The organism is Stenotrophomonas maltophilia group sp. Smal13 (assembly GCF_030236855.1).
GTDB lineage: Bacteria > Pseudomonadota > Gammaproteobacteria > Xanthomonadales > Xanthomonadaceae > Stenotrophomonas > Stenotrophomonas maltophilia_A.
In genome coordinates, this window is the sequence record NZ_JASJSQ010000011.1 from 1 (window position 1) to 52,653 (window position 52,653).

General features: G+C 64.6%; 61 protein-coding genes (1 of these 61 only partly in view). 26 read left to right on the forward strand and 35 right to left on the reverse strand.

Translation table 11 applies throughout. The features are described 5' to 3' along the window. The first annotated feature begins 375 nt into the window (after positions 1–375). From rsmD to QRO95_RS05745, 6 genes are all read left to right on the forward strand, one after another. Positions 376–954: a 16S rRNA (guanine(966)-N(2))-methyltransferase RsmD gene (rsmD, locus tag QRO95_RS05720; protein ID WP_049423552.1), complete on the forward strand. Its 579-nt coding sequence runs from the start codon at positions 376–378 to the stop codon at positions 952–954. Between the two features lie 26 nt (positions 955–980). Next, a complete protein-coding gene (gene coaD / locus QRO95_RS05725) occupies positions 981–1,490 on the forward strand; it encodes a pantetheine-phosphate adenylyltransferase (RefSeq protein ID WP_032130277.1) in 510 nt (169 codons plus the stop codon). A gap of 60 nt (positions 1,491–1,550) precedes the next feature. Further along, positions 1,551–2,042, forward strand: a complete 492-nt coding sequence (locus tag QRO95_RS05730) for a hypothetical protein (RefSeq protein ID WP_004153167.1) — start codon at positions 1,551–1,553, stop codon at positions 2,040–2,042. A gap of 132 nt (positions 2,043–2,174) precedes the next feature. Then, on the forward strand, positions 2,175–2,456 hold the full coding sequence (locus QRO95_RS05735) for a YfhL family 4Fe-4S dicluster ferredoxin (protein ID WP_004153175.1): 282 nt from the start codon (positions 2,175–2,177) through the stop codon (positions 2,454–2,456). After that, entirely contained in the window at positions 2,453–4,183 is a 1,731-nt protein-coding gene (gene ggt, locus QRO95_RS05740; RefSeq protein WP_032130276.1) for a gamma-glutamyltransferase, read from the forward strand. The genes QRO95_RS05735 and ggt overlap by 4 nt, the downstream gene beginning before the upstream one ends. 120 nt (positions 4,184–4,303) lie before the next feature. Beyond that, positions 4,304–5,191, forward strand: a complete 888-nt coding sequence (locus tag QRO95_RS05745; RefSeq protein ID WP_019338337.1) for an MBL fold metallo-hydrolase — start codon at positions 4,304–4,306, stop codon at positions 5,189–5,191. 85 nt (positions 5,192–5,276) lie between these two features. On the opposite strand, the gene QRO95_RS05750 is transcribed toward QRO95_RS05745, so the two are convergent. Continuing rightward, positions 5,277–5,570 carry a PsiF family protein gene (locus QRO95_RS05750; protein WP_107432886.1) on the reverse strand — a complete coding sequence of 98 codons (294 nt, stop codon included), beginning with the start codon at positions 5,568–5,570 and terminating at the stop codon, positions 5,277–5,279. A 146-nt stretch (positions 5,571–5,716) separates the two neighbouring features. After that, the gene (upp, locus tag QRO95_RS05755; protein WP_004153184.1) at positions 5,717–6,349 is read right to left on the reverse strand and encodes a uracil phosphoribosyltransferase; all 633 of its coding nucleotides are present in this window, start codon (positions 6,347–6,349) and stop codon (positions 5,717–5,719) included. 214 nt (positions 6,350–6,563) lie between these two features. On the opposite strand from upp, the gene QRO95_RS05760 reads away from it, so the two are divergent. The 4 genes from QRO95_RS05760 to QRO95_RS05775 are packed head-to-tail and all read left to right on the forward strand — an operon-like array spanning position 6,564 to position 12,181. Then, positions 6,564–9,077 (forward strand): TonB-dependent receptor, encoded by a 2,514-nt coding sequence (locus QRO95_RS05760; RefSeq protein WP_404830334.1) that lies wholly within the window; start codon positions 6,564–6,566, stop codon positions 9,075–9,077. Further along, the gene (locus QRO95_RS05765; RefSeq protein WP_285301893.1) at positions 9,077–10,192 is read left to right on the forward strand and encodes a phytase; all 1,116 of its coding nucleotides are present in this window, start codon (positions 9,077–9,079) and stop codon (positions 10,190–10,192) included. Before QRO95_RS05760 ends, QRO95_RS05765 begins: the two co-directional genes overlap by 1 nt. Positions 10,193–10,206: 14 nt before the next feature. After that, on the forward strand, positions 10,207–11,556 hold the full coding sequence (locus tag QRO95_RS05770) for a metallophosphoesterase family protein (RefSeq protein WP_285301983.1): 1,350 nt from the start codon (positions 10,207–10,209) through the stop codon (positions 11,554–11,556). Between the two features lie 10 nt (positions 11,557–11,566). Then, complete coding sequence (locus QRO95_RS05775) at positions 11,567–12,181, forward strand: inorganic diphosphatase (protein WP_134951207.1); 615 nt, start codon at positions 11,567–11,569, stop codon at positions 12,179–12,181. 19 nt (positions 12,182–12,200) lie between these two features. On the opposite strand, the gene QRO95_RS05780 is transcribed toward QRO95_RS05775, so the two are convergent. Continuing rightward, on the reverse strand, positions 12,201–12,785 hold the full coding sequence (locus tag QRO95_RS05780) for a hypothetical protein (RefSeq protein ID WP_285301895.1): 585 nt from the start codon (positions 12,783–12,785) through the stop codon (positions 12,201–12,203). Positions 12,786–12,894: 109 nt separating this feature from the next. On the opposite strand from QRO95_RS05780, the gene QRO95_RS05785 reads away from it, so the two are divergent. Next, positions 12,895–14,310 (forward strand): deoxyribodipyrimidine photo-lyase, encoded by a 1,416-nt coding sequence (locus QRO95_RS05785; RefSeq protein WP_285301896.1) that lies wholly within the window; start codon positions 12,895–12,897, stop codon positions 14,308–14,310. 139 nt (positions 14,311–14,449) lie between these two features. Further along, a complete protein-coding gene (locus tag QRO95_RS05790; RefSeq protein WP_008267948.1) occupies positions 14,450–15,145 on the forward strand; it encodes an OmpA family lipoprotein in 696 nt (231 codons plus the stop codon). Positions 15,146–15,615: 470 nt separating this feature from the next. Here QRO95_RS05790 and QRO95_RS05795 read toward each other — a convergent pair whose 3' ends face one another. Then, positions 15,616–16,647, reverse strand: coding sequence for a LysR family transcriptional regulator (locus QRO95_RS05795; protein ID WP_005409107.1), 1,032 nt, complete (start codon positions 16,645–16,647; stop codon positions 15,616–15,618). 147 nt (positions 16,648–16,794) lie between these two features. On the opposite strand from QRO95_RS05795, the gene QRO95_RS05800 reads away from it, so the two are divergent. The 6 genes from QRO95_RS05800 to QRO95_RS05825 all read left to right on the forward strand — a co-directional run bounded on the left by QRO95_RS05800 (position 16,795) and on the right by QRO95_RS05825 (position 24,622). Then, on the forward strand, positions 16,795–17,022 hold the full coding sequence (locus QRO95_RS05800) for a hypothetical protein (RefSeq protein WP_032128321.1): 228 nt from the start codon (positions 16,795–16,797) through the stop codon (positions 17,020–17,022). After that, on the forward strand, positions 17,019–17,789 hold the full coding sequence (locus QRO95_RS05805) for an SDR family NAD(P)-dependent oxidoreductase (protein WP_049400332.1): 771 nt from the start codon (positions 17,019–17,021) through the stop codon (positions 17,787–17,789). Before QRO95_RS05800 ends, QRO95_RS05805 begins: the two co-directional genes overlap by 4 nt. Before the next feature lie 91 nt (positions 17,790–17,880). After that, positions 17,881–19,107: an efflux RND transporter periplasmic adaptor subunit gene (locus QRO95_RS05810; protein WP_032128263.1), complete on the forward strand. Its 1,227-nt coding sequence runs from the start codon at positions 17,881–17,883 to the stop codon at positions 19,105–19,107. Between the two features lie 127 nt (positions 19,108–19,234). Beyond that, positions 19,235–22,405 carry an efflux RND transporter permease subunit gene (locus QRO95_RS05815; protein WP_032128264.1) on the forward strand — a complete coding sequence of 1,057 codons (3,171 nt, stop codon included), beginning with the start codon at positions 19,235–19,237 and terminating at the stop codon, positions 22,403–22,405. Positions 22,406–22,469: 64 nt separating this feature from the next. Continuing rightward, positions 22,470–23,207 (forward strand): SDR family oxidoreductase, encoded by a 738-nt coding sequence (locus QRO95_RS05820; RefSeq protein ID WP_012510730.1) that lies wholly within the window; start codon positions 22,470–22,472, stop codon positions 23,205–23,207. Continuing rightward, positions 23,201–24,622, forward strand: coding sequence for an efflux transporter outer membrane subunit (locus QRO95_RS05825; RefSeq protein ID WP_121503706.1), 1,422 nt, complete (start codon positions 23,201–23,203; stop codon positions 24,620–24,622). The genes QRO95_RS05820 and QRO95_RS05825 overlap by 7 nt, the downstream gene beginning before the upstream one ends. Before the next feature lie 41 nt (positions 24,623–24,663). On the opposite strand, the gene QRO95_RS05830 is transcribed toward QRO95_RS05825, so the two are convergent. Continuing rightward, positions 24,664–25,041, reverse strand: a complete 378-nt coding sequence (locus QRO95_RS05830; protein WP_154263208.1) for a VOC family protein — start codon at positions 25,039–25,041, stop codon at positions 24,664–24,666. A gap of 140 nt (positions 25,042–25,181) precedes the next feature. Between QRO95_RS05830 and QRO95_RS05835 the strand changes: the two genes are divergently transcribed. Then, positions 25,182–25,442 (forward strand): hypothetical protein, encoded by a 261-nt coding sequence (locus tag QRO95_RS05835; protein ID WP_180844920.1) that lies wholly within the window; start codon positions 25,182–25,184, stop codon positions 25,440–25,442. Positions 25,443–25,461: 19 nt separating this feature from the next. Here the strand turns inward: QRO95_RS05835 and QRO95_RS05840 are convergent, their stop codons facing one another. The 6 genes from QRO95_RS05840 to QRO95_RS05865 all read right to left on the reverse strand — a co-directional run bounded on the left by QRO95_RS05840 (position 25,462) and on the right by QRO95_RS05865 (position 30,860). Next, positions 25,462–26,316 carry an endonuclease/exonuclease/phosphatase family protein gene (locus QRO95_RS05840; RefSeq protein WP_285301900.1) on the reverse strand — a complete coding sequence of 285 codons (855 nt, stop codon included), beginning with the start codon at positions 26,314–26,316 and terminating at the stop codon, positions 25,462–25,464. Between the two features lie 156 nt (positions 26,317–26,472). Then, entirely contained in the window at positions 26,473–26,715 is a 243-nt protein-coding gene (locus QRO95_RS05845) for a hypothetical protein (protein WP_049462602.1), read from the reverse strand. A gap of 135 nt (positions 26,716–26,850) precedes the next feature. Beyond that, positions 26,851–27,084 carry a hypothetical protein gene (locus QRO95_RS05850; protein WP_032128272.1) on the reverse strand — a complete coding sequence of 78 codons (234 nt, stop codon included), beginning with the start codon at positions 27,082–27,084 and terminating at the stop codon, positions 26,851–26,853. Positions 27,085–27,171: 87 nt separating this feature from the next. Beyond that, entirely contained in the window at positions 27,172–27,876 is a 705-nt protein-coding gene (locus QRO95_RS05855; protein ID WP_049423583.1) for a PA1136 family autoinducer-binding transcriptional regulator, read from the reverse strand. 5 nt (positions 27,877–27,881) lie between these two features. Further along, positions 27,882–28,754 carry a glyoxalase III HchA gene (gene hchA, locus QRO95_RS05860; RefSeq protein WP_285301901.1) on the reverse strand — a complete coding sequence of 291 codons (873 nt, stop codon included), beginning with the start codon at positions 28,752–28,754 and terminating at the stop codon, positions 27,882–27,884. An 84-nt stretch (positions 28,755–28,838) separates the two neighbouring features. Then, positions 28,839–30,860 carry a triacylglycerol lipase gene (locus QRO95_RS05865; RefSeq protein WP_049423588.1) on the reverse strand — a complete coding sequence of 674 codons (2,022 nt, stop codon included), beginning with the start codon at positions 30,858–30,860 and terminating at the stop codon, positions 28,839–28,841. Positions 30,861–31,013: 153 nt separating this feature from the next. Between QRO95_RS05865 and QRO95_RS05870 the strand changes: the two genes are divergently transcribed. Then, positions 31,014–31,475 carry an isoprenylcysteine carboxylmethyltransferase family protein gene (locus QRO95_RS05870; RefSeq protein WP_285301902.1) on the forward strand — a complete coding sequence of 154 codons (462 nt, stop codon included), beginning with the start codon at positions 31,014–31,016 and terminating at the stop codon, positions 31,473–31,475. A gap of 14 nt (positions 31,476–31,489) precedes the next feature. Here the strand turns inward: QRO95_RS05870 and QRO95_RS05875 are convergent, their stop codons facing one another. Next, positions 31,490–31,975 (reverse strand): hypothetical protein, encoded by a 486-nt coding sequence (locus QRO95_RS05875; protein WP_285301903.1) that lies wholly within the window; start codon positions 31,973–31,975, stop codon positions 31,490–31,492. 91 nt (positions 31,976–32,066) lie between these two features. Next, positions 32,067–32,537 carry a redox-sensitive transcriptional activator SoxR gene (soxR, locus tag QRO95_RS05880; RefSeq protein ID WP_032128280.1) on the reverse strand — a complete coding sequence of 157 codons (471 nt, stop codon included), beginning with the start codon at positions 32,535–32,537 and terminating at the stop codon, positions 32,067–32,069. 108 nt (positions 32,538–32,645) lie between these two features. On the opposite strand from soxR, the gene QRO95_RS05885 reads away from it, so the two are divergent. Next, the gene (locus QRO95_RS05885) at positions 32,646–34,079 is read left to right on the forward strand and encodes an MFS transporter (RefSeq protein ID WP_285301905.1); all 1,434 of its coding nucleotides are present in this window, start codon (positions 32,646–32,648) and stop codon (positions 34,077–34,079) included. A gap of 48 nt (positions 34,080–34,127) precedes the next feature. On the opposite strand, the gene QRO95_RS05890 is transcribed toward QRO95_RS05885, so the two are convergent. Next, the gene (locus tag QRO95_RS05890; RefSeq protein WP_285301906.1) at positions 34,128–35,633 is read right to left on the reverse strand and encodes a S8 family serine peptidase; all 1,506 of its coding nucleotides are present in this window, start codon (positions 35,631–35,633) and stop codon (positions 34,128–34,130) included. Positions 35,634–36,227: 594 nt separating this feature from the next. Between QRO95_RS05890 and QRO95_RS05895 the strand changes: the two genes are divergently transcribed. Then, positions 36,228–36,965: a hypothetical protein gene (locus QRO95_RS05895; RefSeq protein ID WP_285301907.1), complete on the forward strand. Its 738-nt coding sequence runs from the start codon at positions 36,228–36,230 to the stop codon at positions 36,963–36,965. A 157-nt stretch (positions 36,966–37,122) separates the two neighbouring features. Next, positions 37,123–37,680 carry a hypothetical protein gene (locus tag QRO95_RS05900; RefSeq protein ID WP_285301908.1) on the forward strand — a complete coding sequence of 186 codons (558 nt, stop codon included), beginning with the start codon at positions 37,123–37,125 and terminating at the stop codon, positions 37,678–37,680. Positions 37,681–37,703: 23 nt separating this feature from the next. Here the strand turns inward: QRO95_RS05900 and QRO95_RS05905 are convergent, their stop codons facing one another. From QRO95_RS05905 to QRO95_RS05915, 3 genes are all read right to left on the reverse strand, one after another. After that, positions 37,704–37,835 carry a hypothetical protein gene (locus QRO95_RS05905; RefSeq protein WP_285301909.1) on the reverse strand — a complete coding sequence of 44 codons (132 nt, stop codon included), beginning with the start codon at positions 37,833–37,835 and terminating at the stop codon, positions 37,704–37,706. A gap of 74 nt (positions 37,836–37,909) precedes the next feature. Further along, on the reverse strand, positions 37,910–38,431 hold the full coding sequence (locus QRO95_RS05910; RefSeq protein ID WP_285301911.1) for a hypothetical protein: 522 nt from the start codon (positions 38,429–38,431) through the stop codon (positions 37,910–37,912). A 31-nt stretch (positions 38,432–38,462) separates the two neighbouring features. Continuing rightward, entirely contained in the window at positions 38,463–39,356 is an 894-nt protein-coding gene (locus QRO95_RS05915; protein WP_285301912.1) for a hypothetical protein, read from the reverse strand. A 614-nt stretch (positions 39,357–39,970) separates the two neighbouring features. Here QRO95_RS05915 and QRO95_RS05920 point away from each other — a divergent pair. The 3 genes from QRO95_RS05920 (at position 39,971) to QRO95_RS05930 (ending at position 42,246) form a co-directional block, all read left to right on the forward strand. After that, positions 39,971–40,537, forward strand: a complete 567-nt coding sequence (locus QRO95_RS05920) for a hypothetical protein (protein ID WP_285301913.1) — start codon at positions 39,971–39,973, stop codon at positions 40,535–40,537. A 137-nt stretch (positions 40,538–40,674) separates the two neighbouring features. Next, on the forward strand, positions 40,675–41,562 hold the full coding sequence (locus QRO95_RS05925) for a hypothetical protein (protein ID WP_285301915.1): 888 nt from the start codon (positions 40,675–40,677) through the stop codon (positions 41,560–41,562). Positions 41,563–41,739: 177 nt separating this feature from the next. Then, the gene (locus QRO95_RS05930) at positions 41,740–42,246 is read left to right on the forward strand and encodes a hypothetical protein (protein WP_285301916.1); all 507 of its coding nucleotides are present in this window, start codon (positions 41,740–41,742) and stop codon (positions 42,244–42,246) included. Positions 42,247–42,365: 119 nt separating this feature from the next. Here the strand turns inward: QRO95_RS05930 and QRO95_RS05935 are convergent, their stop codons facing one another. From QRO95_RS05935 to QRO95_RS06020, 18 genes are all read right to left on the reverse strand, one after another. Continuing rightward, positions 42,366–42,962, reverse strand: a complete 597-nt coding sequence (locus QRO95_RS05935; RefSeq protein ID WP_285301917.1) for a hypothetical protein — start codon at positions 42,960–42,962, stop codon at positions 42,366–42,368. A 235-nt stretch (positions 42,963–43,197) separates the two neighbouring features. Next, positions 43,198–44,451: a phage integrase central domain-containing protein gene (locus QRO95_RS05940; protein ID WP_285301984.1), complete on the reverse strand. Its 1,254-nt coding sequence runs from the start codon at positions 44,449–44,451 to the stop codon at positions 43,198–43,200. A 202-nt stretch (positions 44,452–44,653) separates the two neighbouring features. Next, positions 44,654–44,905, reverse strand: coding sequence for an AlpA family transcriptional regulator (locus QRO95_RS05945; RefSeq protein WP_197659275.1), 252 nt, complete (start codon positions 44,903–44,905; stop codon positions 44,654–44,656). Next, positions 44,902–45,156 (reverse strand): hypothetical protein, encoded by a 255-nt coding sequence (locus QRO95_RS05950; protein WP_285301919.1) that lies wholly within the window; start codon positions 45,154–45,156, stop codon positions 44,902–44,904. Before QRO95_RS05950 ends, QRO95_RS05945 begins: the two co-directional genes overlap by 4 nt. Then, positions 45,149–45,751, reverse strand: a complete 603-nt coding sequence (locus tag QRO95_RS05955; RefSeq protein WP_285301920.1) for a DUF1643 domain-containing protein — start codon at positions 45,749–45,751, stop codon at positions 45,149–45,151. The genes QRO95_RS05950 and QRO95_RS05955 overlap by 8 nt, the downstream gene beginning before the upstream one ends. After that, positions 45,744–45,944 (reverse strand): hypothetical protein, encoded by a 201-nt coding sequence (locus QRO95_RS05960; RefSeq protein WP_285301921.1) that lies wholly within the window; start codon positions 45,942–45,944, stop codon positions 45,744–45,746. Before QRO95_RS05960 ends, QRO95_RS05955 begins: the two co-directional genes overlap by 8 nt. Beyond that, a complete protein-coding gene (locus QRO95_RS05965; protein WP_285301922.1) occupies positions 45,941–46,195 on the reverse strand; it encodes a hypothetical protein in 255 nt (84 codons plus the stop codon). Before QRO95_RS05965 ends, QRO95_RS05960 begins: the two co-directional genes overlap by 4 nt. Beyond that, a complete protein-coding gene (locus tag QRO95_RS05970) occupies positions 46,188–47,360 on the reverse strand; it encodes a hypothetical protein (protein WP_285301924.1) in 1,173 nt (390 codons plus the stop codon). The genes QRO95_RS05965 and QRO95_RS05970 overlap by 8 nt, the downstream gene beginning before the upstream one ends. Next, positions 47,357–47,704, reverse strand: a complete 348-nt coding sequence (locus QRO95_RS05975) for a hypothetical protein (protein ID WP_285301925.1) — start codon at positions 47,702–47,704, stop codon at positions 47,357–47,359. The genes QRO95_RS05970 and QRO95_RS05975 overlap by 4 nt, the downstream gene beginning before the upstream one ends. Then, complete coding sequence (locus QRO95_RS05980; RefSeq protein WP_285301926.1) at positions 47,697–47,963, reverse strand: hypothetical protein; 267 nt, start codon at positions 47,961–47,963, stop codon at positions 47,697–47,699. The genes QRO95_RS05975 and QRO95_RS05980 overlap by 8 nt, the downstream gene beginning before the upstream one ends. Positions 47,964–48,013: 50 nt before the next feature. Further along, positions 48,014–48,154, reverse strand: coding sequence for a hypothetical protein (locus QRO95_RS05985; protein ID WP_154583161.1), 141 nt, complete (start codon positions 48,152–48,154; stop codon positions 48,014–48,016). Then, complete coding sequence (locus tag QRO95_RS05990; RefSeq protein ID WP_285301927.1) at positions 48,151–49,332, reverse strand: site-specific DNA-methyltransferase; 1,182 nt, start codon at positions 49,330–49,332, stop codon at positions 48,151–48,153. Before QRO95_RS05990 ends, QRO95_RS05985 begins: the two co-directional genes overlap by 4 nt. After that, complete coding sequence (locus QRO95_RS05995) at positions 49,329–49,586, reverse strand: hypothetical protein (RefSeq protein WP_285301928.1); 258 nt, start codon at positions 49,584–49,586, stop codon at positions 49,329–49,331. The genes QRO95_RS05990 and QRO95_RS05995 overlap by 4 nt, the downstream gene beginning before the upstream one ends. After that, positions 49,583–49,816, reverse strand: coding sequence for a hypothetical protein (locus QRO95_RS06000; RefSeq protein ID WP_285301929.1), 234 nt, complete (start codon positions 49,814–49,816; stop codon positions 49,583–49,585). The genes QRO95_RS05995 and QRO95_RS06000 overlap by 4 nt, the downstream gene beginning before the upstream one ends. Then, entirely contained in the window at positions 49,813–50,265 is a 453-nt protein-coding gene (locus QRO95_RS06005) for a hypothetical protein (RefSeq protein ID WP_285301930.1), read from the reverse strand. Before QRO95_RS06005 ends, QRO95_RS06000 begins: the two co-directional genes overlap by 4 nt. Continuing rightward, positions 50,262–50,639, reverse strand: a complete 378-nt coding sequence (locus QRO95_RS06010) for a zinc-finger-containing protein (RefSeq protein WP_285301931.1) — start codon at positions 50,637–50,639, stop codon at positions 50,262–50,264. Before QRO95_RS06010 ends, QRO95_RS06005 begins: the two co-directional genes overlap by 4 nt. Then, a complete protein-coding gene (locus tag QRO95_RS06015) occupies positions 50,636–50,926 on the reverse strand; it encodes a hypothetical protein (RefSeq protein WP_285301932.1) in 291 nt (96 codons plus the stop codon). The genes QRO95_RS06010 and QRO95_RS06015 overlap by 4 nt, the downstream gene beginning before the upstream one ends. Next, positions 50,926–52,653: the 3' portion of a YqaJ viral recombinase family protein gene (locus QRO95_RS06020; protein WP_285301933.1), read on the reverse strand. It continues 45 nt past the right edge of the window; the window shows 1,728 of its 1,773 coding nt (coding positions 46–1,773); the start codon falls outside the window, past its right edge — the gene reads right to left on this strand; it ends in the stop codon at positions 50,926–50,928. Before QRO95_RS06020 ends, QRO95_RS06015 begins: the two co-directional genes overlap by 1 nt.

Genomic DNA, 52,653 nt, shown 5'->3' on the forward strand with positions numbered 1-52,653 from the left:
TTCACGCGGCTGTTGGTAGGTGTCGACCTTGGTCGACACATCTGTCAGATATCGATACATCAAATGGAGTCAGATCCGTTTTCCGCAGGAAAACGGATCTGACCCCAAGAGACGTTCCGACAGATCGCAGGAAACTGTCGAAGGCGGGGTGGGGCCGGTTGAGGGGGCGTGAGCCGCATGGATGCGGCGACCGAGCTTACATGGATGTACTTGCAGCGCCCCCCTCAACCGGACCCACCCCGCCATCCCAAGGAATGCCCGCTGTTGCTGTTGCTTCGGCCGTTGCTGTGGCTTCTGCGGGTGCCGGGCAAAGCCCGGCCGAACTACAATCCCGCTCATGCTGAAATTCTCGAATACCTCCCGCCGGGGGCGCCGATGAGCGGCCGTGGCGGCAATGACGGCCAGGTCCGCATCATCGGCGGGCGCTGGCGCAATACCCGCCTGCCGGTGCCGACCCTGCCGGGGCTGCGGCCCAGCAGCGACCGCGTGCGCGAGACCCTGTTCAACTGGCTGATGCCCAGGCTCGGTGGGGCCCGCGTGCTGGACCTGTTCGCCGGCAGTGGCGCACTGGGCCTGGAGGCGGTCTCGCGCGGTGCCGCACACGCCACCCTGGTCGAACGCGACGCGCAGCTGGGACGCAATCTGACCGCTGCCGTGACCAAGCTGCAGGCCAGCGACCAGATCAGCGTCGTGCAGGCCGATGCCCTGCGCTGGCTGCAGGGCGCGCCGGCGCAGCAGGCCGATCTGGTCTTCATCGACCCGCCGTTCGCCGACGGCCTGTGGCAGGACGTGCTGGCCCAGCTCCCGCGGCATCTGGCCGCCGATGCCTGGCTGTACCTGGAATCGCCGGCCGGCCACGTGCCGGTGCTGCCGCCGGACTGGCTGCTGCACCGCGAGGGTGGCACCCGCGAGGTGCGCTTTGCCCTGTACCGCCGCGCCACTGCTACACTTTGATCTCATCTGAACATCTGCAACCGCCCATGACCGTGGCCAATCGCCGCATCGCCGTTTACCCCGGCACGTTCGACCCCATCACCAACGGTCATATCGACCTGGTGAGCCGGGCCGCGCCGCTGTTCGAAAAGGTCGTGGTCGGCGTGGCGCAGAGCCCGTCCAAGGGCCCGGCGCTGCCGCTGGAGCAGCGCGTGCAGCTGGCGCGTGGCGCGCTGGCCCACCACAGCAACGTCGAGGTCATCGGCTTCGATACCCTGCTGGCGCATTTCGTACGTTCGGTCCAGGGCGGGGTGCTGCTGCGCGGCCTGCGCGCGGTGTCCGACTTCGAGTACGAGTTCCAGATGGCCAGCATGAACCGGCACCTGATCCCCGAGGTCGAGACCCTGTTCCTGACCCCGGCCGAGCAGCACAGCTTCATTTCGTCCTCGCTGGTCCGCGAGATCGCGCGCCTGGGCGGCGACGTGTCCGGCTTCGTGCCGGCCGCGGTGCTCGAAGCCCTGCGCAAGGTCCGCGAAGCGAAGTCGGCACAGTCGTAAGCCCCGCTGTACCCGCACCCCATTACGTACAACACCACGCACCATTCCGGGAGGAAACCCATGAACACCACCATGCGCGCGATGCTGATCGCTTCGTTGGCCCTGGCCTTCACCGCCTGCAAGAAGGAAGAGGCCGCTCCGGTCGACGAGGCCAAGCAGGCCCTGGTCGCTCCGTCCAAGGACGACGATGCAGGCTGGAAGAAGTACCTGCAGGAAGTGGCGATCCAGAACATGGGCAACATCACCAACAGCCCGTTCCTGTACTACCTCTCGCCGGAATCGGACCCGGACTTCCAGGCCAAGTACGAGCGCCAGACCGAGAGCGCGACCCAGGCCGTGGCCCGTGGCGTGCAGCCGGGCAACATGCTGGCCTTCGGTTCGTCGGCCTCGGGCAAGATGGCTGACATGATCCAGGCCGTGTTCAAGGACGTGTCGCCGGATTCGATGAAGGGCGTGCGCGTCGTCTTCATCGGCCAGTCGGCCGACAACGCCCGCGTACAGGCTGCGATCCAGCCGACCGGTGCCGAGTACATTTTCGTCGAAGCCAAGTAATACCGAGCCATGGCGGCCATGCTCCGGCATGGCCCGGGCGGCGTCCTGCAAGGGCGCCGCTGATGACCTGACCGGCCCGCGCGCCCGCGCTGGCCGGTCCTTTGTCCCAGGGCGCGGGCGAGGAGTATCGCCGTGTCGCTGAAAATCAACGAGCTCTGCGTCAACTGCGACGTATGCGAGCCGGCCTGCCCGAACCAGGCCATTGCGATGGGTGAAACCATCTACGTGATCGACCCTGCGCGCTGCACCGAATGCGTGGGTCATTTCGACGAGCCACAGTGCGTGGTCGTCTGCCCGGTCGAGTGCATCGACCCGGACCCGGAGATCGTGGAAACGGAAGACCAGCTGCTGGCCAAGCTGCGCCAGCTGCAGCACGATCACCCCGAACTCTACGCGGAGCCCCCATCCGAATGAAGACGCTGATCGTCCGCCCCCTGTTGCTGCTCGGCCTGCTGCTGAGCCCGATTGCCTGGGCCGACAGCCCGGCCCGTGCCGAGCGCCCCGATGGCGCGGCCATTGCCAGCGGCCATGCGCTGGCCACCCAGGCGGGCATCGACATCCTGGCGCAGGGCGGCAACGCCTTCGATGCCGCGGTGGCGGTATCGTCCACGCTGGCGGTGGTCGAGCCGATCAGTTCCGGCCTGGGCGGTGGTGGCTTCTTCCTGCTGCACGATGCGGCCACCGGCAAGGATGTGATGCTGGATGCGCGCGAGACCGCGCCGGCTGCAGCAACCCCGCAGGCCTTCCTCGACAAGCAGGGCAACCTCGACCGTGATCGTTCGGTCAACGGTGCCTGGTCGGCCGGTATTCCTGGTCTGCCCGCAGCGCTGGTCGAGCTGTCGGCCAAGCACGGCAAGCTGCCATTGGCGACCTCGCTGCAGCCGGCCATCCGCATCGCGCGCGAAGGCTTCCCGGTGTACGACCGCATGGCCAAGGGCTATGCCTCGCGCCGTGAAGTGATGGAGCGCTATCCCGGAACGCGCGAGGTCTACCTGCGCAACGGCAAGCCGATCGCCAGCGGTGACCTGTTCAAGCAGCCGGAGCTGGCACAGACGCTGGAGCGCCTGGCCGCAGGTGGCTTCGATGGCTTCTACAAGGGCCAGACCGGAACGCTGTTGCTGGCCGGTGTGAAGCAGGCCGGCGGCAAGTGGACCGCTGAAGAGCTGGCCGGTTACCGCGTGAAGCAGCGCGAGCCGATCGTGTTCAACTACAACGGCTGGAAGATCACCACCGCGCCGCCGCCGTCGTCCGGTGGCATCGCGCTGGCCAGCATGCTGCAGATCCTGGAAGGCTGGGATATCAAGAAGATGGACCCGGCGCACCGCACCCACCTGGTGGTGGAGTCGATGCGTCGCGCCTACCGTGACCGCACCTTCTTCCTCGGCGATCCGGACTTCGTGCAGATCCCGCAGAAGGTGCTGACCAGCAAGGACTACGCACAGGGCCTGCGGGCGACCATCCATCCGGAGAAGGCCACGCCCAGCGACCTGCTGTCGGGCAACCCGACGCCGCTGGAAGACGACGAGACCACGCACTTCTCGATCATCGACCGCGACGGCAACCGCGTCGGCGCCACCCAGACCGTCAACCTGCTGTACGGCTCGGGGCTGATTCCCAAGGGCACCGGCGTGCTGCTGAACAACGAGATGGACGACTTCGCGCTGAAGCCGGGCACGCCCAATGCGTTCGGCGTGATGGGCTATGAAGCCAATGCGCCGAAGCCGGGCAAGCGCATGCTCAGCTCGATGACGCCGACCTTCATGGAGAACGCCGACAAGGTGGTGGTGCTGGGCACCCCGGGTGGCAGCCGCATCATCACCATGGTGCTGCTGGGCATCCTCGGCTACGACGACGGCCTGGATGCGCAGCAGGTTGCCGCACTGCCGCGCTACCACCACCAGTGGCTGCCGGACCTGATCGAAGCCGAGGACGATGCGTTCGACGCGGCGACGGTGAAGCAGCTGCAGGCGATGGGCCACAAGATCGACCTGCCGGGCAATGTCGCCGCGGGTGGCCGCGGTTCCAGCCACGTGTGGGGCAACCTGCAGACCGTGGAATGGGACCGCAGGGCCAACAAGCTGTTCGGCGGCAGCGACCCGCGCAATCCGGTCGGCAGTGCCCAGGTGGTGCCGGCACACTGATCCGGTGGTGCCGGCTGCGGGCCGGCAATCCGGCTGATTATCGAAACCCCGCCTTTGCCGGCGGGGTTTTCTGTTTCCCTTCTAGCGATTATTTAACGAGCCGGCGCCGATAATCGACACATGAAACTCTGGTCTATTCGTGGAAACTCGCAGCGCCTCGATGGCGGCGCGATGTTCGGCAACGCGCCGCGCGCGTTGTGGGAAAAATGGGCGGCACCGGACGAGCTCAATCGCATCGAGCTGGCCTGCCGTGCGCTGCTTGCCAGCCCGCTGGAAGGCAAGACGGTGCTGTTTGAAACCGGTATCGGGGCGTTCTTCGATCCGCGCATGCGCGAACGCTACGGTGTGCAGGAAAGCCAGCACGTGCTGATCGATTCGCTGCGCGAAGCCGGCTTCGAGCACGAGGATATCGACGTGGTGGTGCTCAGCCACCTGCATTTCGATCATGCCGGTGGCCTGCTGGCGGCATGGAGCGAAGGACGCGAGCCCGAGCTGCTGTTCCCCAACGCAACCTATGTGGTCGGTGCGCAGCATTGGCAGCGCGCCGTGCAGCCACACCCGCGCGATCGCGCCAGCTTCATTCCGGAACTGCCGGGCCTGCTGCAGGCCAGTGGCCGGCTGGAAGTGGTGGACGGGGAGTACTCGAAGGCGCTCGGCCGCAGCGTGCGCTTCAGTTACAGCGACGGGCATACACCGGGGCTGATGTTGGCCGAGATCGTCGGTCACGCGCATGCAGGCGAAAGTGCGCATGGTGGCGTGGTGTTCTGTGCCGACCTGATCCCGGGCCGCTCATGGGTACACGTGCCGATCACCATGGGCTATGACCGCAATGCCGAGCTGCTGATCGACGAGAAGCGGCAGTTCCTGGAAGACAAGCTGGCGCGCAACGTGCGGCTGTTCTTCACCCACGACCCGCAGGTGGCATTGGCGCAGCTTGGCAGGGATGACAAGGGGCGTTTCGTGACCCTGCACGAGCAGGGTGAGCTGAAGGCACGCGCCCTGGGGTAATGGCATGGCCGGGCAATGCCCGGCCTTTCACTGATGTCCGTGGATCCACGCCATGCGTGGATGGCGTTTCATCCGGATGCGACCATTACGACGCCTTCAGGCAGCTGCTCATGAAGGTCTTGCGCGCATCACCGGCCAGCTTTTTGGCGCCCGCGTCAGCGTTGCACTTGCGCATGCGTTCCTGCTGCGTATTGACCGGCTTGGCGTCGGCGGCGTGGCCGCTGAGGCAGGAACTCTGTGCAGTCTTGTAGGCATCGCCCTTCAGCCCCTTGTTCTTGGCCGAGCAGTCGGCCATGCGCTGCTGCTGCGGAGTGGTGGCATTGGCAGCCAGGGGCAGGCCGACCAGCAGGACGGCGGCCAGCAGGAAAGAGGCTTTCATCGGGAGCTCCAAGGGTGGCGGGTGCGCGGAGCATTCGCTTCCCGGCGCCAAGAGCACGTGAAGAATCGCAACGCGGCCGCGATGGCCTGCGCTGTTGGGGTCAGATCCCTTTCGTGGCGAAAGGGCTCTGACCCCGGTTCTTCGGATCAGCCGACGCGGGTACCGAAGATGCGGTCACCGGCATCGCCCAGGCCCGGCAGGATGTAGCCCTTGTCGTTGAGCTGGGCATCAATGGCCGCGGTGTAGATCTCCACGTCCGGGTGCACGGCCTTGACCGCTTCGATGCCTTCCGGCGCGGCCACCAGGAAGATGCCCTTGATGCGGCGGGCACCGGCCCGCTTGAGCATGTCGATGGTGGCGATCAGGGTGCCGCCGGTGGCCAGCATCGGGTCCAGGATCAGCGCGTCGCGCTCTTCCAGGCGGCCGGTGAGACGCTCGAAGTAGGGCACCGGCTGCAGGGTTTCCTCATCGCGCTGCAGGCCGACCACGCTGACACGGGCCGCCGGGATCAGCGACAGCACGCCGCTGAGCATGCCCAGGCCGGCGCGCAGGATCGGCACCACGGTGATCTTGGCGCCCGCAATGCGCTGCACGGTGACCGGGCCGGCCCAGCCGGGCAGGGTGTGCGGCTCGGTCTCCAGGTCAGCGGTGGCCTCGTAGGCCAGCAGCGTGCCCAGCTCGTTGGCCAGTTCGCGGAAATCCTTGGTGCTGAGCGCAGCGTTGCGCATCAGGCCGATCTTGTGCTGCACCAGCGGGTGGCGCACTTCGACGATCTTCATGGTCGGGAAGGGGAAAAGGAGAGAGGGCGCCATTTTGCCGGATCGGCGGGCCGAACCCAAACCGGGCCGTGGCCCTGGTACGCGAAATGTGCAGGCGCATGTCACGGCCATGCAACCTTGCGGACATACCGTGCAGACCCATTCTTAACAGGAATGGGGATTCCCAGTGCATATCAAGACTCCGTTGGCCGTTGCCATCACCCTGACCCTGGCGATGGGGGCCGCAGCCCCGCTGCAGGCGGCCGGGCAGCAGGCGGTAGCCGCCACCGGCGCCGTGGCGTCCGACGCGGTCGACCTGGACCGCATCGAAGTGCGCGCCCAGCTCGAATCACAGATCCGCGCGGTTGACCTCAAGCGCAGCAGTGATGCGATCGAAGACGCCGTGTCCTCCGATGCACTGGGTCAGTACCCGGACAAGAACGTGGCCGAGTCGCTGCAGCGCCTGCCGGGCATCAGCGTGACCCGCGACCAGGGCGAGGGGCGCTTCGTGGTCATCCGCGGCCTGGACGCCAACCTCAACAGCGTCAGCGTGGATGGCATCGCCATCGGTACGCCGGAAGATTCCAGCCGTGCCGCACCGCTGGATGTGATTCCGTCCGATTCCACCGAGCGCCTGCGCGTGGTCAAGTCGCCGACCCCGGACATGCCGGGTGATGCCATCGGTGGCGCCGTGCTCGTGGAGTCGGCCTCGGCCTTCGACCGCAACGGTCGCAGCCTGCGTGGCAAGATCGAAGGCAGCCACCAGCAGTTGTCCGGTGAGACCAGCCCCAAGGCTGCCTTCAACTACAGCGAAGTGTTCAACGACACCTTCGGCGTGGCGCTGGGCGTGAACTACCAGAAGCGCAGGTTCGAGTCGGACAACACCGAAGTGGAGTATGACAGCGAGGACGATGCCGTCCCCGGCGATGTCACCGCGATCAACCTGCAGCACCGCAAGTACGAGATCGAGCGCAAGCGCATCGGTGCCAACCTCAACCTCGACTGGCGCCCGAATGAAGACAGCAAGTACTACCTGCGCACGCTGTACAGCCAGTTCGACGATGCGGAGACCCGCCAGCGCGTGATCTTCAACTTCGACGACGCGAAGATGGTCAAGACCGGCACCGACCAGTACCGCCTGGATGGAATGCCGAAAGATTCCATCGACAAGCGCATGCGCTACCGCACCAAGAAGGAGAACACCTTCGCGGCCAGTCTCGGTGGCGAGAACAAGCTGACCAACGCCGTGGTCGATTACCGGATCGGCTACACCCGTACCGAAGAGCGCGTGAACGACGAGATGGAGGCGCGCTTCAAGCTCAACGGCAAGGCCTTCAACGGCACCCTGGACCAAAGCAGCCGCCTGCCCAGCTACAGTTTCGACAACCCGCAGTGGCTGGACAACAGCAACTACGCGTTCGACCGCTTCGTGCTCTCACCCAAGCAGGTGAACGACAAGGAGCACAGCGCGCAGGTCAACGTGCGCTTCGACGGCGACAGCAGCAGCATCAAGTTCGGCCTGCTGGGTCGCTGGCGCGACCGTGACGTGAATGTGGACGAGCGCGAACTGCGTGTCGGCCCGAAGGTGGCGCTGTCGAGCTGGAGCACCTCCTCGCCGGAGCACCGCCACGGCAACCTCGGTGACGGCATGGATTCGGCCGCGATGCGTGCCTTCTGGGCGGCCAATGGCGGCCAGTACAGCGCCCGTCCCCAGGATGCCGGTGGCAACGCGATGACATCGCTGGAAGAGGACTACGTGGCCAGCGAAGACATCTTCGCCAGCTACGCCATGGGTACCTGGGATGTGGGCGCGCTGCGCATCATCGGCGGTGTGCGCGTGGAAAACACCCAGTTCAAGGCGATCGGCAACCAGGTGGACGTGGCCGCCAACGGGCGCAGCTTCACCGTCACCCCGCGGGTGGCCAACAGCAGCTACACCAACGTGCTGCCGGGCCTGCACCTGCGCTACGACGCGGCCGATGACTGGGTACTGCGCGCCTCGGCCAACAAGACCGTATCGCGTCCTTCCTTCGGCGATGTCTCGCCACGCGTGGGCTACAGCCGCGGCGACGAGGAAGTGCGCCTGGGTAATCCGGAACTGGATCCGTACGAGTCGAAGAACATCGACCTGTCGGTGGAGAAGTACATCGGCAGCACCGGTATCGTTTCACTTGGCCTGTTCCACAAGTCGATCGATGGCTACATCGTGCAAATGGTGCGGACCAATGATCCCGCTTATGGCGGCTTCGACGTGACCCAGCCGATCAATGGCCGCAAGGCCACCGTGCGCGGTGCGGAATTCAACTGGCAGCAGCAGCTGGCCTTCCTGCCGGACGGCCTGGATGGCCTGCTGGTCGGTGCCAGTGGCACCTGGCTGGATACCAAGTTCGATGCCGGCATCAAGGACCGTGCAGGCGAGGACTTCACACTGCCGCGCGCCTCCAAGCATGTCTACAGCGCACACATCGGCTATGAAAAGTACGGTGTGAGTACACGCCTGGCGGCGGTATACCGCAGCGAGTACCTGGACAGCATCGGCAAGGGCCGGGCGTTCGACATCTACGTTGCACCGAACACCCAGCTCGATTTCTCGCTGGACTACAAGTTCACCCCGCGGGTGAGCATGTATTTCGAAGCACAGAACCTGCTGGACAAGCCGCTTGAGCTGTACCAGGGCACGCGCTCGCGCACCCTGCAGATGGAAGAATACGGTCGTACCTACGCGCTCGGCCTGAAGGTGGCACTGTGATGGGGCGTGGCATCACCGTCCTGGCGGTCGCGCTCGCGGTAGCATTGGCTGCCGGCTGCACGCCGGCCACCGGCAATGACCCTGCCTCGGCCGCGACGACAGCGAAGGCCAACGGCGAACGGGCGGTGACCACCATCGCCGAGGCCTTCCTTTCGCCGATGACCCCGGCCGACAACATTGATTCGCCGGCGGCCTGGCGTGCCCCGGACGGCGCGCTGTGGCTGATCGCCACCGCCAAGGCCACCGACAAGCTGGTGGCCTACGACGGCAGCACCGGCCAGCACCTGCGTGACGTCGGCAGCAGCGGCACCGCACCGGAGCAGTTCGACCGCCCAAACGGCATCGCGGTGACCGACGATCTGCTGTGGATCGTGGAGCGCGACAATCACCGCGTGCAGGTGCTGAGCCTGCCGGACTTCGCGCCGCTGGCGACGTTCGCTGCGGACGACCTGCGCAAGCCGTATGGGCTGTGGGTCGACCGCCGTGCCGATGGCTACAGCGTCTACGTCACCGATTCCTGGGACAACGGCGAGGATGCGCAGGGGCGTGACATCCTGCCGCCGCTGGCCGAGCTGGACAAGCGCGTACGCCAGTACCACGTGACCCGCGACGGTGCGAAGGTCGAGGCGAAGCTGGTGGCCAGCATCGGTGACACCAGCGAAGCCGGTGCGCTGCGCGTGGTCGAGTCGATCTGGGGCGATCCGGAGAATGATCGCCTGCTGATCGCCGAAGAGGATGAGAGCTACGCCAGCGAGTTCAAGGTCTACACCCTGGCCGGACGCTTCACCGGCACCACGTTCGGTCGCGACGTGTTCAAGGCGCAGGCTGAAGGTGTGACCCTGCGTACCTGCGGCAAGGACGGCTGGTGGATCACCACCGAACAGGGCAAGCAGCGCAGCGTGTTCCATCTGTTCGACCGGCACACGCTGAAGCCGGTGGGCGCGTTCCAGGGCAATACCGTGGCCAACACCGACGGCATCTGGATGATGCAGCAACCCAGTGCGCGCTTCCCGCACGGTGCACTATATGCAGTGCATGACGACCAGGGCGTGGTGGCGTTCGACTGGGAGAGCATCGCCAAGCAGTTGGCATTGCCGCTGGAGTGTGGCGCATGAGCCGGCAGTGCGTGATGCGCACGCTGGCGTTGGGCCTGCTGCTGGCACTGCCGTCGCTGTCGTTCGCAGCGGCCGAACCCAACACCCAGGTGCCAGCAGGCAGCCGCCACTACGCAGCGACGCCGGTGCCGGATCGCATCGTCGCCTCGCCGGCGGTCGATCCCAGCCACGGTTTCGCCGTGGCCTGGCGTACTGACGGCAGCGTGCAGGCACCGCTGCTCGAGATCGCTCTCGCCGGGGATTCGCCGGCCATCGAGGGCATCCGCCAGGTGCGCGCAACGACCCGCGCGCTGCAGACCGAGAACGGGCTGTCGCATCATCATCGCGCGGACATCAGCGGCCTGCATCCGGATACCCAGTACGTCTACCGCGTGCAGGGCAACGGCAGTTGGAGCGCCTGGAACCAGTTGCGCACGCTGGCCGCGGCCGATCGGCCGCTGACCCTGCTGTACTTCGGTGATACCCAGAACAAGAACGTCAGCCATGTCAGCCGTGTAGTGCGCGCCGCGCAGAAGGCCGCACCGCAGGCACGCATGAGCCTGTTCGCCGGTGACCTGGTCAGCGGCGGCGACAACATGGATGACAGCGAATGGGGCGAGTGGTTTGCTGCCACCGGCTGGCTGGCGCAGGAAACGCTGTTGGCCCCGGCGATCGGCAACCACGAGTACTTCGAGGAATTCGAGGATACCCCGCAGGAGCGGCGCGTGCTGGGCAAGCATTGGCCGGTCACCTTCGCGCTGCCGGGCAACGGCGCCACCGCCGCGCAGCAGACCAGCTACTGGTTCGATGCGCAGGGTGTACGCGTGGCGGTGGTCGATGGCACCTCGGCACTCGACCTCGGCACCGCCAAGGCACAGGCGCAGTGGCTGGACAAGGTGCTGGCCGGCAACCGGCAGCCGTGGACCATTGTGCTGCTGCACCAGCCGTTCTACTCACCCCGCGAAGGCCGCGAGAACGCTGCGCTGCGTGACGTGCTGTTGCCGGTGGTACGCCGCCACAACGTCGACCTGGTGCTGCAGGGCCACGATCACACCTATGGCCGTCGTGGCGAGGGGCAGGCTGCGACGCCGCAGTACGTGGTGACCGTGGCCGGGCCGAAGCAGTACCGCCTTTCCGACGAAGCCCGCAGGACGATGGATCCGGTGGCCGAGGACACCCAGTTGTTCCAGGTGTTGAACATCGACCCGCAGCACCTACGCTATGAAGCACGCACGGTGACCGGCCGTCTCTACGATGCCTTCGAACTGCGCCGTGATGCCAAGGGTGGCAAGCAGCGCACGGAGCTGACCGAAGGTCGCATCAGGCCACGCGACTGCCCGCGTGCACAGACCGCCAAGGGTCGTGCCGACCGCTGCTGGGAGTGAGAAGACGCATATGACCACGCCCCGGCGCATCCTTCCGCTCGCCGCCATCGGTGCCGCCCTGCTGTTGCTGGCCAGTGCGGTGACCGCTGCCGATACCGTACTGCATCCGTTCCTGGTGGCCCAGCCGAAGCAGGCCCCACAGGAGGTGAATCTGGCGGTGGAGATTCCGGCCGGCAGCTTCACCAAGTACGAGATCAAGGAAGACGGCCTGGTCCATGTGGACCGCTTCCAGTCGATGCCGGTCGCCTATCCGGCCAACTACGGCTCGATGCCGCGCACCCTGGCCGGCGACAACGATCCGCTGGACGCGCTGGTGCTGACCCGTGAACCGCTGCATCCGGGCGTGATCGTGCGCTTCCGGCCGATCGGCTATCTGAAGATGATCGATGGCGGCGAGCACGACGAGAAGATCATCGGCGTGCCCACCGACAAGGTCGACCCGACCTACGCCAGCATCCGCGACCTGAAGGATCTGCCGGAGGTCGAGCGCCAGCGCATCGAGGCGTTCTTCCGGGTCTACAAGGACCTGCCGGCGGGACGCAACCCGGTGCAGCTCAATGGCTGGGGCAACGCCGCCGAGGCGCGGGTACTGATCAGCGAAGCGATGAAGCGCTTCGAAAAGTAGATCCACGCCATGCGTGGATTCAGTTCAGCAACGTCTCGATGAACGACTCGGCCTGCAGGTGGTCGCCCAGTACCCGGGCCACCGCCTGTACGGCTGCCTCCTGGTGTTCAGGACGGATGCCACCATCGTCTTCGTCGTTGTAGAGGTCATCGCCTGCATCGAGGTACACCGTGCCTGCAGCAGCCAGAGCCGCCATCAAGGTCGGCACATCGGTAGTGACCTCGCCGGCATCCAGCAGGCCCGCACCGTGGTGACTGAACAGCACACGGCCGTCATCCAGGTCGAGGATGAACGGATCGGCGCCGCGATCGGCGATCACCAGCCAGTTCGATGGCCAGTTGTCGATCGGCTCCCCGCTGATGCCATGCCAGCGATAACCGGCTTGGTGACTCCACACACGCCGCAGCGGCGGTATCCAGACATCGAGGCCCGGAATGGTGATGCCGGAGTTGCCCACCTTCGCATTGATCTCATGACCCAGCGGTCCCACCTGCGCGTAGAAGCGCGCCAGCAACGGTGGGAGCGGGAACGGTCCCTGCCAGTCACCTTCGTACTGGGCCCGCAGCAGCCCGAAGCGGGCGAATGAGGCGTGCAATTCATCCATGGCGGGGTCCAACGAGGAGCGGCCCAGCAGCCTAGCAGACGGCGTCTGCGTGCAACGCCTTCACCGCCGCTGGCTATCATGTCCGCCTTCAACAACGAAGGCGGTGTCTGTGTCGGTAGCGTTGGTATGGTTCCGCCGTGATCTGCGGCTGCAGGACAATCCGGCCCTGCAGGCCGCGCTGGATGCCGGTCACGACGTGGTGCCGATCTACATCCATGCGCCCCACGAAGAGGGTGAGTGGGTGCCGGGCGCCGCCTCCGATGCGTGGCGCCACCGTTCGCTGGCCGCGTTGGATGCGGACCTGCTCACGCGGGGTTCCTCGCTGGTGCTGCGCAGCGGTGACAGCCTGTCGGCCCTGCAGTTGCTGATCGAGCAGACCGGCGCCGAGGCGGTGTACTGGAACCGCAAGTACGAACCGGCCACCCAGCCACGCGACGCCACCATCAAGCGCACGCTGCGCGAGCAGGGCATCGACGCACAGAGCTGCAATGGCGGCCTGCTGTTCGAGCCGTGGGACATCGCCACCCAGCAGGGCCAGCCCTACAAGGTATTCACGCCATACTGGCGCAACGTACTCAGCCACTGGCGCCTGCCCGCACTGCAGGCTGCACCGAAGGCACTGGCGACGCACGCGGTCGACAGCCTGGCATTGGATGATCTCCAGTTGGCACCGACGCTGGACTGGGATACCGGCTTCTGGGAGCACTGGCAGCCGGGTGAAGCCGGTGCGCTGGAAGCGCTGTCCGTGTTCGAGGACGGTGCGCTGCGCGGCTACCGCGAGCAGCGTGACCTGCCAGATCGCGTGGGCACCTCGCGGATGTCGCCGCACCTGCATTTCGGCGAGATCGCACCGTGGCGCATTGCCCATGCGCTGGAAGTGCTGCGCAGTGCCGGCACCGACGCCGACATCGACGGCTACCTTCGCCAACTGGGCTGGCGTGACTTCGCCTACCACCTGCTGCATCACTTCCCGAAGACGCCGACCGACAACCTCAACCCGCGCTTTGACCGTTTCCCGTGGGCCACACCGAGTGCCGCGCAGCTGCACGACTGGCAGCGCGGCAACACCGGCGTGCCGATCGTCGATGCAGGCCTGCGCGAGCTGTGGCACACCGGTTACATGCACAACCGGGTGCGGATGATCGTGGCCAGCTATCTGTGCAAGCACCTGCGCGCGCACTGGCTGCATGGCGCGCGCTGGTTCTGGGACACCCTGGTCGATGCCGACCTGGCCAACAACACGATGGGCTGGCAGTGGGTGGCCGGGACCGGTGCCGATGCCGCACCTTACTTCCGCTTGTTCAACCCCGTGACCCAGGCCGAGAAGTTCGACCCCCAGGCCCGCTACATCAGCCGCTGGGTGCCCGAACTGGGGGCGCTGCCGGTGAAAGCGCGCTTCGCGCCGTGGCAGCATCCGTTGCTGCTGGCGGCACATGCCCCGGGCTATCCGCGCACGCCGCTGGTGGATCTGGCGGTTGGCCGCGATGCCGCGCTGGCTGCCTACCGGCAGTCGGGAGCGGGGTAAAGTGCGGGCTGAGCGATCCGGTCAGTTAGCTGAACGCGGCCCTGTCGACGTGCCCGATCATCATTCCGGCATCGCATCGGGCTGTTTATTCTCTTTGCGCCCGCAGGCCGCCGGCCGACCGGAAACCAAGGAGAACCTCATGATCCGCAATACCACCCGCAACGTCGCACTGGCCCTGATGAGTGCGGCCGTCCTGTCGGCCTGCGCCACCGGCGGCTCCTACGTACAGAGTGACCAGTACGGCAACCCGACCGAGCAGCAGAACCGCACCGGCCGCAACGCGCTGATCGGCACCGCCATCGGCGTAGCCGCCGGCCTGCTGACCGGTGACAGCGCCACGGAGCGTCGTCAGCATGCGCTGATCGGCGCCGGTATCGGCGCGCTCAGCGGCGCCGCGGTAGGCCAGTACCAGGATCGCCAGGAACGCGCACTGCGCGAGCGCACTGCCAACACCGGCATTGATGTGCAGCGGCAGGGCGACAACATCATGCTGAACCTGCCGGACGGCATCACCTTCGACTTCGGCAAGGCGACCCTGAAGCCGCAGTTCTACGGCTCGCTCAATGGCGTGGCAGGCACCCTGCGTGACTACAACCAAACCATGATCGAAGTGGTCGGCCATACCGACAGCATCGGCAGTGACGCGGTCAACAACCGCCTGTCGAAGGAACGTGCCGACTCGGTCGCGCAGTACCTGATCGGCCAGGGCGTGCAGAGCGTGCGCATCGAAACCCTGGGCGCCGGCAAGTCGTACCCGATTGCCGACAACAGCACCGATGCCGGCCGCGCCAAGAACCGCCGCGTCGAGATCCGCGTGATTCCGCTCAAGCAATAACGCTACGCGTTATTGCTTGAGCCGGTCCGGCTATTGGCCGGAACGAAAATGCCGCCCTTGCAGGCGGCATTTTCTGTAGGTGCCGAGCTTGCTCGGCACACCGATAGCGCTCCCGGTCGCGGCTTCTCCAAACGGCGCCGACCAAGGTCGGCATCTACCGGAAGTCAGGTAGCCGGAACGAAAATGCCGCCCTTGCAGGCGGCATTTTTGTGGGTGCCGAGCGTTGCTCGGCACGCCGATAGCGCTTCCGGTTGCGGCTTTTTCGAACGGCGCCGACGAAGGTCGGCATCTATCGGAAGCCAGGTAGCCGGAACGAAAATGCCGCCCTTGCAGGCGGCATTATCTGTAGGTGCCGAGCTTGCTCGGCACACCGACAGCGTTCCCGGTCGCGGCTTCTCCGAACGGCGCCGACCAAGGTCGGCGCCGTTCCAAAAGCGAAGTCGAGCATGGCTCGACTCTACAAAACCCGGTTACGCCGCCGAAGCGGCCACCTTCTCCAGAATCCGCTTGCCGCTGCTTTCCAGCGCCGCGTCTTCCTTTTCCTTCTGCTGCTGCGCCAGCTTCGCGCCCGGGCACTGCGCCAGCATGTAATTGGCGTCGAAGTTGAGCTTCTCGACCAGGAAGTCGACGAATGCACGCACCTTCGGCGAGACCAGGCGGCCACCGGCGAACACGGCGTTGAAGTCCACTTCCGGCCCGGTCCAGCCAGCCAGCACGCGGCGCACCATGCCCGACTCGACGAACGGCTTGGCCATCACATCGCCGGTCAGCAGCAGGCCTTCGCCGCACACCAATGCACCATTCAACGCAGACATGTCGTTGGCGGTCATCAGCGGGGTGACCGGGAAGTCACGCAGCTCGCCGCCGTTCTCGCCCAGCTGCCAGGTGAAGCGCGGCGAGTTGCCGGTGTGGTACGGCTTGCGCATCGCCAGGATGCGATGGAACTGCAGCTCTTCCGGGTGCAGCGGCTCACCATAGCGTTCGATGTAGGCCGGGCTGGCGAACACCTGCGTGCGCAGGCTGCCCAGCTTGCGTGCCACCAGGTTGGAATCGGGCAGGGCACCCACGCGCAGGGCCAGGTCCGCCTCACCTGCAATCAGGTCCAGCTTCTCGTTGCCCATGTGCATGTCCAGCCGGATCTCCGGGTACTGCGCATGGAACTGGCCCAGCAGCGGTGCAATCCAGGTGATGCCGATCGAGTAGGGCACGGTGAAGCGCAGCCAGCCGCGCGGACCGGACTGCAGCTGGCTCACCGCGCTCTCGGCTTCTTCCAGCTCGCGCGCGATGCGCTGGCAATGTTCGTGGTAGATCGAACCCGCTTCGGTCAGGCCGAGGCGGCGGGTGGTCCGGTGCAGCAGGCGCGCACCGAGGCGCGTTTCCAGCTCCTGCACTTTGCGGCTGACCGTGGTCTTGGGCAGGCCGAGCGATTTGGCAGCGGCAATGAAACTACCTTGCTCGACCACTTTGACGAAGATCAGCGTCTCGTTGAGATCGTGGGACATGGTCTGGGATCCTGGACGTCGGGGATGGGACAATCGTGACAGAACGATTGGACCGGGAGCGGGATGATTATTCCCCTTAATCAGGACTAATCAAGTAAAGGTTTGAGGTCTATCGTGGCGCCATTCGTTATTTGGAGCCCGTCCGCCATGAGCCTGCGCAACATTCTTGCCCGTCTCCGGAACGCCGGCCAGAGCACCCTGGACCTGGCAATGACCGTTGAAGTCCGCCCGAGTTCCTTGGTACACAAGGACTTCCGTGAGTTTACCGCGCCGATGCGTCAGCAGCGTGGCGGTGCCATCCGCCTGGCCCCGCACAAGGGCGACCGACTGCGTCGAATCGGGACTATCCCGGATTTGGGAGGAAATGTCCCGTGAATGGGATGCTGACGCCCGAAGTCCTGGTCCTCGGCGGCACCGGTGCCGTCGGCCAGGGCGTGGTTGGCGCACTGCTGGAAGCCGGCAGCCCGGTGCTGGTGGTCGGTCGCGACCCGGGCCGGCTGGCGGCGCTGCATGAGCAGTTCGCCGATGAGCCGGGCCTGGAGACGCTGCTGGGTTCGCTCAGCGATGACGGCTCGGCGCGCGCACTGGCCGAACGCATCGCGCATCGCCCGCGTCCGCTGGCGGCAGTGATCGCCGCAATGGGCGGCCCTTACCGTCGCGGCCGGGTGACTGACCGCAACGGCGATGAACTGCTGGGCGCGATGCAGGCCGATCTGATGCCGCACGTGCACGCGGTGCGTCATCTGCTGCCGCTGCTGCAGGACAACGTGCATGCGCGCCGCTACGTGATGATCGGCAGCCCGGCCAATGCCAAGCCATGGGCGGGCTACGGCGAAACCTCGATCACCACTGCGGCGCTGCGTATGTACGCGCAGGTGGTGCACCAGGAAGCCCAGGCATTGGGCGTGCGCGCGCAGATGCTGGAAGTCTGCAGCCCGGTGTGTACGCCGGCCAACGCGGCCAATGCCTGCATCGAGTGGCCCAGCTCACTGCTGGTCGGCCGTCGCGTGGTCTCCCTGCTCGACGGCTGCCGCGACAACCGCGCCATCGTCCGCTGCGACAGCAGTGATGCCGAACTGCCGCGCGGCCTGCTGCACCTGGACGTTCCTCCCCTGTGGCGCGATACCGCAGGCGTCGCTTGACCTCGACCATGGTTGAGGTCGCAGGATACGCCGCCTGTTTTTGCAACACGTTCTCATCTAGCTGTACCACCCCTCCGTACGGATGCATGCCATGACTTCCCCCAATTCCACCCCACATCGTTTCGGCCATCGCATCGCGATGGTCGGCGTGTCGATCCTCGCCGCAGCCGTGCTGGCGGCCTGCAGCGGCGGCCACGCCGAAGAAGCCGGTGCACCGCCGCCGCCGCAGGTCAGTGCTGCACCGGTGCTGGTCAAGCAGGTCAGCCAGTGGGACGAGTTCAGCGGCCGCGTCGAAGCGGTACAGAGCGTTGAACTGCGCCCGCGCGTGTCCGGCTACATCGACAAGGTCAACTACGTCGAAGGCCAGGAAGTGAAGAAGGGCGAAGTGCTCTTCACCATCGACGCGCGCAGCTACCAGGCCGAGTACGATCGCGCCGCTGCCGAACTGGCCCGCGCCCGCACCCAGGCCACGCTGGCCCGCAGTGAATCCGAGCGTGCCAAGCGCTTGTCCGAGCAGCAGGCCATTTCCACCGAGACGGCCGAGCAGCGTCGCGCTGCGGCTGACCAGTCCGGTGCCGCCGTACAGGCGGCGCAGGCTGCGCTGGATGCGGCCCGCCTCAACCTGGAGTTCACCAAGGTGCGTGCGCCGATCGACGGCCGTGCCGGCCGCGCGATGGTCACCGCCGGCAACCTGGTCACCGCCGGCGACAGCGCCAGCGTGCTGACCACGCTGGTCTCGCTGGACACCGTGTTCGTCTACTTCGATGCCGATGAAAGCACTTTCCTTCGCTATGCACAGATGGCACGCAAGGGTGAACGCCCGAGCGAGCGTGACAGCGATCTGCCGGTGAAGGTCGGCCTGTCCGGCGAAGAGGGTTACCCGCATTCGGGCAAGGTCGACTTCCTCGACAACCAGGTGGCACGCAGCACCGGCACCATCCGCGTCCGCGCGCTGCTGGACAACGCCGATCGCCAGTTCACGCCGGGCCTGTTCGCCCGCGTGCAGTTGCTCGGCAGCGGCCAGTTCCAGGCCCTGCTGATCGACGAGAAGGCTGTTCTGACCGACCAAGATCGCAAGTACGTGTACGTGGTCGACAAGGATGGCAAGGCCCAGCGCCGTGACATCCAGCTCGGCCGCACCGCCGACGGCCTGCGTATTGTCGAGCACGGCCTGGCCGCCGGCGACAAGGTGATCATCGACGGCGTGCAGAAGGTCTTCATGCCGGGCATGCCGGTGCAGGCCAAGGCCGTGGCGATGCAGCCGCAGGCTGCGCCACCGGCACCGGGCCGCGATGCCACCGCCGCGCTGAACCACTGATCCGCCGTCTCCTGATCCGCGTCCCCGCTTAGCTGCCGGCGCCAGCAGCAGCCTTCCCTGCCTTCGTCATCTCGGCGAGGGGCGGGGAGGCTGTTGCCCGCCGAACGCCTTTCCCAGGAATTCCTCCATGGACTTTTCCCGTTTCTTCATCGACAGGCCGATCTTCGCGGCGGTGCTGTCGATCGTGATCTTCGCCGCAGGCCTGATCACGATTCCAATCCTGCCGATCAGCGAGTACCCGGAAGTGGTGCCGCCGTCGGTGGTCGTGCGCACGGTGTATCCGGGCGCCAACCCCAAGGTCATTGCCGAGACCGTCGCCACGCCGCTTGAAGAGGCGATCAACGGCGTCGAAGGCATGATGTACCTGAAGTCGGTCGCCGGCTCGGACGGTGTGCTGCAGATGACCGTCACCTTCCGCCCGGGCACCGACCCGGATGCGGCGGCGGTGAAGGTGCAGAACCGCGTGGCGCAGGCGCAGGCGCGCCTGCCCGAGGACGTGCGCCGGCAGGGCGTGACCACGCAGAAGCAGTCACCGACCTTCCTGATGGTGGTGCACCTGACCTCGCCGAACGGCAAGTACGACACCCTGTACCTGCGCAACTACGCCCGTCTGCACGTCAAGGATGCGCTGGCGCGTATTCCGGGCGTGGGTGACGCGCAGATCTTCGGTGGTGGTGACTACGCCATGCGCGCCTGGCTGGACCCGGACAAGGTCGCCTCGCGCGGCCTGACCGCCAGTGACGTAGTGCGCGCCATGCGTGAGCAGAACGTGCAGGTCTCGGCCGGCCAGCTCGGCGCCGAACCGCTGCCGAACAGCCAGTTCCTGACCCTGATCAATGCCCAGGGCCGCCTGAAGACTGAAAAGGAATTCGGCGACATCGTGCTCAAGAGCGGTGTTGATGGCGAGATCGTGCGCCTGGCCGATGTGGCCCGCCTGGAACTGGGTGCCGGTGACTACACCCTGCGTTCCCAGCTGGACGGCAAGAACGCGGTGGGTATCGGTATCTTCCAGTCGCCGGGTGCCAATGCACTGGAGATCCGCGACCAGGTCATCTCGACGATGGACGAGATGCAGAAGACCATGCCGGCCGACGTGAAGTACGAAGCCGTGTATGACACCACCATCTTCGTGCGCGACTCGATCAAGGCCGTGGTCTCCACGCTGCTGGAAGCCATCGCGCTGGTGGTGCTGGTGGTGATCCTGTTCCTGCAGACCTGGCGTGCGTCGATCATTCCGCTGATCGCGGTGCCGGTGTCGGTGGTCGGTACTTTCGCCGCGCTGTACCTGCTGGGCTTCTCGATCAACACGCTGAGCCTGTTCGGCCTGGTGCTGGCGATCGGCATCGTGGTGGATGACGCGATCGTGGTGGTGGAGAACGTCGAGCGCAACATCGAGGAAGGCCTGTCGCCCACCGCCGCGGCCCACCAGGCCATGCGTGAGGTGTCCGGCCCGATCATCGCGATCGCGCTAGTGCTGTGTGCCGTGTTCGTGCCGATGGCGTTCCTGTCGGGTGTCACCGGCCAGTTCTACAAGCAGTTCGCGGTCACCATCGCCATCTCCACGGTGATCTCGGCGATCAACTCGCTGACCCTGTCGCCGGCCCTGGCCGCGCGCCTGCTGAAGGCCCATGGAGCGCCGAAGGACGGCCCGAGCCGCTTGATCGACCGCCTGTTCGGCTGGGTGTTCCGTCCGTTCAATCGCTTCTTCAAGTCCAGTTCGGAGAAGTACGAGCGTGGCGTGGCCCGCATCCTCGGCCGTCGTGGTGCGGTGTTCGTGGTCTACGCGATCCTGCTGGTCGGTACCGGTGTGATCTTCAAGCTGGTGCCGCCGGGCTTCATCCCGACCCAGGACAAGCTGTACCTGATTGCCGGTGTGAAGCTGCCGGAAGGTTCGTCGATCGCGCGTACCGATGAAATGCTGCGCAAGGTCGCCAAGATCGCCCAGGAAACCGATGGCGTGGCCCACACCATCTCGTTCCCGGGTTTGAACGCGCTGCAGTTCACCAACACGCCGAACACCGGTGTGGCGTTCATTCCGCTCAAGCCGTTCGCCGAGCGTCATGGCCGTACCGCCGCGCAGATCAACGCCGAGATCAACCAGAAGATCGCCGGCCTGCAGGAAGGCTTCGCCTTCTCGATGATGCCGCCGCCGATCCTCGGCCTGGGCAACGGCAACGGCTACCAGATGTTCATCGAGGACCGTGGCAACCTGGGTTACGGCGCGCTGCAGAATGCCGTACAGGCGATGCAGGGCACCGTTGCGCAGACGCCGGGCATGGCCTTCCCGATTTCCAGCTACCAGGCCAATGTGCCGCAGCTGGATGCCGAGGTCGACCGCGTCAAGGCCAAGGCACAGGGCGTGCAGCTCACCGAACTGTTCGACACGCTGCAGACCTACCTCGGCTCGGCCTACGTCAACGACTTCAACCAGTTCGGCCGTACCTGGCAGGTCATCGCGCAGGCGGACGGTCCGTACCGCGAAACGGTCGAGGACATCGGCAAGCTGCGTACCCGCAATGACCGCGGCGAGATGGTGCCGATCGGTTCGATGGTCACCATCAAGCAGACCTTCGGCCCGGACCCCGTGCTGCGCTTCAATGGCTATCCGGCGGCGGATCTGGCCGGTGAAGCCGACCCGCGCCTGCTGTCTTCGGCCGAGGCGATGAACAAGCTGACCGAGATCGCCGGCAAGGTGCTGCCGGTGGGCATGACCACCGAATGGACCGACCTGAGCTACCAGCAGGCAACCCAGGGCAAGGCCGCCTTCATCGTGTTCCCGGTGGCGATCATGCTGGCCTTCCTGGTGCTGGCCGCACTGTACGAGAGCTGGTCGCTGCCGCTGGCGGTGATCCTGATCGTGCCGATGACCCTGCTGTCCGCGCTGTTCGGCGTGTGGCTGACCGGTGGTGACAACAACGTGTTCGTGCAGGTCGGCCTGGTGGTGCTGATGGGCCTGGCGTGCAAGAACGCGATCCTGATCGTCGAATTTGCCAGAGAGCTGGAGATGGGCGGCAAGGGTATCGTTGAAGCTGCGCTGGAAGCCTGCCGCCTGCGCCTGCGCCCGATCGTGATGACCTCCATCGCGTTCATCGCCGGCACCGTACCGCTGGTGCTGTCGCACGGTGCAGGTGCCGAGGTGCGCTCGGTGACCGGTATCACCGTGTTCGCCGGCATGCTGGGCGTGACCCTGTTCGGCCTGTTCCTCACCCCGGTGTTCTACGTGGCCCTGCGCAAGTTCGTCACCCGCAACGGTGGTGGCCAGCTGGTGCAGCACGGCGAGCCGACCATCCACCACTGACATGGAACCCCGTCGCCGCCGGTCGCTGGCCGGCGGCGGCTTCCCCCTCACGAGGCAAGAATCCATGAACTCTCATCAGAACAAGATCGCGCTGGTCACCGGCGCCACCCGCGGCATCGGCGCCGAGACCGTGCGCCAGCTGGCCCAGGCCGGCGTGCATACGCTGCTGGCCGGCCGCAAGCGCGAGACCGCCGTAGAGCAGGCGCTGAAGCTGCAGGCCGAGGGCCTGCCGGTGGAAGCCATCCAGCTGGACGTGACCGATGCAGCCAGCATCGCCGAAGCGGTCGAGCAGGTACGCCAGCGCCATGGGCGCCTGGACATCCTGGTCAACAACGCCGGCATCATGATCGAGAACCCGGCACAGGCGCCGTCCGAACAGTCGCTGGATACCTGGAAGCGCACTTTCGACACCAACGTGTACGCGCTGGTCGCGGTGACCCAGGCCTTCCTGCCACTGGTCAGGCAGGCCAAGTCCGGGCGCATCGTCAACGTTTCGAGCATGCTCGGCTCGCAGACCCTGCACGCTGATCCGACCTCGGGCATCTACGATTTCAAGATCCCCGCGTACAACGCGTCCAAGGCGGCGGTGAACAGCTGGACGCTGGCGCTGGCGCATGAACTGCGCAGCACCCAGATCAAGGTCAACACCGTGCATCCGGGTTACGTGAAAACCGATATGAACGGCGGCCACGGCGAGATCGAGATCAGCGAAGGCGCGCGCTCCAGCGTGCAGATGGCACTGATCGGCCATGAAGGTCCGAACGGCAGCTTCACCTACCTGGGTGAGGTGCTGCCATGGTGATCCGCACGTTGGCGATGGCTGTCTCCAGCCTGGTGCTGGCTGGCTGTGTCAGCGTCGGCCCGAACTACAAGGCGCCGGTGCAGGATCCGGTGGTGCTGCAGGGTGCGCAGCAACCGGTGTTCAGCACCACCTCGCCGGTGGCCAGCTGGTGGGCGCAGTTCGATGATCCGGTGCTGGAAGAGCTGGTGCACGGCGCACTGTCGGACAACCTGGACCTGCGCGTGGCCGTGGCCCGCGTCAGCCAGGCCCGCGCGGTGTTCGTCGAAAGCCGCTTCGACCAGGCGCCGCATGTCACCGCAGGCGGCAGTTACGATCGCCGCAAGCAACCCGATCCGCAGCTGGGTGGGCAGCGGGTGTTCAGTGAAAGCTACCAGCTCGGCTTCGATGCGGGCTGGGAGCTGGATCTGTTCGGCCGCAAGCGCCGTGCTGCAGAAGCCGCCCGTGCCGACCTCGATGCCGAGCAGGCCAACCTGGCCGACGCACAGGTACTGATCGCCGCCGAAGTGGCACGCAACTACTTCGAGCTGCGCGGCACACAGAAGCGCATCGCCGTGGCCCAGCACACCCTGGTCAATCTGCGCGAGACGCAGAAGCTGACCGAGGCACGCTGGGAGCTGGGTGCCGGCAGCGAGCTGGACGTGCAGAGCAGTCGTGCCCGGCTGAAGGCGATCGAGGCCGACATTCCGCTGCTGGAAGTGGCCGAAACGCAGTCGCGCAACCGCCTGGCGGTTCTGCTGGGCCAGCGTCCGGAAACGCTGACCGCCATGCTTGCGCCGCACGAAGTGCCGGCATTCGCCAAGGCGCTGCCGCTGGGCGATACCCGCGAGCTGCTGCGCCAACGCGCCGACGTGCGCGTGGCCGAGCGTCGTCTTGCTGCCGCTACCGCGCGGGTGGGCGTGGCCACGGCGGATCTGTTCCCGCGGCTGTCGCTGTCCGGATTCGTTGGCTTCCTCGGTGGCGATGCCAGTGGCCTGGTCAATGGCAACAACAAGGCCTGGTCGCTGACGCCGTCGCTGAGCTGGGCGGCCTTCGATTTCGGCACCGTACGTGCACGCCTGCGTGCCAGCAAGGCCGAGGCCGAAGGCGTGGCAGCACAGTATGAGCAGACGGTGCTGCTGGCACTGGAAGACACCGAGAACGCGCTGACCCGCTATTCCAAGCAGCAGGCGCGGCTGGCGATCGTGGTCGAGCAGGCGCAGGCGGCTCGCCGTGCCGAGTCGCTGGCGCAGATCCGCTATCGCGAGGGCTCGGAGGACTTCCTGACCCTGCTGGATGCGCAGCGTACGCAGCTGGCAGCCGATGATGCGTTGGCCGCGGCCGAGTCCGAGGTCAACGTCAGCGTGGTGGGGGTGTACAAGGCGCTGGGTGGTTGGGGTCAATCACCGCAGCCGGCGAGTGTGGCGCAGGTGCAGTAACCGCAGGGGACGGAAGCAGTGGCTTCCGTCCCTTTCTTCTTTCAGGGCCAGCGATTGGCCGGTACCTCGCGCTCGCGCATGCGCACGATGCAGAAGCGATGGCCGGTCGGTGCTTCCATCACCCACCAGCGTTTGACGAAGCCTATCCGCCGCGCGCCGAGCTTCTCCAGGCGGTCGGCCTCGGCGTCGATGTCGTCACTCTCGATGTCCAGGTGCACCCGTGAAGGGTGATTGACGCGTTGCACCTCCACGTTCAGGCCTGCGGGCGCGCCCTGCAGGTCGGCGTACTCGGCGCCGTCTTCGGCATAGGCGGGCTGCGCCTGCAGGCCGAGCGCGGCGGACCAGAAGCGGGCGCCTTCGTCGGCGGGAATGCCCTCGCAATCGATGATGAAACCGGCCAGGCGACTCTGGTGTGCCATGCCTTTCTCCACAGTTCGGGAACGGGGGCAGGGTAGCGCGGCGTGTGCTGTGGACGTTGTCACAGTCGTGACGTTTCTGACTCTGCCGGAAGCCGTGTCCGCCGTGTAACTAGTGGGGCAGATTCCAGGGAGTACATACGATGAGTGATGACAGGCGGGATACCCAGCGCATGCTGTTTGGCGACCCGGGGCCACCCGGCGCGGGCCTTTCGGTGGCGGTCGTTGTGCTGCTGGTGCTGGCGACGATGGCCGCTGCGATCGGTTTCCTGCGACTGCCTGATCCGATGCTGGGGCTGGGCCTGATCGGCGTTGCCGTGTTCCTTGCTGTCGGCGCCCGCATCTGCCAGGCGCGCAACCAGCACCTGGCGTTGTACCGGCTGTTGTCGCGGCAGCCGCGGTAGCCACGGCTGCCGCAGAGATTCAGTGCTTCGGCCAGTCCAGCTCGACCACCAGCGGGAAGTGATCCGACGGCAGCACGCCGTCGATGCGGCGGTCATCGGTGAGGAAACTGCGGGCATGGAAGCCGCGCACCAGCACCCAGTCCAGCTGCACGGTGGCCTTGCCGGTGAAGTCGTGGAAGGTCAGGCGTGGTCCCTGCGGTGCATTCACCTGCGTGCGTGTGTCCTGCAGCAGGCGGGTGAATGCCTTGTAGGTGTCACCGCCGGGCTCGCTGTTGAAGTCACCGGTCAGGACCACCGGCAGGTCGGCAGGCAGGGCTTGCAGGCGCTTGCCGATCAGCTCGGCACCCTTCACCCGGCGCGGTTCGTCCTCGTCGCGATAGGGCAGGTGGGTATTCATGAAGTAGAAACGGCGGCCATCGTCCAGGCGCCGGAACAGGGCCCAGGTGACCATGCGCGGGTACAGGTTGCCCCAGCTGATGCTGCCGGGTACTTCGGGCGTATCGGATAACCAGAAGTTGCCGGATTCCTCGATGGCCAGCACCTTGCTGTCGTAGAACACGCCCATGTGTTCATCGCCGCTGCCACCGCGGCGGCCTTCACCGAACCAGCGGTAGCCGGGCAGATGCCCGGACAGGAAGTCGGCCTGTTCCTTCACCAGCTCCTGCGTGCCAATCACGGCCGGGTGTGCATCGAGGATGACCTTGACCATGGCATCGCGACGGTCCGGCCAGCGCTTGCCCGGTTCGGTATCGGCCGGGGTACGGACATTGAACGACATCACTTTCAGTGGCACCGGCGCAGCAGCCCAGGCGACGGCAGGCAGAGCAAGCGCCAGCAGCGCACACAGCGCAGGGCGACGGAAACGCGACAACATCGTGGAATCCCTCCATTCCATGAAAACGGTTTCATGAAGCATGCCATGGACGGTGGGGTCGGCGATATGCCGGGATGGGCGGATGGAAGATGCCGGGCGGGCGGTGAAGGTCCCGCCCGGCGGATCGCGCGGGCGCGATCAGAAGGTCATGGGTGCTCAGTCGGCAGGCAGGTACCACTGGCCATTCTGGTCAATCCAGTACACCTGGATGTAGGGAGTGCCGTCCTCGTCGAAGTACGTCACTTCGCAACGTTGATGGTAATAGGGTCCCATCTTGACCCGGACGCAGTTCGTGTTCTCCGGACCACCGCCACCACCGCCGGCGGTGGCCTGGGACGGCGTGGAGAGAGCTCCCACGGCAAACATCAGTGCGGCCATCGAGGCCAGGTGCAGTTTCATGGGCATCATCCTTGTGTCTGCAATCGCGCATCTGCGCGGTGTCGTGCAACTACCCCCGGGTAGAGCATGCACCCGAGCGGCAGCTGCTGCATGCGCGCCGGCCCGGCGGACGGCCCGGCGCAGTCCCCTGCCGGCTCAGTCGCGCAGGTAAGGGTTGCCGTACTCGTCGATCCAGTACTCGGCTTCGTACACGTTGCCGAACTCATCGGTGTAGGTTTCCGTGCAGTGCTGGTGGACCCGGTTGTGGTCCACTTTCACCGGCACGCACGAAACATTTTCTTTCGGTCCCCCCGCATTGGCGTCCGCCACCGGAGCCAGGGTTGCCGTTGCCATCACCAACGCGGCCATCGCGGCCAGTTGCAGTTTCATAAGCATCGTCCTTGCTTTCTGCAATCGCGCACATGCGCATGGCGTGTGTAACACGCGAACCAGAGCGCCGGAAGTGTCTTGCCCGGATCAGTCCTCGATCTCGCCGCGCCGACTGGCAGCACGCACCGCCTGCGCGGTGGTTGCCACGCCCAGGCGCTGGCGCGCGCGTCGCAGATGATTCTCCACCGTACGGGCGGAAAGTCCCAGCGTGGCCGCGATTTCCGCTTGGCGACGGCCGGCGGCGACCCAGCGCAGCACCTCGCGTTCGCGCGTGCTCAACGCACTTCCGGAAAGCTCGGTGGGCGTCTCGGAAAGCCGGCGTGCGGCACGGAATGCTGCAGCTGCAGCAGCATCCAGCAGCAGTCGCGCGCTGGCCGATGCATCGATCGCTGTCCCGGCAAAACTGATCGCGCCTTCGAGCCCTGTGGTGCCGAACACCGGCACCTGCAGACCGTGCAGGCCTTCACCACGTGGCTGCTTTACCACCTGATAGCGTTCGCCGCGAACGCCCTGGCGCTTGCTCCAGAAGAACGGCGCGTCACTGTCCAGAACGTGGCGATTGACCGGACAGGCGTGCAGGTAGCGCGCGAGGTCGGTAGTGCTGCCGTCGCCGAACCAGTCGCCCTCGATCCAGTACACGCGCTGGGTACCGCGTTCCAACCCCGTGCCGGTGGCGAACACCAGCACGCGGTCGTAGCCCAGCGGTGCAGAGATGCCGCGTAGTACCGCGCCCACCGCACTCAGTGAGCGGGCGCGTTCCAGTTCCAGCAACGCCTGCACCAGATCGCTCACGCCAGTCAGCGCCCGGCCAATGCGTCGAGCAGCGTGCGCGCGGCCAGCTTGCCCAGCGCATTGCCGGCCAGCGGGCTGTCGCCGGTCAGCAACAGGCGGTCCTGCAGCACGCTGCCATCGATGCCGTCGTTGACGATCTGCACGCCCTGCTGCGCCAGGCGCTCACCGAAGAACCACGGCAGCTGCCCGGGCATGTAGCCGATCTCCGGCGTCTGCCGGTCCATCGCATCGGGGAAGGCACAGATGCGGTAGCCGCGGAACAGCGAACCACCGTCGGCCTCGTCAACGCCTGCGGCCAGCAATGCGGCCGGGCCGTGGCAGAGGGTGATGATGTGACGTTGCTCGGCCATCGCCCAGTGCAGGGCCGCCTTTACCGCGCGACTCTGCGGCAGTCCGATAAGGGCGCCGTGGCCACCGGGAATGAACACGGCTGCATAGTCCGACGCGGCATCGAGGCCTGCCACCACCTCATCCAACGGCAGTGGCTGGCGGAAGCGGGCTTCGTAGCGGTCGTACAGTCCGCCGATCTCCTTGTCCTCATGCGGGAACGCCCACCACTCGAACTTGGCGGGGTTGCCGGACAGCGTGGCCACATCGATGTCGAAGCCGGCCTTGTCCAGGTGGTACATCGGCAGCAGGGTTTCCACCGGATGGTTGCCGGTGGAGAACAGGTGGCCGTTGGCGGTGGGCAGATAGCGTTCGTCCGCAGCGATCATCAGCACCTTCCAGCGGCCATCGCGGCGAGCGTCGGGATAGTCGGCGCCGGACAGGTCGCTCTTCGCCGATGTGAACTGTGACAGCGAGTACGGCGACGGGAAGAAGGCGTCGCGCTCGGCCGGATCGGGGCTGGGGTGGCGGCTGGGCTCTTGCGTGTTCATGCGGACCTCCAGTGGGGTAGTGGAGCCAGCATAGAAGGGCGGATGCGTACAGGCGATGAGGGTTTTCCCCTCATTCGCCCCCTGCTATTTCACCACGGCGCCGTGCTGTTGCATGTCTTCATGCAGGATCCGCCGCAGTTCGACGATGGCCGGCGTGGCTTCCTGCACGCTGTGCCCGGACACGATCACCTTCTCCGAATCCGCGTGCGGAAGGTGCGAGCTCCAGTAGGGCACCAGCCCGTCGTCGGTCTTTTCCAGCGGACCATCTGCCTTGGCGCGCGCGATGATCGAGTGGTAACGCACCTTCGGTGCCATCGGCAGGTCGGCCACGGCGCGCACGAAGGGATCGTCCTTGTCCAGGTTCTGGATGCTGTTCATCTGGTAGCCGTGCTTGCCGTCGTTGCGATCGATCTTGCCGTCGTTGGCGATGGTGGCCACGTCCTCCAGGACGGTCAGTGGCAGCCGTACCAGGCGGCCGATCCAGCGGCCGAGGCGGGTGCTCGCCACATCGGTACCGCGGTGCGGCGTGGCAATGAATACCACGCGCGATACTTCCGGTTCCGGCAGGAAGGTCAGCACCGGCGCGCCCTTGGTGCGCAGCAGCTCCTGCTGCGCAGGCGTCATCTGTGCGGTCGCCAGCAGGGTCTCTACCAGGTGGTCGCCGGAAGAAGACACCATCAGCCGTGAGATCACCCCACCCATGCTGTGCCCGACCAGCACCATGTCATGCGAGGCCTGCGCCTTGCCGCTGGGGTCGAAGTGCTTGAACACCTCATCCAGCGTGTGGCGCATCGCATCGTGGCTCATCGCAATGGGCATGTTGGTCGGGTAGTAGAACTGCCAGACCTGGAAGTCCTGGCGGATCTCGTCGTCGCGCATCAGCTCGTTGGCGACGTTGACCCAGGCTTCCGGGCTGCTGGCCAGGCCATGGATCATCAGCAGCACGCGGCGGTTCGGGTCGTAGGGCTGCATCATGTACAGATGCGGCGTGTCGATGCCGCCCTTGCCACCGAACAGCGAACGCAGCGATTGGTGGCTGAAATTGGAGCGCGCCAGCCACAGTGCGTAGCCTGCGGTGAAGTTCGCGGCCAATGGCACCTGCTGCCCATGCAGGGTGACTTCCGTGACCTGGTAGGGATCGTGGATCTCCAGTTCCGGCTCGTCGTCGTGCAGTACTTCCCACAGGTTCTTTCCGGAGAAGCGCAGCAGCACCGTCATCGATGGCGACGGCATCTCGCTCCAGCTCTGTGTGATGGGCGTGGTGGCCTGCGCGGCGGCTGTGGTGGCCGGCGGCGTGGTGGCCGTAGTGGCGGCGGGATCATCCATCACGGCCACCAGTTCGGCACCGAAGCCATCGCGGCGATGCACGCTGCGCAGCGTGCCGGTGAACGACAGCGAGGCTGCCGGCACCAGTTCGGTGGGCGTACGCGTATCCAGCGGTGATGCTTGGCCCGACGGCGCCAGCACGAACGTCCAGCGGCCCAGCTGGAAGTGGCTGGCTTCACCATGCACGCGCCCGGTGGCATAGGCGTTGTACAACTGTACCGAGGCTTCCTGCACGGCCAGGTTGTAGTAGTCGCGCACCTGGGTCTGGCGGTCTTCGAAACCGCGCTGGTTGGCCGTGCGCTCGGTGAAGAACAGGTAGGCGTAGGCCTGCCGCGCGACCTGCATCCACGCGTCCAGGCGCGGCTGGAAGTCCGCATCCAGTTCGGTGATCGCGCTCTTGGCGCGGCCTGACGTGGAGTACTCGCGCTTGGGCGCGGGCAAGGTCATCGCATACTGCAGCCACAGCTCGGCCAGGCTTGAGCGCTTGTCCTCCTCGCGCACCACGATGCTGCCTTCCATGGCCTCGATGCAGGGCAGGCCTGGCTTGGCGCAGACGCCTTCGTCGAGGCCGGCGACGCGCAGGGTTTCCATGGTGGCCGAACTGAGCTTGCCGGTGGTCAGGATGTCGCCGCGTTTCAGGGCGATGTACTGGCCGGGGGTGACCGAGGCCACCTGCACCGACGGCCCGAACTGGCGCAACGTCGCGCAGCCGCCCAGAGTGAGCAGCACGGTGATGATGAGGGTCGTGCGGCCGATGAAGCCCAAGCCCGTGGTTGCCATACGATCCTCCTGCGCGGTGGCGCCACTCTAGCGGTCGGCATGTCAAAGCGGAAGATACCGGGCGGTCGGTTTGGAGCGCGGAAATGCCGCCAACCGGGCGATTCAGGCATTCCCGTGTGACACTGGGGTGAACAGGATGAATGCGGGGCTGCGATGCGATGGCTTGAGACCCGTGTTCCTCCGCCTCTTGTGATGCTGTTGTGCGCCGCCATCGGCTACATGGGCAGCCGATGGCAGCCGGGCGCGGCGCTGCAGCTACCCGTGCCGGAGTTGCTTGCGGGTCTGGTGATGGCCTTCGGCGTGGCATTGAACCTGCTGCCGAAGCTGGCCTTCCGGCGCGTGGGCACCACGGTCAACCCCCTGCGGCCAGCGACGTCGAGCATGCTGGTCACGCACGGCGTGTACCGCTATACGCGCAACCCGATGTACCTGGGCCAGGCCACTGTCCTGGCAGGTGCCATGCTGTACCTGCAGAACCTGACCGCACTGCTGGCCGTGCCGTTGTTCGTGCTGTACATCAACCGATGGCAGATCATGCCGGAAGAGCGGGCACTGTCGGCCCGCTTTCCGGAGGCATACGCAGCCTTCCGCCAGCGCGTACGGCGCTGGCTCTAGCGCGGGTCAGGCAGTCACGGTGTGATCTGGCATTTCACGGCAGCGGAATAACCTTCGTAATCGTCACCGGCAATCACGTGCAGGGTGTGGCGCTTGTCGATGCGCTTCACGTAGGACGGTGCTTCGGTGTTGGCGTATTCGTTGACCGTGGTCACCGACCAGGTCTTGGCCAGGCGCTTCGGGTCGACACCGTTCAAGTAGACGAAGATGCTCTTCTCGCCCTCGGCGACATTCACGTCGGCATGGGTGACGGTACCGCCGAACAGGGCGACCGGCGTGGTTTCCGGCTCGAACGTGCCACCAGGCTTCCTGGCCAGGCCGGCTGCCTGCAGGGCATCGATAGCCTCGGCTTCGCTGAAGGTGGAGCCTGCCTTGCAGGCCAGCAGGGCTTCGAGTGTTTCGGTGCCGGGCGGCGCGATGGCGGGTGCAGCCGCGTGCGCAGCCGGGGTCGCGGCAAAAGCAGCCAGGAGCAGGGCAGAGGTGATGATCACGGTTCTCATCGCAGGTCCTTCTGTAGGTAGTGGGCAGCAACGCGGGGAGGATGCCGCTTCATTTTGCGATGTTTCAGTCAGTGCCGCGTGCAGCAATGGATCATGACCCATTCCGGCTGCCGTCGTCCGATTCAAGCAAGACGGCGCCGTCGCCGCGTTGTGACAACTGGTCGCCAGGGTTTCGCAACGGACAGTCCTTCAGTGACAGGCAACCACAGCCGATGCAGCCGTCGAGCTGGTCGCGCAGCTGGACCAGGCTGCGGATGCGCTCGTTCAGCATGTCGCGCCAGTTGCTGGACAGCCTTGCCCAGTCCTTCGAACTGGGCGCCCGTTCGGCTGGAAGATCATCCAGCGCGATCTTGATCGTGGCCAAAGGAACGCCCGCCCGCTGTGCGACCTTGATCACGGCAATGCGCCGCAGCACGTCGCGGCGGTAGCGGCGCTGGTTGCCGTTGTTGCGCCAGCCATGGATCAGTCCCTTGGCTTCATAGAAGTGCACGGTGGCAATGCTGACCCCGCTGCGACGCGCGACTTCGCCCACGGAAAGCGGAACGCTGACATCGATCTTCATGGCCGGGGTTCCTTGACCTCATCAATACATGAGGTTTTATAAGGCAGTTCCCTTTTTCCTGCATGTGAACCCTGGGCTGCAGGTCATGAATCATAGGTTTGAACGAAAATGGAACAGCAAGGCATCGCCGTCCCCGGCACCCGCTGGGGCGATCTCCTGTCCGGCCGCAATGCAGTGCGCTCACTTGCCCTGGCGGGCGGGGTCGCACTGCATGCGGTCAACGTCTACATCGCCACCACCATGTTGCCAACCGTGGTGGAGGACATCGGTGGCCTGGATCTCTACGCATGGAACACCACGCTCTTCGTGGTCGCGTCCATCCTGGGGTCGGCACTGTCGATCAAGCTGCTTGAACGTGCCGGGCCTCGTGGAAGCTATGCAATGGCGACGCTCATCTTCGCAGCCGGTGCCGTGATCTGCGCGCTCGCGACCTCGATGCCGATGATGCTGGTGGGGCGGCTGGTGCAGGGTGTCGGCGGCGGCTTCCTGTTCGCACTGGCCTACGCCATGATCCGGCTCGCGTTCGAAGAGCCGCTCTGGCCCCGCGCGATGGCCCTGGTTTCGGGGATGTGGGGCGTGGCGACGTTGATCGGACCTGCGGTGGGCGGCGTCTTCGCCGAATGGGGCGTATGGCGGGCCGCATTCTGGTCGGTCACCGCGGTTGCCGTGTTGTTCGCGCTGCTGGCGTCGAAGGTCCTTCCGCAGAGGGAGGCATCGTCTTCAGCTGCGGCCAGGTCCTCGGTCCCGTGGTTGCAGATCCTGCTGCTGACCCTGGCCGTCATCAGTGTCTCCCTAGGCAGTACATCCTCGAGCGCAGTCAACAATTTCATTGGCATCGTGATGGCCGTGTTCCTCGCAGTGGTGCTGATGAGGATCGAGTCCCGAGCGAAGCAGACGCTGCTTCCTTCCGGCGCTCTCCGGCTCCGCTCGCGGCTGGCCGCGTTGTATGGGCTGATGTCGCTGCTGGTGGTGATGATCACCAGCGGCGAGGTCTTCGTGCCACTGTTCCTGCAGGTGCTGCATCAGCAATCACCGCTTGCTGCGGGCTACCTCGCGGCGTTGATGGCGGCCGGTTGGACGCTCGGGTCGTTGGTCGGCTCCGGCTTCAGCGGGCGCGGCGTTGACCGGGCGTTGATGATCGGCCCGGCGCTGGGATGGCTGGGCATGATCGGGCTGGTGCTGTGGGTGCCGGCTGCCGGCAGCGGTACGTGGTTGCAGATGGTGCCGATCTGCGTGGCGCTGGCCGTCATCGGGATCGGCGTGGGCCTGGCCTGGCCTCACCTGCTGACACGTGTTCTGACCTCTGCACCGCCGGAGGAACAGGAGCGCGCCGGTGCGTCGATCACCACCATCCAGCTGTTCGCCACCGCGGCCGGGGCAGCGCTTGCCGGGATGGTCGCCAATGCAGCGGGACTGATCGAGCCGGGCGGGGCCGAGGGAACCGCGCGTGCGGCCCGGTGGCTGTTTGCCACCTTCGCGCTGGCGCCGATGCTGGGCATGCTGCTGGTGAAGCGATGCCGCTTGCCGGCGGACATGAACTGAGCAACGGAAGAGGGCGCAGCGACCTTGCCGGGCCACTGCGCCATGCCATCAGTTGCTGGCTGCCTTCACGGCTTCGGCCGCGTCAATGATGCCTGGCCCGCAGCCACCCGGGCAGTTCGCTGCGGCGATCGGGTGCGCAGTGCGACGCAGGATGTCCTTGACCTGGTCGGTGGTCTTTGGCACCGGCGCCACCGCTTGCATCAGCGCGACGATGCCAGCGACGTGAGGCGCCGCCATCGAGGTGCCGGACATGAAGTCGAAGGCGTTGTTACCCACCGTGGACAGGATGCCCTGCGCCGGATGCTGACGGGTCGGGGCGCAGTTGGCCTGGCTAGGCGGCGTGGCCAGCGGCAGGAACTCGCCGACGGACGCGCGGCAGGACCAGGTTTCACCACCGGGTGCGGTGATATGGATGCCTGCGCCATAGTTGGAGTAGAACGCGCGTCGCCCGCCCTGATCGTTGGCAGCCACGGCGATCACGCCCTTGCAGTTCGCCGGAGCAAACTCGGACACATCCAGATTGCTGTTGCCGGCGGCGACCACCACGATCGTGCCCTGCGCGGTGATGTCGTCGATTGCATCCTGCTCGGCCGGCGAGCAGGCGCGGCGGCCGCCCAGGCTGAGATTGATGACTTCGGCCGGGTTCGCATTGGCCGGGACGTTGGGCACGTTGATACCGGCACTCCAGAGCATGCCATCGATGATGTCGGCGGAACCGCCATTGCCCTGGTTGCCGAGTACGCGTACCGGCACGACCTTCGCGTTGTAGGCCACGCCGGCCACGCCGATCTGGTTGTTGGTCACCGCAGCGACCGTTCCAGCGACGTGGGTGCCGTGTGCGATGCCCGAGGCATCGAAGGCATCGGCGTCGCGTCCATCGCCATCGTCGGATCCGCCGCAGCCGGGATTCATTCCGCCGATGATGCACTGCCAATCACTGAACGGACGGGTCGACGAGATCATGTCGTAGCCCGGCAGCAGGTTGGCCTGCAGGTCGTTGTTGTTGAGGTAGCCCGAATCGACCACAGCCACCACCACGCCCTGGCCAGTGGAGCGATCCCACGCGCCGGGCAGGCGCGCGCCACTGGTCGGATTGCTGTAGTGCCACTGCTCGCCGTAGCGTGGGTCGTTCGGTGTGGCGAATGCGCTCATCATGTAGTTCGGCTGCACGTACTCCACATCCGGATCGTCGGCGATGCGCTGCATCAGGATCTGCGCTTCCGGGAGGTCCAGTGGCTTGTCCGTGGTGACCACGTCGGCCCCGCCGCCCATGCGGCGTTGATGGGTTACGGACGCGGCTGCTGGCGGTGCGTTGCCGATCGAACGCTTGCTGCGCTGCTGGACGCCGAGGCGCTTCTTCAGCGCGTCCTGGGCGGTGTCGGCGGAGACGCGCTTGCTGCTGCCGTCCCGGTACTTGACGATGAAACTGCTGTACTGCTCGTTGCTGGCCATGCCTCGCGTCCATACCCGTTCGGTGGGTTGGGCGAAGGCGGGGGCGCTGGCCAGGACCAGAGTGATGGCACTGGCAAGGGAAACCCGAAGCGGCGTACGCATGGATACAGTTCCTTTGTGAAAAGTGCGGCGGATGGGCCGGGCCTGGGGCTCGACTCGATGTGGAGAGTGGGGTATCCCGTGGGCTCCTCTCGATGGCGACCTTGAGCGAACGCATCCGCAGACGTTTCTCCCCCAGGGCGGAGGTAGGAAATTTCTGAATTGGTTTAGTGATGTCGAAAGCGTCTGACGATGTTCAGTGCCGACATGGCTTGTCCGATTCCGCTTTGCGGCGTGGTGTGATGGCGGGTTTCACGCTTTGGTTGGGCGGAAACAAGAAAGCCCGAAGATGCACGCATGCGGAGCTTCCGGGCGTAGCCTTCAGCGTTGACGTGGGACCTGAATTGGCTGCGTTGTTCCAGCCACCGCTGTCGGGCATCGCAACTCCTGCTCTTCAGCTGGCTTGACGTTTGAGAACCTACGGCCCTGGGGAGAAGGGATTACGCGGAACTCCTCGTTGGATGCAACTCCAGTGCGATTCTGATGGGCCTGGGATCCTGACGTGGTGAATTTCCACGTCAGGATGGAGATGTTCCCGAGCAAACCAACTACGGAAACTGTCGGCGGCACCACCCTTCACTATGGAATCTACAGCTGATGGCCGTTGGACTACGCGTTCGCAACCAAGGGACCGGACAGATCCAGATCGGCTCTGGCTACCGAAATCTGCAGCTGGCCAAGTTAGGCACACTCAACACTGGTTCGTTTGCCGGTGGATCGACTGGTAGATCACCACCGTTTGCCTCATGGTCTCCGAGTGGTGTGTTGGCATCGACGAACGGGACGACGAACCTTCACGTCTGCCGATACATCAATGACTCCGTATCGACCAACACAGGATTCACTCTGGTCCAGAGCGGCGTGACGTGCAATGTCTACGCCTCCAGTGCCGCGCCGAATAAGCTGCTGGAGTACTACACGTTCAATGCTTCTGAGCGAGAAGGTACTGGTCCAGTCGGGTTGCGCCTGCGCAACGAAATCGGCACGGTCTTCTACGACTCCAGACGCAAGGGCCTACGGGTTCTCCAAGTGGTGGCGCTGCCGACAGTCCCAGGGCCTCCGGTGGAGATCGGCCAGTTTTTCCCCGGGACGAAGATCGGCATTGCCATTCCGTCGCCGCGCTTCTACTACTTCGCGCAATCGCAGGATCGGTGCACCATGAACGCCAACTATTTCCACATGACCAGCGACAACCGGATCTTCCTTTCGCGGTTGCAGGTGACTCAACAGACCCTGATCACCAACACCTTCCCGGTGGGCGGCGTAACGATGGGGCCGCAGAACGCCACGATTTTCATCGTGGACCTGACCGAGGTGCCGCTGGGGTTCGGCTAGGGCGCCAGGAGGCATTGGCGAGTGACCATTCGAACTTGACCGTGTTGCACGCCAAATACGATATATGTCTCGGTGGCACAAATTTTCCTGCTCTAGAATCGACGTGCGGGCAAGACGCCCGCTGGAAATCTGTACGTCCATTCTCTAAGGAGTAGATGTGAAGAAGATGATTGCTGTGGTAGCCGTTTTGGCTGGATCGCTGGCGTTGAATGCGTCCGCGCAGGAAATTGACTACTTGGGGGCGTCTCCGAAGATCCTTGCAGAGGCGAATGCCCATGCAGCTGATTTGCCCGCCGGCGTCCAGTTGGTCGAGCTCGAAAGATGGCGGTGGAGGGAGGACACTTTCAGTGCCCGGCCGCTGAACACTCCGGGTGGAATGAAGCACCCGGGTAAGAAGGAAGGCACTTTGGGCTTCATTTCCTACTATCCATTCGAAGGCAGCGTGACGATGTATGCCTGCCTCAATAATAACTGGATGGATAGCTTCTCTTCGATGGACCCGAACTGCGAAGGCCATATGAAGACCACGAACATGATGCCAATTACGGGCTACATCGCCTCGACGCAGCTCCCGGGCACCGTGCCGTTGTACCGTTGCATGCGAGGTGGTCTGAAGCCGAACAACTGGGCAGACCACTTCGATACGCTGGACCCCAACTGCGAAGGCGTGAAGTATCCAGTGAATGAAGGGATCATGGGCTACATCTGGCTCTGATTTATCGCTGATCTACAGCACCGTCAGAAAGGAGGCAGTCGCTGGGCGACTGCCTCCAAGAGATCCTCGCGGTTGTTCCGCGGCGTATTCACCGCGCGGCTGACCCGATAGGCCTCCATCGCCGGCGTCTCGCTGGCCAGCAGCCATCCACTCATCGATCTGGCCAGCCTGCAGCCACACACCGAATGAGCGAGGCGGCCTAGGAAGGCCGCCTCATGGCTCCATGTCGTTAAATCTCTTGTGATCCCTTAGGCAGCTTCGGAATCGGTCCGCCTGGTCCGACCGTTACGGTGCCGGTTCTTCCACCGCCGCCGTAGCTGCCGCCGCCTACGTCTGCGCCGCCACCTCTGCCCACTCCTTGACCGCTGCCTTGACCGCTCCCAGAGCCGACACCGGAGCGCGGGGATTGAGTAATGGCCTCTTGGGTCGTGCCATTCCAGTCGTTACTGTCGGTCATTTGATACGTCGTGCAATGCGAACCGTTGCATACGATGACCTTCGCTCCTGTCTGTATCGGCTCCAGATGTGTGCCTTTACGCTCGCGATTGGTGATCTGCATGTACTTCAGCAGAAACGCTTTAGTAGCAACGTCTGGCTCAGGCCTCTGACCCTTGCAAGCATCACAATTGACCGGACCGAAAACCGCAATTGAAGGACCAAGTATAGTGAGGGAGTACAGCAACGGAATTGCGGAAAGTCCTATCAAAGCAATCAGGACGACAAGAAATTTTTTGCTCCGAACAAAATTCATGAATTGCACCCCTGTTGATAGAATTAAAATATTATTTGCAGCATGAATTTAAGATTTTACCCGCCATCTCCCTGGCGGCCTGCGACTGATCTGGCGAAAGGTCTACAGAAATTCTATTAATTGCCGTTGTCGATAGCTCGTTTCGATTCAATCTATCGTAGGCCAGCCAATACGCAAGACTCTGCTCGGGTGATTTTTCCGCAAGAATTCCACGATCGTATATGTTTGCCAGTGCCTCCATGGAGTCTACGCTTCCAGTCGAAACAGATTCCTGAAGATATCTAACCGCATTGGTGCGGTAGTTAATAATTTCCTCGGGATTTTTTAGTGCGTTTGATAGATCCCCTACCACCTCACGGGGGTTGCGTGCATACATCAAACGCGCTTCGATTGAGCCCTGCTCCGCAGCGAGAGCAAGCCAGTTCTCAGAGGTAATGTCATCTCGAGAGTTAAGCCCTTTGCACAACTCAATTTCCCTCTCGACTCTCTCAGAAAACTGCCCCCCCAGCCCTACCGATGCATACGCCTTGTACTCCTCGCTATCGCCAGGATCCAGTGCCCGACGACAACTCGAAATTCGCGTAAAAATTTCGTAGCTAGCCTGCCCATCTCCTCGCATAGATCGCGCCAATCGGTCATCTACATAAGCTGTCGCCTCGTCCTCCATCTCCGGAATGTCCATCTTCAAGAGAAATGCATTGCCCTCCAGATAAACTCTATTTTTGCGATCCTCGTAACCTTTGAGTTGCGCTTGACTTTTGACATCGTGATAGTCGGCATCAATCGATGCCGGAGTGGTCTTTATAGGGTTATCTACGGTGCCCGCATCACTCGTTGAGTGAAGTATGAAAAAATAGATCGCAGCGGAAATGGACGCGGTCAAAGCGACTAATGAAATGGAAAGTAATTTTCCCGATCTCTTCATTTAGATGTTTTCTTTGTGAAATTTTTGGTATTTTCAGTGAAATCAGTTTTCTTTTTACTGACGATAAGCAGGATCTGTCGCGCTAGCTTCATGCTGCTGCTCCCAACTCGAAGGTATCGAAGCGGATCACCTCTTGACGCAGCCATTCGTTGGATGAGCGATTGCGATTTCTTAGTTGAAGAAGAACGGACTCGGAAGGCGCTCCCCCCAGCGCGCATCTATGTGATGTTAATCAAGGGTTCATTTTTTGATGAGGAAACATGGTTGCTGCCAGAGCCTGTCACTCCGCCTGGAGCGGCAAGGCAGCGCCGCAGCGGCACCGCAGATGTCCGGAGAGTGGCCCGACCGGTCGTGGCCTCGGGAGGCATGTAGGGACAGCCCGACCCGACAGGGAGAGGTTGCCCGATGGTGCCGGTCGCGCGTTGAGGGCATTCTGACCTTGCCGGATCCGGGGCCGCAGGCAGCTCAACCCGGGGGGCGCGTGAGCAGCGCCGCGCCGGCTCAACTGCAGTGGACAGTGGGTTAGGGCTCCGGCCATAGTCACGGCTGGCCAATGGACGTGCCCTAGGAGCATCCTCAACGTACTGATCAGCCGTGACCAGCTTGTCGTTGCAGTGGATACGCTTGCGGAGGATGCCCTGACTGGCGCCCACTCTGCCGGTGCCAAGGTGCTCCTGATACCGCAGCACAACGTGCTACTGGCCACCAGAGGTGGAGCCCAGTTCTTCCTGAAGATCTACGAGCTGGCTCTGCAGGCGAGCTTCCGGGCCGACTTCTCCATCGAGCAGCTTTCTGCTGAGATGGGGCCTGTAATGGACCAACTGTCGTTGAACTATGAGAAGGCGGCCGCAGAGGCTGACCTGCCTATCGAACAGCTGGGGACCGAGATTGTCCTGGGCGGTTGGTCGCCCAGAAACGGCAGAATGATGGCCACGGCCTACGCCAAGAGCGACAGCCGGCAGGCTACGTCAGTGCAGCCGATCGGCGGCCAGTTCGCGTCACCAGGCGATCCACTCAAAGGCGTGGCGCCGAGCATGCTGCAGGTCGACCTGATGGCTGCCGGGCGGCTCCAAGCGAACTACCTCAACGAGCAGATGGGCCGGCAGGTCGCCGGCGGGCGTCTGCTGATCGGGTTCCTTCAGCAGGGGCAAGCGGTGGTGAAAGACCTTGGGAGCTTATAGCTTGGACAGGCACTGCACCCTATGGAGTTGCGGGACACAGTAGCCGTGGGGGCGTGGGGGATGGACGGTTCACTGTCGTACTAGTTCTGCTAGATTCCCCGAGGCCTCCATGGTTGGGGGTGACAAAGGAGAGCATCATGGTCTTTGGAAGAGTCCTAGTGCGTTTCGTTGTTTCTGGCGTCCTGATGATTTCAGGTTTAGGTTTTCATGCGGCGGCAAATGCGCAAGATACCTTGAAATCCTGTGACGGCTGCAGTCTGGATCAGATGAAGAATACGGCATGGCTTGATACCAATGCCGAGGAGGCACCTTTCTGGGGGTACAAGTACTATGTCAATCGTCAGAATGGAGTCATCGCCAAGTTTGTAACGTCCAAGGAAGATGGACCTCCAGGTGATACCTGTCCTCCGGGTGGCGGCGTTGGGTGCCAGAGCGTTGTAAAGGTGTTCCCGGATGTTCCCGAGTCGGCATTTACGGATTATGCGTTCAAGGCACAACAGGTCTGGGGCTCGCAGATAGTAATCGAACCCGGCCCAGGAGTTCCGAATAACGCATACGAGTTCGTGCAATATCCGCAGATGAGAGAAGTGGTGATGGCGCAAGCCCACACCAAGTCTGCGTTTCTCAATCTTGTAACCCAAGCAGTGCGTGGCCTGATCGATCAGCATCTGTTGAGCTTGCCCCCCAAGGTGGTCTCAGTAACGCTGATCCTTCCGGATGGATCGAGGGTCATCGCCATCATGGATCCGACGACCGAAAGGCTGTCTCACGAACCCAATACCGTGCGCGACGCTGCCGGAAATTTCGTGCCAGAGACTCCTGGTAAGGTGGCCGGCGGGATTGGCCAGACGACGTACTATGACTTCACCAATAATCCAGCTGATCGATTTAAGTTCGTACAGTGGGTCAGCTCGTTAGGGGCAACCGTTACCGGTCCGACTAGTAGTCAGAAAATGTACTGCACTGAAAGTGCGGACAACTCAGGTGCTGGTGTAAATGTAATTATTACCTGCACTGCCTACTAGAGCCTGCATTCGACATCCAGTTGCTGATCTCTGCTTGGTGGCCCGGCGTTTTGCCGGGCCACCTCTTGCAAGTGCTCTTGGAACCGTACTGCAGCGGAGGTATGCAAGGCTGAGCGGTTAAGACTGACCGTTGAGCAAGTCGCAGCGGTTGAGACAGCCGGCAGTATCCTTCCGGCTATGCTTCCCTCGCACGGCTGCCAAGGCTTCCGCACCGCTCCCGTTCCGTCTGGCTGGGTCCAGATGGGGGAGAGCTGGGTGCTGTGGTGGGGCGGTCGACAGATCGCCAACATCAGACGCGGCAAGGATGGCGCTGTGCGCGTGCGTCTGGATGCCCGGAAGATGTGGCAGATCAAGGAAGTTCCGGCCGCCAGCATCGCCCAAGGCAAGCGCTACGCCGAGCGCTGGTGCGCGGCCAGGCTGTACCCCGACATGCCGCTGCGTCAGGCGGTCGCCCGGCTGACAGACAGCACCCCGATCCAGCCACCCCCGCCACTGCCCGGACTGCCGCCAATCCGCGAGCAGCAGCAACAGGCTCGGCGCCTGGCCGAGGCCGGAGCGAAGGAGGTCGAGCGGATCAAGGAAGCGCTGGAGCTGCGCAAGCCGCCGGTAGAGACGAAGCTCCGTCCGAGGGACGCACGCAAGGCGTGGGTGAGGGCAGGGCTCCGGGAGCTACGTGGTTGGTGAGCGGAAAAGGTTCCCGAATACACGGTGTCTGCCCATTGCGGGACTAGGGGCCTGTACTCAGGCCTCCTGAATTGCACTCAATCTAAGTTGTTGACTGCAATGCACAGTGCGCCAGCCTTCTAAGCCGCCGTTTGGTTGTGTTGTGATGGCGCACTGGGTGGGTTGATTTCTTTCCCTAGCTGGGCAATCGCCTCTGCAATCTCCAGATAGAGTGCGGCGAGGTTCATGCAGGCATCGCCTACCCGGTCGTATCTCGCGGCCAGGGACTCAATGGTGAAGTCCATCCCATGCGCAACGTTGCTGGACAGCGGGTCTGAATTCTCACCCTTGTACATGTAGGTTGCGAACGGCGACCGCTTCAGAAAGATCTGATCGACGCCATGGATCAGGTGATGGCGAGCGGCTGCCTCATTCTCCGCCCACTCCAATAGGTCCGCCACACGGTCCCGTGGATGCCAAAGGGCAGGGCAAGCCTCTATGCACTTTTTCAAGTTCTTGATCTTAGTGCTGAATGGCATAAATCCCGGCTTGAACTCCGGGGGCAGAGAATGCTCGCCCAACTTCTTGAGCATCTCTCGATATGGGCCTCCCGCAGCTGCCAGCAGGTCATAGATCCCATTCTCGAACCTGCCCCACGCGCTGATATAGCGACCCAATACGGCGTAATAGTCACGCTCGGAGTCGTCATGAAAATGAACCGTATCAGCTATGTACATAGGTATTCATGCAGGCGAGTACGGGACAACTTTAGCGGATCGCGCCAAGCCGAATCCGGCTGGCCGCAGACATCGTCTCTTGTCCAGCGTGTTTCCCGGCTTCTGGCCCGCCTTCGCTCATCGCGAAGTGCATATGCCAAGTCGGGCGCTGCCGGTGAACAAGCCCCGCCCGAAGCACGCCCGCAAGGCGTGGGTGAGGGCAGGGCTGGAGCAGATGCGGCGGGGTGTGTAGGTGTCATCCGGCCCGCAGCTTCACCACGTTGCCATCGCGCAGGCCATCGAGGTAATCCGCCCAGACCTGCATCATCCGCACGCGCTCCTGCAGGTGCGATGTGCGGTTGTAGGCCCGGCCGTTTGGATCCTTCACCGCGTGCGCAGGCTGGTGCTCGATGATGTCCGGGCGGAAGTGCAGGACCTCGTCCAGAATGGTGCGAGCGGTCGCGCGGAAGCCGTGGCCGGTCATCATCGTGCGGTCGTAACCCATGTTGCGCAGCGCTGCGGTCACGGCGTTCTCCGACATCGGGCGTTTGGGGTCGCGGGCGCCAGAGAACACCCACTTGTGCCGCCTGGTGACCGGCTTGATGTCCTCCAAGATCTGCAGCGCCTGCTTGGACAGCGGCACCAGGTGTGCAGCACGCATCTTCATCTTGCTGGCGGGGATGGTCCACACGGCCGCGTCGAGGTCGAATTCCTCCCATTCCGCATGCCGCAGTTCGCCAGGACGCAGGAACACCAGCGGTGCCAGCCGCAGCGCCGAGCGGGTGATGGCAGAGCCGCTGTATGCCTCGATGGAGCGCAACAGGCCTCCCAACTGCACGGGGTCGGTAATCGCCGCATGGTGGGCCTCCTTCGGCGGTGCCAAGGCACCCTTCAGATCGGCGACCGGATTGCGCTCGGCACGGCCTGTGGCCACGGCGTACCGCATGATCTGGCCGCAGTTCTGCATGATTCTGTGCGCGGACTCGATCGCGCCGCGGTCCTCGATGCGTCGTGCCACCCGGAGGAAGTCCGGCGCGGTGAGGTCGGCTACAGAGCGTGACCCGATCCAGGGGAATACATCGTTCGTCATCCAGGCTTCGACCTTCTCCGCATAGCTGGGCACCCAGGGGCGCGCGACCAGCCACTCGTTGGCGATGGTCTCGAAGCTGTCCGAGCCAAGGACGGACTGGGCGAGGGCAGCAGCCTTCTTCTGCGCGCCCGGGTCGACGCCTCTGGCCAGCAGCCGGCGAGCTTCGTCGCGGGCCTCGCGAGCTCGAGCCAAGGAGACATCCGGGTACAGGCCGATCGACAGCAGCTTCTCCTTGCCGGCGATGCGGTACTTCCAGCGCCAGCTGCGCGCGCCGGTTGGGGTGAGGTAGAGGTACAGGCCGCCGCCGTCGGTGATCTTCTGCGGCTTGTCGCTGGGCTTGGCGCGCCTGATGGCTGCGTCGGTCAGAGGCATCGGGGGTATCGCTTCAGTGGGTGCGGTCGGATACCCCCACCGTCTCATGGATTGAAACGGATTGCCCCAGTCTGCTGCGGACAATAAAAAAGCCCGGAAACCCACGCTGGTGGAATTTCCGGGCTTCTCCGGTCCTTGACGGACCGTTCGTTGGTGGAGGTGGGCTCTATCCCACGAAGCCCGCAAGTTGTTGATAGGGCAAGTGGTTTGACACGTCGCTGAAGACGCATGCCCCCAATGATGCCCCCGCCTACGCCGCCCTTAACAGGTTCGATTCCTCTGGGTCGGGTGGCGACCGCTCCGCCAGACGCTCGGCCTGCCAGGCGTCTACCTCCGCTTCAACCCAGGCAACCATGCCCTCTCCGAGAGGAACCGCAGCCGGGAACGTCCGTTCATGGATCCGCTTGTAGATGGTGGTCTTGCTCAGGCCAGTGCGGCGCCGGACCTCCGGCATCCGAATGAAGACGAGCGGGGTTGGGCTCGCCATGATGTTATCGCTCATGCTTCCTCCTTCGGCGCGCCGGCGGCGGCCAGGTTGGTGCCGCGGCGGCGGCGTTTCGATACGGGGGCCATGATCCGCTCGGCTTCGGCCCGGTCCCCACGGGAGAGTTCGATCAGGGCCAGGCCACGGGCCTCCCAGGCGCGTACAGTGGCCTTGCTGGCCTTGGCGAGGTCGACCCCCGACAGGCTGGCCAGCACGTGCCCCACCTCGCGGAAGTCGGGTGCGTCGGTGCCCTGCAGGAGGTCAGCCATTGCCGGGCTCCCGCCACTCAACTAGCGGCTGATCACCCGGCACGTACAGCGGATGGCGCGGGAACCACTGCTTCGTGGTGCCCAGGCACCAGAGTCGAGCACCAGCCTGCCTCAGCAGCTGCGCAACCACGATGCTCCGGCCCACGGCCATTGAATGTGCGCCCCAGGCACACACCACGTCGCCGTATTCGCGGGCGAGCCGCCGCAGCCAGTCATCATTGAGCGGGCCAATCGGGTCCGCATGCGACAGCAGCATGGCCGGATCGGTAGAACGCAGGGCGAACAGGTTGGCGACGGTCAGGCCGTTGCAGCCCCATGCCTTGGCGAAGCCCCGGCAGCGGCGAATGGTCGGGTCGTCCACCTCGGCATCGGCCGTGCTGGGGTTCAGCATCAGGAACAAGGCCGTGCCACGGTCGGGGCGCGCAACCTCGCTCGGACGGGTGAGCACGTAGCGATAGTTGCCACAGTTGCTGATGACGGCAGTTTGCATTTCGATGTCTTCTCTATGGGGACCGGTAGAATGGGCGGTCGAGAACGAAGTGGACCTGTTTTGGCTGCGAAGTCTGGGTGCAGCGGTGAGCAGTTGGTCAGCCATTGGGCAGATCCTTCTGCATGTGGGTTTCCCGGTGCAGGCGGTCGAACGCATCCAACGTGGCAAGGATCGACCCGCCGCGCTTGGCGATGAAGTCGAACGCCTTGACGCCAGCCTGAGTTACTTCCAGCGGGCTGGATCGTTTTGCATCGCCCACTTCCTGCATGACCTGCAGTAGTTCGTTGCGAAGGCTCATTTGCCCACCTCCTGGCTGAGCGGAGCCAGCAGCTGCACAAACGTGATCCACGGATGTGCCTCATGCGCTTGGGCGCCCTTGCAGCCGTCAACGTGCGGGAACGGGTAGCGTGCGTAGCTGGTCAGCTGTGGCCGCTGGCAGATCCGACAGCGCATGTAGTCGCCATCGACTTCCCATCGCATCGAGAATGAGCAGAGCTTTTCGTTCGACTCATAGATGGCGTCGCCGCCGATGATCTCTGGCTTATCCATTGCGCTCCGCCTTGCTGTCGATCATGCCCAGCAGCTCGGTGAACGCGAACCGGTAGGCCTTGTGGTCCGGGTGCGACGAACAGTCGGCGGCGTCTTCCGCCCATACCAACGCATCCCGGAACTGGCTCAGGTCCATGGCCTGCGCGGGCAAGTGCGCGTCGGCGCTGCCCGGCAGCGGCGTGTCGAAGTGCAGGGCGTTCTTTGCCTCCTGCTTGGCCCGGATCTTGGCCATCACGTCGGGCTGGGTGATGCGAGCCAGCTCCGCGTCCCCTGCAGCGTGCATGTCCAGGCCCGCCACCCAGCAGTAACCGGCCAGGGTGACCATGACGCCGCCGACTTCCTGCGCCGGCTCGCCGACTGGGCGGCCGAATACGTAGTCGACCAGTGTGGGCACACGCGCCTTGTCATAGCCGTGGGCCTGCAGCAGCTCCAACACCTCTTCCAGCAGTCGGTCGCCGCGCTCGGTCATGTTGCTGTAGAGCGACGGCAGGAAGCACTGGCCCATCCATTCGGACACGCCTGATTGGAAGGACTGCCCCACCGGCTGTCGGTCGCCCTTCTCGGTGCAGAATTCCGTTGCTTCGCCCAGAGCAACGCTATCCGGTTGCTTGGACGGCTGGCGGGCGGCGAGTGCGGCTTTAAGGGCAGCCTCCATGCACGTATGGTCTACGGCGACGGCATCCTCAGCAGTGTCGTAGTAGGCACGGCACGCTGCATCAACCATTTCATCGGTGACCGGCGCATCCTGACCACCCGGGGAGGGATGGGCGGGGATGATCGCGTCGTGCAGCTCCATGGCCTGTTGGCTGTAGCCGATGCCGTGAGTGCCGGCGTTGTATGCGTCTCCCAGCAGGTCGTGCGCGCGGTCGTACAGCACAGTGGCCAGCCTCACCCTCCCACCGGGCTGCACGTCCGCCAGGGTCGGGCGGGAGGCGGTACTGCGCCATTCGGTGATGGCATGCCAGAAGGCGAGCGCTGCATCGTCCAGATTCGCGCCCTCCGCGATTACAACCTCGCCGCTGGGCTTGATGCGAACCACTTCGGGATCACCAAACACCACGTCTGGGGTCTGTTTGGTGAAGCGGACACCGCTGATCAGGCCGTGCTGGTTCACCAGCAGCCGCGCCTGGGCCTGCGGAAGTTGCGTCGTGTCGTCGGTGGTCATGCGTTCTTCTCCAGCAGGAAGTTGGTGTCGATCTGCCAGCCGGCCTCGCGGGCCCCGAGCAGGCGCAGTTCGTTGGTGTCGAATTCGTCCAGGCCGAGCATCTTTGCGGCCAGCTCGATGTGGTTCGGCGAGATAGGCCGGTCGCGGTAGAACAGGTCGTAGACGTTGTGCTTCGAGCAGCCCCAGACGTCGGCCAGGTCCTGCATGCGTTTGCCTTCTTCCAGGAGGTGGCGCTTCAGGTGCGAACGCACGCTGTCGATCGACCGGGGAATGCGGATCGGACGGCCGCCGGCGGCCATGCCGTTGTTGGCGTGCTGGCGTCGGATTCGGGTGATCTCAGCCATGGTTCTCTCCTGTCAGTTCGGCGCGCAGCTGCTCAACGCGCGTGCGCCAGTAGTCGATGGTTTCGTCGCTGCTGCTGCGCAGCGTTTCGTGGTGCCCGAGGGCAGTTGCAGCGGTGACCAGGTCGGTAACCAAGCCCGGCCGGGTGGTGCTGGTGCCGCCGCCGGCGCGCAGCTCGGCTACCTCGGCCTGCAGCTGCTCGATGCGCTCGTTGGCCTGGGCAAGCCACTGCCGATAGGCGTCCTTCGTCGGCTGCCGCATGCGACACGGAACGCCCGGATCCTTCGGCGCCGGAACCAGCACCAGGCCGCTCACCCCCGAGCCTCGCGTCGGGCTTCGGCCAGGATCTCTCGCAGATCGTCCTGCACCTTGCGGTCTTCGCCTTGGGCAACCGCAGCGGCCAGGGCACGCTCCAGCGCGTAGACGCGGTCGTTCGGGTGGATGTAGGTCATGCGGCGTCTCCAAAGGGAAGGCCAGGCTGCGCAACGCGGATGCGCGCCTCGGCGATCGCGGCGTAGACGGGATCCTGCTCGATGCCGACGAACTGGAAACCTTCGAGTACTGCAGCCTTGCCTGTGCTGCCGCTGCCCATGAACGGATCCAGCACCAAGCCGCCGGCCGGAGTGACCAGTCGACACAGGTAGCGCATGAGGTTTGTTGGCTTCACGGTTGGGTGGTGGTTCCCGTTCCGTGCCGGCCAGTTGGCAGTCTCGCAATCGCGCATTGTGGCGTTGGCGGAGACAGCCGGCACCTGGCCAGAGTCCAAGCCGTCGTTGCGGTCTTCGGGCGTAGCCTTGGCGCAGTAGAAGAACCGCGCCGCACTGCCGGCATCGATGCGGCGAGCACCTGGCCGCATCTTGAAACCAACGGCTCCTTCATTCGCGCTGTTCCGGCTGGCTTCGCCATTTCGGGGCAACGGGCCGCCCTCATAGACGGTCGAGAATCTGGCACTCCCCTCGCCGTTGCTGAGGGTGGCCTTCTGCCCAGGCGCTGCAGGAAAGGCGGCGAGAACCTCCGCGCTGCCGTCATGGATCAGATTGGCAGGCCAGCGGCCAAGCTCTTCAGCCTTGGCAACGCTTTGCTCTCCACGAGCATGGGCAGCAGAGAGTGCATCCGGATCATGCTTCCAAGGCCGGTCCCATCCATCAGCTGTTGAGCTTATGCGACCGCCGCCAAGAGCGTCGCCGCCAGCATCGACGCGGCACTGATCCACGCATAGACCACCTGTGCCATGCAGATGCCAGTTCGCTGCCACTGTGCCGGCAAGCGGCTTGCGGGCGACGGTAATCGGCTCGAGCGCGGGCTTCAGCGCAGTACCGCCCCAGGGGCCGTTGTGCGACTTCGGGAAGCCGCTGCCGTAGACCCACGCGATCATGTCGCGGATCTCGAAGCCGGCGTCCTCAATGCGCACGGCCATCCGGTGCTGCGTGCGGGTACCGGCGAAGGCCAGCAGGTGGCCGCCAGGCTTCAACACGCGCAGGCACTCGGCCCATATCTCGGTGCTGGGCACATCGTAATCCCAGCGCTTGCCCATGAAGGACAGGCCGTAGGGCGGATCGGTCACGACAGCATCAACCGAGTTGTCGGCCATGCGGCGCACGACTTCCAAGCAGTCTCCGATATGGATCATGCGGCTTCCTCCATGGCAGCCAGATCGATGTCATCCACCTTGTCGCGCAGGTAGCGGCGCGCGCGACGCAGGTGTCCGGCGATCACGGCGCGGTCCTCATGGGCGAAGAAGGTCAGAACGTGCATGTGCATCGCACGGCGGTGATCGCGGCGGTACAGGCGCCAGGTGACGGCGCTGCCGTCGTTGGTGGGGAACCGGCCCCAGGCAAACCCCAGCGTTTCCTTGGGCGCGCGGCGGGTGATGTGGCGGATCATGGGTACTCTCCAGCTTCCATGCGGGACAGCAGCTTCTGGGCGCGGGCCTTGCGCCGTGGCGAGTGGCTGCTACGCAGGCGGAGGATGCGGCGCGCAGCGGCTCGCTCGGTCTTCTTCTCAGCGTGCAGGGAGATACCCATGTCGCAGCAGGTGATCGCCACGGGCACGTAGCAAACGCCTACATCTTCGTAGTGGTACGGGTCGCATCGGCAGAAGGGACAGCTGCTCATGCGGCCTCCTGCATCTGCATTGCCAGCGGCATCAGGAAGGTGAGCTCGTAGAAGCCGTGGGAGAGCGGACCATCCAGGAAGTCACTATCCGGGTGTGGATCCCAATAGAAGCCATCACCACAGCAGATGACGGTATGGTTCGTGCCCCTTGGGCTGGTGCCGCCCAACAGGTAGAACGCGCGAGGGTTCCGGTTCTGCATGAAGCGGAAAATCCCCTCCACGCCGTTCTCTGGTCCGAATACGACGTCGACAGAACAAAGCCCGTGCGTAGCCAAGAAGGCCGCGACACCAGATTCCCAGTCGTATCCGGGAGTCGTGTGCGCAAGCTGTGTGAAGTGCGGAACCTGCCACGGCTCCATATCCAGCAGGCAAGCGATCGCGGTTCGATGGCAGTCGCCGTAGATCTCGTTGTGCGGCTCATGTCGGAACAGCTGGCGGCGGCGGATCATGCCGTTGCTCCTTCGCAGACTTCGACAACGCGGCGCAGGTCCTCATCGCTCATCCAGCCAATGTGGCAGTCGCGTTCCGACAGGCCCAGCTGCTCGCCCAGCCACGCATACGCCTGCTTGCGCTTCATCTGGCCGCCCTTCCAGATCGGATCGAAGGCCGCGTGGGCCTCAATCTTCAGCCGGCGCGTGACGTCGGTAGCCAGGCGCCCCAGGCGGCGGGTGCCACCCGCGTGGCAGCCGACCCACGTGCGGCAAGGCAGGCAGGCCCAGAACGGTTTCTGGTACAGGTCCGGACGGTGGGGGTAGATTTCCCGGCCGCTGACCAACTGCGCTTCGCAGTTGCACGTCGGGCACGGGCGTCGAACTTCGCTCATGCTGCTGCTCCTTCGTAGACCCAGCGGCGCACGGTCCCGAACGGAACACCCAGCGCGGCGCTGATCTGGTTGACGGTGTTGCCGCTGGCCCGGAGCTGCCGGGCGCGGCGTTTGGTGGTGACCGGCCAGTACCGGGCGTGAGGCTGGCGCGGTACCGGTATCCCTTGGCAGCGGGCCATGTCCTGGACCGCGCGGGGCGAGCGCCCGAGGGCAGCCGCGACGGTCATCGCGTCGCGGCCCTCCATCTGGCGCAGAACCCGCAGTTCGCTGGTGCGCCAGAGTTCCATCAGGCGGCCAGCGGGTAGCTGTTGGCCGCGTCCTGCAGGCCGTCGATCATGGCCCGGCACATGGCCGGGAACTGCGCCTGGTCGTACAGCTTCGCGGCGCCGGTGGCGTTGATCGGCTTGAACCCCAGCATGGCCAGCCCATCGGCACTGATCGACAGCGGGGCGATGCGCGCGTTGATGTCGCCCAGCTTGATCTTGACTACTTCGCGTGGCGCGGCGCTCGACGCCGGGGCGCTGGCCGTCGACCAGGTGGATGGCGCGGTGCGCACCGGTGCTGCTGCTGCCGCGGCTGCCACCGGCCCGGTTTGCTGCTCGGCCGCTGCCGGCTGTGCCGCCTGAGCCGCCTGGGTGGCCTGCTCAGCTGCAGCCGCCGCGTCGTCGGCTGCCTTCTTCTGGGCGCGGGCCTCCTCCTCCTTGCGGATCCGCTCGCGCTCGGCGTCCAGGCGCTCCTGCTCCGCCTGCCGATGTTCGGAGATCCGGGCAGCAACCAGGTTGCGCAGATCGTCCGGCGCCTTGCTGGCGCACAGCTGCACGCGGTCGGCAAACAGGGTCGCGTAGTCCGGATGCTCAGCCAGGATGGCGATGTTGGCGCGGATACGGTCGGCCGCCTGGCTGGCGGTGATCTTGGCATTGGTAGCAACCGCGTCGACCGCATCCTGCATGCTGGTGAAGGAACGCTTGCCCTTGATGGCAGCCTGCAGATCTGCGACCAGCGTGGCCGGCATCGGCACGGCATGCGCGCCCAGCGTTTCGTTGATTCCCTGGATGTGGTCGATCACCGCGCGCCGAGCGTTGTTGCCGATCTTGGTACGGCGTTCCTCTTTCCGCTTCGCCACCAGCTTGTCCAGTTCCAGCCGGATCTTGCGCGTCTCGGCGGCCACGTCGTCCATCGTGCGGAACACCGCATCGATGTCGGCTGTCTGGCCCAGAACCTGCTGCTTCGTCGCCTCGATGCGTTCCTCGACGCCCTTGCACCAGGTGACCGTCTTCTCGGCGTCGGCGAAGTCCTCATCGGACTGCAGTTCCCGGTTGATCGAGCCAAGCACCGCCAGCGCGTTCTCCTTGAACTCCGCCAGGTTGGAGGCGGTGACCATGCCCGTTACCTGGATGCTCAGCGCGGGCAGGGTCTCCGGCGCACGGCCGACGGGTACAGGCTCGCTGGCAGGGCCTGGCTCGAAAGCCGCAACGTCTGCCTCCAGCTGCGCCCAGCCTGCGACGATGCGTGCGCGTAGCTCCGGGTTGGGCACATACCAGCAGTGCCGCTCCTCGACCAGTTCCCAGCCTCCGGAGGTCTGGCGCCATTCGGAAGCCATGAAGAACACGCGCTCGCATTCGGAGACCATCGCCTGGTGCTCCATCTGGATCTGGTACATCAGCGGCAGGTCGGTACCGGTGCAGCCGTCGAACATGGCCTCACGCAGCGTCTGGTTCAGGCGCTTGTGCTCCCAGGCGATGTCCTCGAGCAAGGTCAGGCCGTCGAAGCTGGCCGAGTACTTGCCGGAGACGCCGGTGACCGGGTACAGCTCCTGGCCAATCAGCTCCTCAGCGACAGCACGGGCCTGTGCCTCGAACTCATGGCCCGGGTCGATGACGCGCTCCTGCACGAAGTCGCTGAACTCGCGTGGCACGCCTGCGGCCAGTTCGCGGATCAGATCGGTGCGGGAGTGGTTCGTGGACGCACCGAGCATCGCCGGCGCATCGCTGGCATTGAGGTGGCTGGCGCGGTG

Coding starts and splice junctions, on each gene's coding strand:
- rsmD (WP_049423552.1), top strand. CDS start 376: ATGAGCGGCCGTGGCGGCAATGACGGCCAGGTCCGCATCATCGGCGGG.
- coaD (WP_032130277.1), top strand. CDS start 981: ATGACCGTGGCCAATCGCCGCATCGCCGTTTACCCCGGCACGTTCGAC.
- QRO95_RS05730 (WP_004153167.1), top strand. CDS start 1,551: ATGAACACCACCATGCGCGCGATGCTGATCGCTTCGTTGGCCCTGGCC.
- ggt (WP_032130276.1), top strand. CDS start 2,453: ATGAAGACGCTGATCGTCCGCCCCCTGTTGCTGCTCGGCCTGCTGCTG.
- QRO95_RS05745 (WP_019338337.1), top strand. CDS start 4,304: ATGAAACTCTGGTCTATTCGTGGAAACTCGCAGCGCCTCGATGGCGGC.
- QRO95_RS05750 (WP_107432886.1), bottom strand. CDS start 5,570: ATGAAAGCCTCTTTCCTGCTGGCCGCCGTCCTGCTGGTCGGCCTGCCC.
- upp (WP_004153184.1), bottom strand. CDS start 6,349: ATGAAGATCGTCGAAGTGCGCCACCCGCTGGTGCAGCACAAGATCGGC.
- QRO95_RS05760 (WP_404830334.1), top strand. CDS start 6,564: ATGGGGGCCGCAGCCCCGCTGCAGGCGGCCGGGCAGCAGGCGGTAGCC.
- QRO95_RS05765 (WP_285301893.1), top strand. CDS start 9,077: ATGGGGCGTGGCATCACCGTCCTGGCGGTCGCGCTCGCGGTAGCATTG.
- QRO95_RS05770 (WP_285301983.1), top strand. CDS start 10,207: ATGCGCACGCTGGCGTTGGGCCTGCTGCTGGCACTGCCGTCGCTGTCG.
- QRO95_RS05775 (WP_134951207.1), top strand. CDS start 11,567: ATGACCACGCCCCGGCGCATCCTTCCGCTCGCCGCCATCGGTGCCGCC.
- QRO95_RS05780 (WP_285301895.1), bottom strand. CDS start 12,785: ATGGATGAATTGCACGCCTCATTCGCCCGCTTCGGGCTGCTGCGGGCC.
- QRO95_RS05790 (WP_008267948.1), top strand. CDS start 14,450: ATGATCCGCAATACCACCCGCAACGTCGCACTGGCCCTGATGAGTGCG.
- QRO95_RS05795 (WP_005409107.1), bottom strand. CDS start 16,647: ATGTCCCACGATCTCAACGAGACGCTGATCTTCGTCAAAGTGGTCGAG.
- QRO95_RS05800 (WP_032128321.1), top strand. CDS start 16,795: ATGAGCCTGCGCAACATTCTTGCCCGTCTCCGGAACGCCGGCCAGAGC.
- QRO95_RS05810 (WP_032128263.1), top strand. CDS start 17,881: ATGACTTCCCCCAATTCCACCCCACATCGTTTCGGCCATCGCATCGCG.
- QRO95_RS05815 (WP_032128264.1), top strand. CDS start 19,235: ATGGACTTTTCCCGTTTCTTCATCGACAGGCCGATCTTCGCGGCGGTG.
- QRO95_RS05820 (WP_012510730.1), top strand. CDS start 22,470: ATGAACTCTCATCAGAACAAGATCGCGCTGGTCACCGGCGCCACCCGC.
- QRO95_RS05825 (WP_121503706.1), top strand. CDS start 23,201: ATGGTGATCCGCACGTTGGCGATGGCTGTCTCCAGCCTGGTGCTGGCT.
- QRO95_RS05830 (WP_154263208.1), bottom strand. CDS start 25,041: ATGGCACACCAGAGTCGCCTGGCCGGTTTCATCATCGATTGCGAGGGC.
- QRO95_RS05835 (WP_180844920.1), top strand. CDS start 25,182: ATGAGTGATGACAGGCGGGATACCCAGCGCATGCTGTTTGGCGACCCG.
- QRO95_RS05840 (WP_285301900.1), bottom strand. CDS start 26,316: ATGTTGTCGCGTTTCCGTCGCCCTGCGCTGTGTGCGCTGCTGGCGCTT.
- QRO95_RS05845 (WP_049462602.1), bottom strand. CDS start 26,715: ATGAAACTGCACCTGGCCTCGATGGCCGCACTGATGTTTGCCGTGGGA.
- QRO95_RS05850 (WP_032128272.1), bottom strand. CDS start 27,084: ATGAAACTGCAACTGGCCGCGATGGCCGCGTTGGTGATGGCAACGGCA.
- hchA (WP_285301901.1), bottom strand. CDS start 28,754: ATGAACACGCAAGAGCCCAGCCGCCACCCCAGCCCCGATCCGGCCGAG.
- QRO95_RS05865 (WP_049423588.1), bottom strand. CDS start 30,860: ATGGCAACCACGGGCTTGGGCTTCATCGGCCGCACGACCCTCATCATC.
- QRO95_RS05870 (WP_285301902.1), top strand. CDS start 31,014: ATGCGATGGCTTGAGACCCGTGTTCCTCCGCCTCTTGTGATGCTGTTG.
- QRO95_RS05875 (WP_285301903.1), bottom strand. CDS start 31,975: ATGAGAACCGTGATCATCACCTCTGCCCTGCTCCTGGCTGCTTTTGCC.
- soxR (WP_032128280.1), bottom strand. CDS start 32,537: ATGAAGATCGATGTCAGCGTTCCGCTTTCCGTGGGCGAAGTCGCGCGT.
- QRO95_RS05885 (WP_285301905.1), top strand. CDS start 32,646: ATGGAACAGCAAGGCATCGCCGTCCCCGGCACCCGCTGGGGCGATCTC.
- QRO95_RS05890 (WP_285301906.1), bottom strand. CDS start 35,633: ATGCGTACGCCGCTTCGGGTTTCCCTTGCCAGTGCCATCACTCTGGTC.
- QRO95_RS05895 (WP_285301907.1), top strand. CDS start 36,228: ATGGCCGTTGGACTACGCGTTCGCAACCAAGGGACCGGACAGATCCAG.
- QRO95_RS05905 (WP_285301909.1), bottom strand. CDS start 37,835: ATGAGTGGATGGCTGCTGGCCAGCGAGACGCCGGCGATGGAGGCCTAT.
- QRO95_RS05910 (WP_285301911.1), bottom strand. CDS start 38,431: ATGAATTTTGTTCGGAGCAAAAAATTTCTTGTCGTCCTGATTGCTTTG.
- QRO95_RS05915 (WP_285301912.1), bottom strand. CDS start 39,356: ATGAAGAGATCGGGAAAATTACTTTCCATTTCATTAGTCGCTTTGACC.
- QRO95_RS05925 (WP_285301915.1), top strand. CDS start 40,675: ATGGTCTTTGGAAGAGTCCTAGTGCGTTTCGTTGTTTCTGGCGTCCTG.
- QRO95_RS05930 (WP_285301916.1), top strand. CDS start 41,740: ATGCTTCCCTCGCACGGCTGCCAAGGCTTCCGCACCGCTCCCGTTCCG.
- QRO95_RS05935 (WP_285301917.1), bottom strand. CDS start 42,962: ATGTACATAGCTGATACGGTTCATTTTCATGACGACTCCGAGCGTGAC.
- QRO95_RS05940 (WP_285301984.1), bottom strand. CDS start 44,451: ATGAGACGGTGGGGGTATCCGACCGCACCCACTGAAGCGATACCCCCG.
- QRO95_RS05945 (WP_197659275.1), bottom strand. CDS start 44,905: ATGAGCGATAACATCATGGCGAGCCCAACCCCGCTCGTCTTCATTCGG.
- QRO95_RS05950 (WP_285301919.1), bottom strand. CDS start 45,156: ATGGCTGACCTCCTGCAGGGCACCGACGCACCCGACTTCCGCGAGGTG.
- QRO95_RS05955 (WP_285301920.1), bottom strand. CDS start 45,751: ATGGCTGACCAACTGCTCACCGCTGCACCCAGACTTCGCAGCCAAAAC.
- QRO95_RS05960 (WP_285301921.1), bottom strand. CDS start 45,944: ATGAGCCTTCGCAACGAACTACTGCAGGTCATGCAGGAAGTGGGCGAT.
- QRO95_RS05965 (WP_285301922.1), bottom strand. CDS start 46,195: ATGGATAAGCCAGAGATCATCGGCGGCGACGCCATCTATGAGTCGAAC.
- QRO95_RS05970 (WP_285301924.1), bottom strand. CDS start 47,360: ATGACCACCGACGACACGACGCAACTTCCGCAGGCCCAGGCGCGGCTG.
- QRO95_RS05975 (WP_285301925.1), bottom strand. CDS start 47,704: ATGGCTGAGATCACCCGAATCCGACGCCAGCACGCCAACAACGGCATG.
- QRO95_RS05980 (WP_285301926.1), bottom strand. CDS start 47,963: ATGCGGCAGCCGACGAAGGACGCCTATCGGCAGTGGCTTGCCCAGGCC.
- QRO95_RS05985 (WP_154583161.1), bottom strand. CDS start 48,154: ATGACCTACATCCACCCGAACGACCGCGTCTACGCGCTGGAGCGTGCC.
- QRO95_RS05990 (WP_285301927.1), bottom strand. CDS start 49,332: ATGATCCATATCGGAGACTGCTTGGAAGTCGTGCGCCGCATGGCCGAC.
- QRO95_RS05995 (WP_285301928.1), bottom strand. CDS start 49,586: ATGATCCGCCACATCACCCGCCGCGCGCCCAAGGAAACGCTGGGGTTT.
- QRO95_RS06000 (WP_285301929.1), bottom strand. CDS start 49,816: ATGAGCAGCTGTCCCTTCTGCCGATGCGACCCGTACCACTACGAAGAT.
- QRO95_RS06005 (WP_285301930.1), bottom strand. CDS start 50,265: ATGATCCGCCGCCGCCAGCTGTTCCGACATGAGCCGCACAACGAGATC.
- QRO95_RS06010 (WP_285301931.1), bottom strand. CDS start 50,639: ATGAGCGAAGTTCGACGCCCGTGCCCGACGTGCAACTGCGAAGCGCAG.
- QRO95_RS06015 (WP_285301932.1), bottom strand. CDS start 50,926: ATGGAACTCTGGCGCACCAGCGAACTGCGGGTTCTGCGCCAGATGGAG.